Consider the following 57080-nt stretch of genomic DNA (forward strand, 5'->3'; position numbering starts at 1 on the left):
ATGATGCGGTGGCGGGTTGAGCCAGGTCAGTTCTGCGTGCTGAGATGTCATCGGACTTGTTCGCCTCTCCACTTCGTGTTGCGTCATCCGCCGCTCATGCGAAGAGGCGGATTTGTCTCTTGTACGCGGCTTCAACCGTTCATTTCGGCGTTTGGTAAAGTTCCGTCGCGGCCTCTCTCAGCGCGCGCCGGCTATCTGGCCTGAAATACATCATGTGGCCGCCTTCCAGCAGGTCGACGCGGATAGGCTTTGCGCCAGGAAGCGAAGGAATCTGGCCGACGAGGTAGCGTGAGACCAAATAGGGTGTCACCAGGTCGGTGTAGCCGTTGACGATCAAAACGCCGAGGCCAGGGTTCAACGCGCGCGCCTGCTGAAGGTCATCCATCACGCCGACATAGCCCTGACGCGTCGGGCTCGTCCCGTAATCCCAATTGCCGCTGACTTCACGGTTGAGGAGCCGGTAGCTGAGATCGGTGCGGAATTTCAATTCGTCACGCAGATAGCTGACAAAGGCGGAAGTGAGCACCGGCACGCTTCGGTCGAGGACCGGATCAGGACCGCTATATCTCAGGCTTTCCGGCGCGATGTCCGCCGTTTCGATCGTGCCGTCATAGGCGCTGAGAACATTGCCCCTTGCCCGTGCAAACTCTCTGGCGAAGAGTGCTGTGGGAATGCGTGCAAAGTTTCGTTTGACGAGTTCAAGCGGCAGGCCGGTGATTTCGGCCACGCGCGGGCTCGCCAGGCGCCCACCCTCTTCGAGCCCGCTGGCAAGCGCGACGAGATAGTCGCCAAGCGCATAGCGTTCGACATCGGCCAACCGCTCCTGCAACTCGGAACCGGTGACGCCTTCGCTGCGCAGGCGCACCGCCGCCAGCGACGGGAGCTCAAGCGCCCAGTGAAGCGGCTGGAACTCGTCGGGCCGCACGAGTGTGAACTCGAGCGCCGGCGAGATGAGCACGATGCCGCGAGGACTGATGCCGATATCATCCTGAAGCGTCTTGGCAAGCAGTGCCGCCCGAAACCCGCCATAGCTTTCGCCGGCAAGAAACACCGGCGACGCAGTGCGGCCCGCCTGTGCCAGATATAGCCGGATGAAGGCGCCCATCGCGGCGGCGTCCTGGTTGACGCCCCAGAAGCTGCGTGCCTCGGTACCGGGTGCTTCGCGGCTGTAACCCGTTCCGACCGGGTCAACGAAGACCAGGTCGGTCATGTCGAGCCATGTGTTCGGGTTGTCCAAAAGCCTCTGCGGCGATGGAAGAAAACTTCCATTGGCCGCCGTCGCCATCACGCGCGGACCGAGCGCGCCGAGATGCAGATAGGCGGAAGCCGCGCCCGGACCACCGTTGAATACGAAGGTGATCGGGCGCTGGGGATCAGGTTCCCGGCTTGGCTCGGGCCGTAGCGTGTAGGCGACATGAAAAATTTCCGCAGTGACGTCGCCCTTGCCGGACAGCAACGACTGCGTGCCTGCCTTCGCCTGATAGTTGAGCGTACGTCCCGCGATCACGATCGAATGATCGGAGACCTGGGGCGGCGGAAGCAGCGACAGAACTCCACCCGAAGGCGACGGCCGCTCGGCCACTTGCGCATGGCCGGCTGGAAGGCCGCCAACCAGCAGCAGCATAGCAAGGGTGATTTCTAGCAGCTTGGTACGCATGACGACTCCGGAGCGGAAACGACTGGAAGCTACCACGCTGATGGTTCAGCCGAAATCACAGGATCGTGCAGGCCCTTCGCTGCTGGAAGGAGGCCGATGGCTTTCAACGCACGATCTTCACGCACATCGGCGTGCCGACATCGATAAACCGCCCGGTGTCGGCCAGCCGGCCCGTTGCCGGGTCGCGCGCGAAAATCGAGATGCGGTCGGCGTTCTGGTTGGCCGAGAAGAGATGGCGACCCGAGGGTGTCAGTGCCAGATTGCGCGGCGTAGCGCCCCCACAGGGCGTATAATCGACCAGCGCAAGCGCGCCTGTTTGCTGGTCGACGGAAAACACCACGACGCTGTCATGGCCGCGGTTGGATCCGTAGAGGAAGCGGCCGTCGGGCGAAATCTGGATGTCGCCACAATGATTGCCGTCGCGCGCCTCGACCGGCACCGCCGGCTTCGTGTCGATGACCGACAGTCTTCCTGGGACATCGTCGAACGCAAGCGACACGACCGTTGAATCGAGTTCGTTCATCACGAACACGAAGCGCCCGCCCGGATGCAGCGCCACGTGACGTGGGCCGGCGCCTGAGGCAAGCACCGACTCCGCCAGTCTGGTCAGGCCGCCGTCAGGCCCGACGCGGTACGAGACAAGCCGATCGATGCCAAGATCGGCGACGATCGCCACGCCACCGGCAATCGTCTCGGTGACACTGTGAGCATGGGGGCGTTCCTGACGAACTGTATCGGGACCAGTTCCGGCATGGGCGACGCTCGACAACGGCGCAGTCAAGCCGCCATCCTCGCGCAGCCCGTAAACCACGACCGAACGATCGGGACCGCCTTCGCCCATGCCGTAATTGGCGACCAGCAGCTTCGTCCCGTCGCGCGTGATGGTGTTGTACGCCGTGATGCTGCCAAGGGTCGGCTGCTTGTTGATGTAGGAAAGCGTAGCGGTTTGCCTATCGAAGCGGTAGGCCGAGACGACGCCTTCGCGCCAGGCGAACACTTCGGAATTGGCATAGATGTGGGAGCCGTCCGGGGTAACCGACAGGAAGGTCGGATTGTCGACGTCACCCGTCTCAGTCAGTTTCCGCGTCTCCAGCGTCTCCTCGTCGAAACTATAAACGCTGAGCCCGACGCCGCGCGCGCCCTGAAAATACGGCGCCTCGCGGTTGAGGCTGCCAACGAAGACCAGACAGGCATTCTGCATCAAATCCTCCCTTGTTCCGCCGGCTTTGCCCGCCGCGGATTGGGGCAAAATCTCGCCTGTTCACGCTTGCAACACAACCCCATATGTGAAAATACTATTCACAAAAGAAGATTGACGGGAGGATCGATCATGCAATTCGCTGGTCCGCGGCGCGTCCGGGCGGGTGATCCGTGCTTCCAACGGACACTGTCATGACAGGTTTCGCACCGACCGTGGGCGTGGCGTCAACACACCCCGCCAACATGCCGAAGGACCACGCCGATCTCCCCATCTGGAACGCGGAGAACTGGTTCTATGAAGACTGGCCGGTCGGCCAGAAAATCCGCTCGCTGCGCAGGACTATGGCAGAGGGCGACAGCCACCTTTTCAACGCGCTGGTGCTCGATATCCACCCGTACGTGCAGGACCAGATGTTCGCCGAAACAGAAGGCATTTTCGGCAAACGGCTGGTCGCCGGCGCCTTCGTGTTCTCGGCCGGGCTCGGCCTCGTCGCCACCAATTGCATCAACGCCTTTTCCTATGGCTACGACAAATTGCGCTTCATCAAGCCGGTGTTCATCGGCGACACGATCTATTCGATCCGCTCCAACCTCGACAAGAAACCCCGATACAAGGAGATGGGGCTGATCCGCGCCAGCTATGAAGTCTTCAAGGGTGAAGGAGAGCTCGTGCTTTATTGCGAGCACCTGCAGACGGTGAAGTATCGCGATCCGGCCGATTTCGCCGGCAAGACGGAGAAATAGGCGATGGCCGCCACTGCCGAATTGCCGTTGACCGGGCTCGTCGTCGTCGACATGAGCCAGTTCCTGTCCGGGCCTTATTGCTCGCTGCGGCTGCTCGACCTCGGTGCCCGCGTCATCAAGGTCGAGCGGCCGGATGGCGGTGACCTGTCGCGCCGGCTTTATCTCAGCGACACCGAGATCGGCGGCGATTCCACCATCTTCCACGCCATCAATCGCGCAAAGGAAAGCCTTGCCATCGACCTCAAGGACGCGCCCGACCTTGCGGTGTTGCGCGGGCTGCTGGCCAAGGCCGACGTGCTGATCCAGAATTTCCGGCCCGGTGTCATCGAGCGCCTGGGCCTCGACTTTGAGGCGGTGCGCAAGATCAACCCGCGCCTGGTCTATGCCTCGATCAGCGGCTATGGCGAGGAAGGCCCCTGGGTCAAGCGGCCCGGTCAGGATCTGCTGGCGCAAGCCCGTTCCGGCGTGATGTGGCTGAACGGCGACGAGGACCAGGGACCCGTGCCCTTCGGCTTGGCGATCGCCGACATGCTGGCGGGCTCCGCCGCCGCGCAAGGTATCCTGGCAGCCCTTGTGCGGCGCGGCGTGACCGGCAACGGCAGCCATGTCGAGACCAGCCTGCTCGAAGCGCTGGTCGACTTCCAGTTCGAGGTGCTGACCACGCACCTCAATGACGGTCGCCGTCTGCCGCGGCGATCAGCCTTCCGCAGCGCCCATGCCTATCTGTCGGCGCCTTACGGCGTCTATCCGGCCAAGGACGGCTATCTGGCGATTGCCATGACGCCGATCTCGAAGCTCGCCGATCTCCTGGGGCTCGAAGAGCTTGCGCCCTATCGCGATCAGCCGTCGACCTGGTTCACCGCCCGCGACGAGATCAAGGCGATCATCGCCCAGTGCATCGCGACGAAGACAGTCGACGAATGGCTTGCCATCCTCGAGCCTGCCGACATCTGGTGCGCCAAGGTGCTGACCTGGCCGGAAATGATGGCCAGCGAGGGCTTTCAGGTTCTCGACATGCTGCAGACCGTGACGCGCGAGGATGATGTCTCGATCCTCACCACGCGCTCGCCGCTCAGGGTCGATGGCGTCCGCGCGAAGGTCGAGCGCGCCGCGCCACGCATCGGCGAGCACAGCGCAAAGATCCGCAAGGAGTTCGGACTGTGAGCGACATGACGCTCAAAGGCATGACCTGGAGCCATCCGCGCGGCTATGACCCGATGGTCGCCTGTTCGGCGCTGTGGAAGGAACGGACCGGTGTCACGATTGAATGGGACAAACGCTCGCTGCAGGATTTCGAATCCTTCCCGGTCGAGGAACTGGCCCGCGCCTATGATCTGATCGTCATCGATCATCCGCATGTCGGCCAGATCACCGCCGAGAATTGTTTGGCGCCGCTCGACGTCGCGGGCCGCGAAGCGGAGCGCGCGGCGCTGGCGGCAGGCAGCGTCGGCCGGTCTTATCCGAGCTACAACTGGCAAGGCCGGCAGTGGGCGTTTCCGATCGACACGGCGAGCCAGGTGCAGGCGTGGCGGCCGGACATGCTTTCCGCTCAGCCAGCGAGCTGGAGCGAAATGCTCGATCTGGCGCGGCAAGGCCGCGTGCTGTTGCCGCTCAGGCCGCCGCATTCGCTGATGGTGTTCTACACGCTTGCCGGCAATCTCGGCCGGCCCGCCGTCGAAGAGCCTTGCGATCATCTGGACCCAACAACTGGCAAACAGGTTCTCGAGATGATGCGCGAGATCGCGGCTCTCGTCGATCCGGCCTGCCTTGGCATGGACCCGATCGACGTCTTGGAGGAAATGGCCAGCTCCGGCTCGCGGATCGCCTGCGCGCCGCTGATCTACGGCTATGTCTCCTACGCCATTGCCGGATTCCGGACCAACCGCCTTGCCTTCGCGGACATTCCGGCTGCGGGCGACGCCGGTCCGGTCGGCTCGGCGCTCGGCGGAACCGGCATTGCTGCGTCGGCCTTTTCGAGGGCGAGGCAAGAGGCAATCGACTTCGCCTACTGGATAGCCAGCGGCGAGGTGCAACGCGGCCCCTATGCGTCGGCCGGCGGCCAGCCCGGCCACGCCGCAGCTTGGGACGATGCAGCCGTCAATGCAGCCGCCGGCAATTTCTACAAGGACACGCGCGCCACGCTCGAAGGCGCCTGGGTCAGGCCACGCCACGATGGCTACATGGCCTTCCAGCAGGCGGCGTCCGATCGCATCAATCTCGGCCTGGCCGAAAAGCACGATGCCGGCCGCGTCGTCGCCGATCTCAATCGCCTGTTTCTGGAGAGTTTCCCGTCGCGGGGGTCCGGCGCTGCCGGTGGAGGAGCCTGAAACAACTTAATGGAGGAGAAAATGAACTGCCTGATCCGCGGCCTTGTGGCTGCAACCGCTTTTACGTCGATCACGACGATTGCCTGCGCCCAGGACGTTTCGGGCGTGATCGCTGGACTGCCAACTGAACTGAAGGCGCAATATGACGGCGCGCCGCAGAAGATCCTGCCATCGGCGTGGGACAATTTCACGCCGCCGGCGAAGCCGTGGAAATGGTGCCACTCGGAATCCTATCAGGGCAATCCGTGGCGTGTCAGCGTCACCAAGGAGCTGAAGCGGCTTGTCGAAGGGCTGATCGCCGACGGTACGGTGGCGAGCTTCGAAGTGTCGGATTCCAACAACGACGCCAGCCAGCAGATCAACCAGATTCGCGCCTTCATCGACAAGAAATGCTCGATCATCACCTCGATCCCCGGCTCGGCGACGGCACTGGACGACGCCATCGATGCCGCCGCAAAGGCCGGCATTCCCTTCATCACGGCGGCTGGGTCGGTGACCAGCCCGAATGCCATCAATGTCGATTCCAACTATGCGCGCTGGGGCTACGACATGATGACGGCGATCGGCAAGGCAATGCCAGACGGCGGCAGCATACTTCTGGTCGAAGGCATCGCAGGTCATCCGATCGTCGTGCAGGAGCGTCAGGGCGCCGACAAGGCGCTGGCCGAGAACCCTAAGCTCAAGGTCTCGCGCAGCGTCAACGGCAACTGGACGGCCAACGTCACGAAGACGACGGTATTGCAGGCGATCGCCACCAATCCGGCGCCGATCGATGCGGTGTGGACGACGGGCAGCGAAAGCCGCGTCGTCGCCGAGGCCTTTGCCGAGGCCGGCCGCCCTGCCCCGCTCATCACCGGCTCGATCACCGGCGACGCGCTCGGCTACTGGAAAGCCAATCCGGACAAATATCGCTTCGAAGGCCATGCGGTTCTGCCGCACTGGACCGCCGAGACATTGTTCCGCATCGGAGCGCGGATGCTCGACGGACAAAAGCCGAGGCTCAACACGCTGCTGATCCCGATTCCGCCGGTCCACAGTGCCGACCTTGGTACCTGGTACAAGGACTGCATGACGGCGGACGCAGTCTCGATCTTCCCGGTTCCGCCGGAGGATCCGATGCCGGAAGAATGGCTCGATGCCTATTTCGCCAATCCCGCGCCGACCAAGGGCTGGGATTATTCGAAGGTGCCGGACGCCTGCGCCAAGTAAGCTCATGAACGCCGGCTCCGTGCAGGTGGAGCCGGCTTTCCTTATCAGGAATCCCTCATGCTGGAAGTCCAGGGTGTCTCGAAACGCTATGGCGAAACGGTCGCTCTCGCCAATGCCTCCATCGCGTTCCGTGCCGGCACGATCCACACCATCCTGGGCGAGAACGGTTCGGGCAAGAGCACCCTGGTCAAGCTGCTGTCGGGAATTGTCCGGCCGGACAGCGGCACGACCCTGCTCAATGGGGCGCCCTTTGCCGGCTTCGGGCCGGCGGCGTTCCAGGCCGCCGGTTTCGCCACCGTGTTCCAGGAAGTGCTGATCGCACCTGACCGTTCAGTGACGGACAACATCCTGCTCGGCCTCGACGGCTTGCTGACGCGTACCGTGCCGCGCGCCGAGCGGCGGCAGCGCGCGCAAGCGGTGCTGAACCAATTCGCGGTGACCGAGATTCCGCTCGACCAATTGGCCGGGCAATTGCCGCTGGCCGTTCAGCAGCTTGTGGTGCTTGCCCGCGCCGTGGTTCGCAACCCGCGCATTCTCATTCTCGACGAGGTGACGGCCGCGCTTGACTTCGCCGACCGCGAGGCGGTTTTCGCCATGATGCGCAAGCTTGCCTCGGAAGGCTGCCTGATCCTGTTCATCACCCATCGCATGGACGAGGTGATGGCGCTTTCCGACCGGATTTCCGTCCTGCGCGGCGGCAGCGTGGTGACGACCGAGGAACGCGGCACGTCCACCGCATCCGAGCTTCTCAAGGCGATGGCACCACGCGCGGCGGCGGAGTTGGCTCATGGCTGAGCGCGCCAGCCTTTCGGTGCGCGGCCTGGTGATCGCGCCGGGCGCAAGCCCCGTGACATTGACGATTGCGCCGGGCGAGATCATCGGTCTTGCCGGTCTCGACGGCCATGGGCAGGAGAGATTCCTGAAAGTGCTGGCCGGGCTGGAACGGCCGGCCGGCGGCGATGTGACCATCGATGCGCGCGCGATCACCAGCTTCCGCAAAGCGGTCGCCAGCGGCATCGCCTATTTGCCGCGCGACCGGCGCGCGACCGGCATCTTTCCGACCCAATCGGTGCTCGATAATTTTGCCGTCTCGACTTTGTCGCGCGACATGCGTTTCGGTCTGCTCAGCTTCGCCGCGCGGCGGCGACGCTACGAGGCCTACCGCGAAAAACTCTCCATCGTCGCGCCGCGGCCCGATGCCTCGATCACCACGCTGTCCGGCGGCAACCAGCAGAAAGTGCTGCTGGCCAGGGCGCTGGCGCTGGAGCCGGCGATCCTGCTGCTCAACGATCCGACGCGCGGTGTCGACGTGGCGACGCGCCATGTCCTCTACGATGTGTTCCGGGGACTGGCGGCGGACGGCATGGCTCTGGTCATCCTGTCGAGCGAGATCAAGGAGATCCTCCTGCTTTGCCATCGCGTGCTGGTTTTCCGCGAACAGCAGGTGGCGGCTGAAATCACCGGAGACGAGATGAAAAGCGATACGGTGATCGCCGCCATGTTCGGACGCGCGGCATGAGCGGGTTTCGGCGCATTGCGGAGCGATGGCGCGGCGCGGGCTTTGCGACGGTGCTGCTGGTCATCCTGATCGCGGTCAATCTGCTGCTCAATCCGTCACGCTTCCATCCTTCCGCATGGGGCGCGCTGATCGGGCTCGCCGCACCGTTGATCGGCGCAGCGCTCGCCTCGGCTCCGGTGATCCTCGCCGGGCGCGGCGGCATCGACATTTCCGTCGGGCCGCTGATGGGCTTCGTCAATGCGATCGTCATCCAGCTGCTGTTTCTCAAGCTCGGCATGTCTTCGCCGCTGGTCATCGTGCCGACCGCACTTTTGATCGGCGCGATCGTCGGGGCTGCCAACGGCTTTTTGGCGACCATCGTTCGCATCCAGCCGATCGTTGCGACACTCGGCACCTATCTGATCCTCACCGGCATGACGCTGACCATCCTGCCAGCGCCGATCGGCCCGGCGCCGGCCTGGCTGAAGGCTATGGCCGGGCCCTGGTCGGCACTGCCGCTGGCGCTGATCTTCCTGTTCTGGTGGCTGGTGCGGCAGACGCCCTATTACGACCAGATGATGGCGGTGGGCAGCGACGACCGCGCCGCTTACACGGCCGGCGTTCCAGTCACCAAAGTCCGTTTCATCGCCTATGTCATGACCGGCGTACTCGCCGCCTGCGCGGGTCTGATGCTGACCGCGCTGATCGGTTCGGCCGATCCCAACATCGGGCCGACCTACACGCTGATCGCCATCTCCGCGGTGGCGCTCGGTGGCGTCAGCCTTGCCGGCGGGCGCGGCGGTCTTGCTGGGGCTGCGATCGGCGCCATCGACATCTTCCTGCTGCAGAGCGTGCTGACCGCCTTCAACGTCTCCACCTATATGCTGCAGATCGCCTATGGCGTCATTCTGGTCGTGGCCGTCATCATGACGGCGCTGCAGGAACGGCTCTCGGGACGGAAAGGCTGAGAAGCATGCGCCAGACCTGGTTTCAGTCCACCAATGCCCGCGTCGCCGGCGCCTTTGCCGTCGCTGCCGCCTTGCATCTTCTCGGCACATTGCTCATCCCGGGCTATTCCCAGCCGTTCGCCATCCGTGCGCTGCTGGTCATCGCTTCGCTGCTGGCGGTGGCGTCGATCGGCCAGACCCTCGTCGTCATTCTGGGCGGCATCGATCTGTCGATCCCCTTCATCATCGGCTTCGCCAATGTCGTTGCCGCGCAGCTTTACGGCGGCGGCTGGCACTTTGCCCTGGTCTGCCTGATCGTCGGCGTGCTCGCCATGCTGATCGGTGCATTGAACGGCCTGATCTCGCGTGGGCTCGACATCCACCCGCTGATCGTCACGCTCGGCGTCGGCATGATCGTGCAAGGCGCCGTGCTGTTGTGGACCGGCGGCTTTCCATCCGGATCGGCGCCGCAAGCGGTTTCCGCCTTCGTCTCGATTGGCGGTTCAGTCGGGCCGCTGCCGGTGCCGGCGCTGGTGCCATGCGTCGCGGTGCTAACCTTGCTGGTGGCGCTGTTTCTGGCACGTACGCCCTACGGACGCCGCCTCTATTCGCTCGGCAGCAACCCAGGTGCTGCCCCGCTGGCGCTGATCGACCCCGTTCGCATGTGGATGGTGACTTATGCGGCGAGCGCCTTCTTCGCCGCCACCACCGGCGTGCTGCTGCTCGGCTTCACCGGTTCGGCCTATGGCGATGTCGGCCAGCCCTATCTGTTCCAGACCATCGCGGCTGTGGTGGTCGGCGGCGCGGCCCTTGTCGGCGGCCGCGCCAGTTATTTCGGCACCATCGCTGGCGTGCTGGTGCTGACGGAGATCAACACCCTGCTGATCGGCCTCGGCTTTCGGCCCTCAACCGTGCAGGCTGCACTTGGCCTGGTCATCGTGCTGTTGGTTTCGCTTTACGGCCGCGAGCGGCACGTATCGGCGACGATCTGAGGTGGCTCACAAACTCCACAGCCGCTTTGCGTTGCCGGCCAGCAGCCTTTCCCGTTCGTCGGCACTTGCACCGCCAAGCAGCGCGTGCGTCGCCGCAATCCAGGTCGCAAGCCCGCCACCAAGCGTGCAGACCGGCCAATCGCTGCCCCACACGACGCGATCCCAGCCGAAGCATTTGATAGTGTGCTCGACATAGGAACGCAGCGTTTCGACAGTCCAGGATCCGGCGTCCGCATAGGCGACCACACCGGAAATTTTGCCGACGACGTTCGGGCGCTGCGCAATCTCGGCCATGTGCTCGTGCCAGGGATGCTCACTGCTGCCCTTGATGTCGGGCACGCCGCAATGGTTGAGCACGAATTGAACATCCGGCGCGAGGTCAGTAAGCGCAATCGCCTTGGGTATCTGATGCGGCAGAACGACGAGATCGAAGGTCAGGCCGGTGCCGGCAAGCCGCTTGATGTTTTCGCGAAACAGCGAGCCCTCCGAGAGTTCATCCGGCATGACGTGGAGCACCCGCCGGAAACCCTTGACGAAGGGATCGGCGCGCTGGCGCTCGAGATAGGCGGCAAAGCCCGGCTCTTCCGGACGGCAGGAGGCGATTGCCCCGCGCAGTAAACTGTCCTTCTGTTGCGACAGCGCCTTTACGTGACTGGTCTCAGTCTCGATGTCGGCTGGATCGACATCGACTTCCATATGCAATGCGCCCTCTATGCCGGCGCGGCGGGCCTGGATTGCATATTCGTCGAGGGAAAAATCGCGGTTGAGCGCCGGCACGCCGGAGAGCCAGGGATAGCGCAGCGCCGACTGATCAATTAGATGCAGATGGGTATCGAAAATCATGACGGCGCGCTCCTCCTCCGGCGGATTCAAAATTATCTCACGGAGAAATTGTTCATTCAAATAAGAATTTACTCCGCCTGCTTGGCCCGTTGCTCCCGCCAGTTGCGATAGCTTTTCGGTCGCTGCCAGCAACAGCTCTATTGTCCTGGTGATATCGGGCGCCTTGGGTGCGTTGACCAGGGTTATGTAGGGGATCGACAGTGCGGCGATCGCCCTGCCGTCCGAGCCAAGCACAGGTGCCGACAGGTTGAACACCCCGGCGGTCTGCATCGACGCCATCATCTCATAGCCGCGTTCACGAATCTGGTCGAGGCGGGCAAAGAACTCCGGCGATTGAGGCGGCTTGTCGGTGCTGCGCAGATGTTCGGAGATCATCATCTGCCGCTCTTCCGATGAGCGGAACGCCAGCAGTACATGGCCGGAGCCGGTGTCGAACAGGCTGATATGCGAGCCGACGCGAATCGAGATGCCCCAGTAGTCCGGCGCTTCTTGCTGTGCGATCACCACTGCAGAACCGCGGTCGAAGACGACAAGCTGGTTTGCCTGCTGCGAGGTTTCGGCAAGCTCGCGCATCAGCGGCGTCGCATAGGAAACCAGCCGCCGCACCGGCGCGTGCAACTGCGCCAGCCCGAACAGCTTGAGCGTCAGCGAATAACGGTCGCCGTCGGGCCGCGTGACGTAGCCGCGTCGCACCAGCCGGTCCAGCATACGGTAGAACTCGTTGGGGCTGCGGTCGAGCTTCTTGGCGATCTCCGCCTGCGTCAGGCCGCCGTCGACCCCGGCCAGAAGCTCGAGGATGTCGAGCCCCTTGTCCAGCGCCGGGGCGCGATAACGGTCATCGTCGTCGTCCTCCGCCATAGTCACTCCCCAGTGAATTTTGGCTTTCATATACGCACACTGGTCCGCATCCGGAAAGAACTTTCAACTTGACGCCTGCATAAATGTTTTGTTTGTATATGAATGAAGCGGCCGGTCAAACCTCGCTGTGGATCGACGCAGGCTCTTGGGAGGATACCAATGACGAAACTGTTTTACGGTCTGACGGCCGGCGTGGCGCTGCTTGCACTTGGCGCGGGCGCTGCTTTTGCTGCCGAACTGCCCGGCAAGTTCGACGGCGTCACCGTCGACGCCAAGCTGATCGGCGGCCAGCAATATGAAGGGCTCTACGCGCGCATCGGCGAATGGGAAAAGCTGACCGGGGCCAAGGTCAACGTGATCTCGAAGAAGAACCACTTCGAGCTCGACAAGGAAATCAAGTCGGACATCGCGTCCGGCAGCATCAACTGGTGTGTCGGCTCGAACCACTCGTCCTTTGCGCCGCAATATCCCGATATCTACACCGATCTTAACGCGCTGCTGCCCAAGGAGGAGATCGGCGCCTTCGTGCCGTCGACGATCAAGGCTTCGACACTCGACGACAAGCTGGTGATGCTGCCGCGCGCGCAGTTCGACGTCTCAGCGCTCTATTACCAGAAGAGCCTCTACCAGGACGAAGCCAAGAAGGCCGCCTACAAGGCCAAATACGGCGCGGAACTGGTGCCGCCCGACACATGGGACGAAGTCGCCCAACAGGCGGAATTCTTCGCCAGCCCGCCGGATTTCTACGGCACCCAGTTCGCCGGCAAGGAAGAGGCGATCAACGGCCGTTTCTACGAGATGCTCATCGCCGATGGCGGCGAATATCTCGACAAGGATGGCAAGCCCGTCTTCAACTCGGAGGCCGGCGTGCACGCGCTCGACTGGTTCGTCAATCTCTACAAGGCCAAGGCGGTGCCGGCCGGCACCACCAACTATCTCTGGGATGATCTCGGCCAGGGCTTCGCCTCGGGCACGGTCGCGATCAACCTCGACTGGCCAGGCTGGGCAGGGTTCTTCAATGACCCGAAGTCATCGAAGGTCGCCGGCAATGTCGGCGTGAAGGTGGCGCCGAAGGGTTCGGCCGGCATTCGCACCGGCTGGTCGGGGCATCACGGGTTTTCGGTCACCGAAAACTGTGCCAGCAAGGAAGCCGCGGCATCGCTGGCATGGTTCCTGACCAACGAGGACAGTCAGAAGCTTGAAGCAGCAAGCGGACCACTGCCGACCCGCACGGCGGTGTGGGACTGGGACATCCAGCAAGCGGCCGGAGATCCTTACAAGACGGAAGTGCTGGCGGCTTTCCAGGAACAGGCAAAACACGCTTTCGCCGTACCGCAGACACCTGAATGGATCGAAATCTCCAACGCCGTCTATCCCGAGTTGCAGGCGGCCATCCTCGGCGACAAGACCTCCAAGCAGGCGCTGGACGACGCTGCCGCCAAGGCCACCCAGATCCTCGAAGACGCCGGCAAGCTTTGACATCTTTCCAAGGGGGCGCTGCACTTATCGAAAAGCGGCGCCCCCGACCTGTTTCTAGACCGACCATGCGCAACACGCTTTGTCTTGATCCCAGCTCGCCGATGGCGGCCTTCGGTGTCCGGGCACCAACCAGAACCGGATCGACATGAAAGGCTGGAGACCCTCGCCGCCATTGCTGCTCCTGCTTCCGGCGGTCATCGTGCTGGCGGCGGTGGTGGTCTTGCCGCTGCTGCTTTCGCTCTACTCCAGCTTCACGCCGTTCCGGCTGACCAAGCCGGAGACACTCTGGGTCTTCATCGGCGCGCGCAACTATATCAACATCCTGAACAACGGGGATTTCTGGATTGCCTTCGCCCGCACCGTTGTGCTGCTGACGGTCGCGCTCAACCTGGAAATGCTGATCGGGCTCGGGCTGGCGTTGCTGGTGGAGAAAGCCTCGCGCGGACAGCGGGTGCTGCGCACCATCATGATGTTCCCGATGATGTTTTCGCCGATCCTCGTCGGCTTCCAGTTCAAATTCATGTTCAACGACAATATCGGCCTGGTGAACAACGCCTTGCAGGCGCTCGGCCTGACCGACCGCGCCATCCCATGGCTGATCGACGGCAACCTGGCCTTCATCGCCATCCTCACCGCCGAAATCTGGTCGTCGACTTCCGTGTTCGCGATCCTGATCCTTGCCGGGTTGCTGGCCATGCCGCGCGAACCGGTCGAGGCAGCCCGCGTCGACGGCTGCACGCCATGGCAGACATTCCGCTATGTCACCTGGCCTTTCATCATGCCGTTTGCCTTCATCGCCATGACCATCCGCTCGCTCGACGTCGCGCGCGCCTATGATATCGTCAAGATCATGACCGACGGCGGCCCCGCCGGCCGCACCGAACTCGTCTGGACGCTCGTCGCCCGCACCGCCTACAGCGACGCCAGGATGGGCATGGCCAACGCGATGGCCTATTTCTCGATCCTGCTGTCGATACTGTTCACCGTCTATTTCTACCACAAGCTCGCCGCGGCGCGCACGCAGATCGCGGCGGAGTAGTGAGGATGGACCAGAACAGCCTGCATCGCGTCCGCAGCAAAGCGCTCGGCATCGCTCACGGCATCGCGCTGTTCCTGGCCATGCTGGTCATCTGCCTGCCCGGCATCTGGATCGTGCTGTCATCGCTGCGGCCGACCGTCGAGATCATGGCCAAGCCGCCGGTGTGGATCCCGCAGGAGCTTTCGCTCGACGCCTACGTCGCCATGTTCAGCGGCGTCGGCAAGGGCGGCATCCCGGTCTTCGACTATTTCCGCAATTCGTTGATCATCTCGGTGACCTCGACGGTGATCGCGATCGCCATCGGCATGGCCGGCGGCTATGCCTTTGCCCGCTATCGCTTCCGCGCCAAGTCGGCGATGTTCCTCGGCCTGATGCTGACACGCACGGTGCCCGGCATCGCACTGTCGCTGCCGCTGTTCTTCGTCTTTGCGCGGCTCGGCATCATCGACACGCATTTCGGCCTGATCCTCGTCTATGTCGCACTCAATGTGCCCTTCACCATCTGGCTGATCGACGGCTTTTTCCGCCAGGTGCCGAAAGACCTCGCCGAGGCGGCGCAGATCGACGGCTGCACGCGCTGGCAGGCTTTCTGGCAGGTCGAGTTTCCGCTCGCCGGGCCCGGCATCGCCTCAGCCGGCATCTTTGCCTTCCTCACCTCGTGGAACGAATTCGCGCTGGCCTCGCAGCTGACGCGCTCGATCAACTCCAAGACGCTGCCGGTGGGCCTGCTCGACTATACGGCCGAGTTCACCATCGACTGGCGCGGCATGTGCGCGCTGGCCGTGGTCATGATCATACCGGCGCTCACGCTTACCTTCATCGTCCAGAAACACCTCGTCGGCGGCCTCACCTCCGGCGCGGTGAAAGGCTGACATGGCAACCGTATCCCTGAAGAAACTCACCAAAAGCTACGGCCCGGTGGCGATCGTGCACGGCATCGACCTCGAGGTCGCCGACCGCGAGTTCATCGCGCTGGTCGGGCCGTCCGGCTGCGGCAAGTCGACAACCCTACGCATGATCGCCGGCCTCGAGGACATCAGCGACGGGGTCATCGAGATCGGCGGCCGCATGGTCAACGATCTGCCGCCGCGCTCGCGCAACATCTCGATGGTGTTCCAGTCCTATGCGCTCTACCCGCACATGACCGTGCGCGAAAACCTCGGCTTCTCGCTGAAGATTGCTGGCGCCGCAAAAGAGGAGATGAACCGCCGCGTCGCCGAGGCATCGGGCATTCTCGGTCTCGACCAATTGCTCGATCGCCGGCCGTCACAACTGTCGGGCGGACAGCGCCAGCGCGTCGCCATGGGCCGCGCCATCGTGCGCGATCCGGATGTCTTCCTGTTCGACGAGCCGCTTTCCAATCTCGACGCCAAGCTTCGGACGCAGATGCGCACCGAGATCAAGAAGCTGCATGCCAAGGTCAAATCGACGGTGATCTACGTCACCCATGACCAGGTCGAGGCGATGACGCTCGCCGACCGCATCGTCATCATGCGCGACGGTTTCATCGAGCAGGTCGGCACGCCCGACGAGGTCTTCCGCCGGCCGCAGACGCGCTTCGTGGCAGGCTTTATCGGCTCGCCGCCAATGAACCTGCACGAGGCAGTGATCGACCACGGACAATTGCTGTTCGCCAGCGGCGAGAGGCTGCCTCTGCCCAGCCAGTTCAAGGCCAATGTCGGAACCGGCGATAAGGTCGTGTTCGGCCTCAGGCCTGACGACATCTATCCGACGGGACACGGCATCAGCTCCGGTGAAGACGCCGATGTCCACCAGCTGGAGTTGCCGGTGACCGTCACCGAGCCGCTCGGCAATGAGACGCTGGTGTTCGCCGAATTCAACGGCAGCGACTGGGTATCGCGTATGCTCAATCCGAAACCGCTGAAGGCCGGCGACCGGGTGAAAATGAGCCTGGATCTGTCTCAGGCCCATCTGTTTTCTGCCGATACCGGCAAGACGTTGCGAGGTTGACGTCATGGCAAAGATCGAAAAAGTCGAACTGCGGATGGTCGACCTGGTGCCGAAGGTCAAGCGCACCGATGCAATCCAAAGTTTTGTCAGCCAGGAAACGCCGATCGTCACCATCACCGACGCCGACGGCGCGGTCGGCACCGGCTACAGCTACACGATCGGCACCGGCGGCTCCTCGGTGATGCGGCTGCTGGCCGACCACCTCGCACCGCGGCTGATCGGCCGCGACGCCGACAGGATCGAGGCGATCTGGCACGAGCTCGAATTTGCCACCCATGCCACGACGATCGGCGCGATCACGGCAATCGCGCTCGCGGCCATCGATACGGCGCTTTGGGATCTGCGGGCGAAGAAGCAGGGCCTGCCGCTGTGGAAGCTGGCCGGCGGCGCCAAGGACCGCTGCCCGCTCTACACGACCGAAGGCGGCTGGCTGCATATCGAGACCGAGGCGCTGGTCGAGGACGCACTGGCCGCCAAAGCCAAGGGTTTTCGTGGCTCGAAAATCAAGATCGGCAAGCCGCACGGCTCCGAGGATCTCGCCCGGCTGACGGCGGTGCGCCAGGCGGTTGGAGACTCCTACGAGATCATGACCGACTGCAACCAGGGCTTTTCTGTCGACGAGGCGATCCGGCGGGCCGAGCGGCTGCGCGATCTCGACCTCGCCTGGATCGAAGAACCGCTGCCGGCAGACGACATTGACGGCCATGTGCGGCTGTCGAATGCCACGTCGACGCCGATCGCCATCGGCGAGTCGCTCTATTCGATCCGGCATTTCCGCGAATATATGCAAAAAGGCGGCTGCTCGATCGTGCAGGTCGATGTCGGCCGCATCGGCGGTATCACGCCGTGGCTGAAGGTCGCGCATGCGGCCGAGGCGTTCGACATCCCGGTCTGTCCGCATTTCCTGATGGAACTGCATGTCAGCCTGACCTGCGCCATTCAGAACGGCAGATATGTCGAGTATATTCCCCAGCTCGACGAATTGACCGGCAAGAAAATGCGCATCGAGAACGGGCACGCATTGGCGCCGGACGAGCCCGGCATCGGTATCGACTGGGACTGGGACGCGGTCAAAGCGAAGAGCATCGCGGAATTCACGACCGAAATAATGAAATAGGGAGCCGGACATGCAGCGTATGGGAATGGTGCTCGGCCTCAAGCCGGAAAAAGTCGCTGAATATGTGCGGCTTCATGCTGCCGTCTGGCCTGACGTGCTGGCCATGATTTCCGCCTGCAACATCAGGAATTATTCGATCTATCTCAAGGAGCCGGAGCACCTTTTGTTCAGCACCTTCGAGTACCACGGCACCGACTATGCCGCCGACATGGCGAAGATGGCCGCAGATCCCAAGACGCAGGAATGGTGGGCGCTGTGCATGCCTTGCCAGGAGCCGCTGCCGACCCGCGGGGAAGGCGAGTGGTGGGCCTCGATGGACGAAGTCTTCCATCATGACTGAAAGCGTTTTCGATCCCACGTCGCTATCCCAATCCTGGGCGCAGCCATCGAAGCCCAGGCCGATCGTGATTTTCGGCGCGGGGTCGATCGTCGGCGATGCGCATTTCCCGGCCTATGGGAAAGCCGGCTTCCCGGTCGCGGGGCTTTTCGATCCCGATCATGCCAAGGCGGAAAAGCTCGCGGCAAAATGGGGTGTCACCGCTTACCGGTCGGTCGAGGAAGCCGCAGCGATCAAGAACGTCGTCTTCGACTTGGCGACGCCGCCGGCTCATCATGCCGGCGTGCTCAGGGCGTTGCCCGACGGTGCAGTGGCGCTGATCCAGAAGCCGATGGGCGGCGACCTTACCGAGGCCACCGAAATCCTTGAAATCTGCCGCTCCAAAGATCTGAAGGCCGCGGTGAATTTCCAGCTCCGCTTCGCGCCGATGATGCTGGCGCTGAAGGATGCGATCTCCAAGGGCTGGCTGGGCGAGGTGGTCGATTTCGACGCCTGGCTGGCGCTGGCGACGCCCTGGCAACTCTGGGAGTTCCTGCTGAAGGCGCCGCGCGTCGAAATCGCCATGCATTCGATCCACTATCTCGACCTGATCCGGCAATTGCTCGGCGATCCCAAAGGCGTTCACGCCAAGACGCTCGGCCATCCCGGCCACAAGGTTGCGCAAACGCGCACCAGCGCGATCCTCGACTATGGCGATACAGTGCGCTGTGCGCTGTCGATCAATCACGATCATAAATTTGGCCGAAAACACCAGGCTTGCGAGTTCCGCATCTGCGGCACCGAGGGCGCCGCCTACCTCAAACTGGGGCTCAATCTCGATTATCCGCGCGGCGAGCCTGACGTCCTAGAAATCCATCCGAAGGGCGGCTCCGGCTGGATTACGGTGCCGCTCATCGGCGAATGGTTTCCGGACGCCTTTGTCGGCCGCATGGCCAACGTCCAGCGCTATGCATCAGGCGAGGACACCGAGCTTGTCAGTTCCGTCGAGGACGGCTGGAACACCATGGCGCTGGTCGAAGCCGCCTACCGATCGAGCGCGGCGCCGGCAACACCGATCGCGGCAAGGCCCTGACATGGAGCAGACGATCTATTTCGAGGATTATCAGATCGGCTCGTCGCGCATGACCAGCGGGCGCACCATCACCGAGACCGACTTCGTTGTCCATGCCGGCCATACCGGCGATTTTTTTCCCCACCATATGGACGCCGAATTCATGAAGACGACGCCGTTCGGCCAGCGCATCGCGCATGGCACGCTGGTGTTCTCGGTCGGCGTCGGGTTGACGGCAAGCGTCATCAACCCGGTCGCCTTCTCCTATGGCTATGACAGGTTGCGCTTCATCAAGCCGGTGTTCATCGGCGACACGATCAAGACCCGCACCACCATCTCCGCCAAGGAAGACGACCCGAAGCGGCCGGAGTCGGGTCGCGTCATCGAGCGCTGCGAAGTGATCAACCAGCATGGCGATGTGGTTCTGGTCGCCGACCACATCTACATCGTCGAGCGCCGCGACAAGCCCAAGCGGGGCTGAGCTATTTGCGGCCGCGCGCAGTCACACCCGGTTGACCGGATATAGCGGCTTGCCGCCGCGCAGGACCGATGCGACATCGGCAAACACCTTGTTGCGAACCTCGGCGTAAGACTGGGTCGAGTAGTGCGCCGCGTGCGGACTGACCAGGACGGCCGTCGCCGTGATGCCCCAAAAGCCGATCTCGTCATGCTCCGACGCGAGGATGGCGACCGAGCCCGCCACGGCCCGCATCACCTGCTTGAGGCGCGCGGATTGATTCCGTCGTGCCCCTGCACCCATGCCGTCGGAATGGCGGCTGCCGGCATCAATTTACTCGAAGCCCGGCCTGGCGCATCAGCGGCAGCACGCGGTCACAGAAGAAGGGCAATTCGTAGGTGTAGTTGACGAATGTGAGGGCGGCGCCGGAATAACCCTGGTCCATGATCTCAGTGAGATCGTCTACGATCTTTTCCGGCGTGCCGATGAGCGGAAACGTTCCAGCACCGCCGGCGAACCTTTGCCGATATTCGGTGAAGGCTTTTGCGTCATGCGAATTGGCGAATTCCTTCTTCTTGCGCATATGTTCGTCAACCGCGCCCTCGTCCGCGCATTCAAGCGCGTAGTGCCGGTAATAGTCCTCGGCTTCCTGCTGGGTCTCCCGGCAGACGACGTGGCAGACCGTATAGATGCCGACTTCGCGTCCGACTTCAGCCGCCCGGTTGGTGATGTCGACCACATGCGCGCGGCCATCGGCGATTTCGGAAAAAGTAGAAAACAGATAGTCGCAGTGGCGCGCCGCATAGTTGCGCCCCGGTGCGCCGAAGGCGGCGTTCATGGTCACGGGGCGCGGCGCCTGCAGGCTCGGCGGGCGGCTGACGACCCCCTTCAGATCATAGAACTCGCCGCCGAAGTCGAACGGCTCCCTGGATCGGTAGGCACGCTCGATGATATCGATCCATTCCTCGGCCTGATCGTAGGTCCGATCGCCGACCGTCTGCCCAAACATGGCGAACTCGTCCGGGTTCCAGCCGCAGACAATGTTCAAGCCGGCACGCCCGTTGGAGATGTGGTCGACCGTCGCCAGCGCTTTTGCGGCCTGCAGCGGATGAACCAACGGCACATGCACCGTCATGAACAGACCGATGTTCTGCGTGGCGACGGCGAGACCCGCCGCCCAGGTGAAAGTCTCGAACGACCACTCCCGCACATGCGTCAAACCACCGAAGCCGCGCCAGCGCGCGATCGGCAGCAGAAACTCCAGGCCGGCGCGATCGGCGATGCCGGCAGAATTGAGGTTGTCTTCCCAGCGGGCGCGCCAGCGCTCGGGAACGGTGGTCATTGCCAGGCCGCCATCGGCGTTCATCGAGAAGACGCCGAGCTTGAACCTGTTCGGCCCCTTCAGCGGATGCTGCTTTCTGATCATGATTTTCCCTGCCGCGGGACGCTCGCAGCTTCATCGTCGAGCTGTTGGGGTTGGCTCAGCTTCATGAAGCGCTCCTCGGAGCCTCGCCTGGGCCGCCGGATGGCTCTCACCTTGCCGCTGTTTCCACCGCCGCAGAAGAACTGATCGCCACCATCGGACTCGAGCCCCGAGACGCCGGTTCCCGGCGGCATATCGAGCTTCTCCAGGACCTTTCCCGTTTCAGGATCTATCCGCCTGACGTCGCTCTCGTCACCTTCCCAGGTGCCGTGCCAGAGTTCGCCGTCGATCCAGGTGACCCCTGTGACGATACGGTTGGAATCGATGGTGCGAAGAATTTCTCCCGTCTGGGGATCGATCTGATGGATTTTGCGACCGCGATTCTGCCCCACCCAAAGTGAGCCTTCGGCCCAAGCTAGCCCGGAGTCGCCGCCCCCACCCGGCGCTGGAATAGTGGCGAGCACGCGGCCAGTGTTGGGATCGATCTTCTGGATGCGATCTTCCGCGATCTGGAATAGATGCTGACCGTCGAAGGCCGTTCCCGCGTGCGCGGCGACATCGATCGCGCGCACCACCTTCCCGCTCGCAGGATCCAAGGCGTTCAGTCTGTCTCCGGAGGCAAACCAGACGTGCTGGCCGTCGAACGTAACCCCGGCCACCTGGCCGACACTCGCAAAGGGTCCATATTCGCGGAGGACTTCGGCTGCAGATCGCTTCATGCTTCTCCTCCAGGCTCAGATCTGTTGAATTGTCCCGACACTAATAACCCGACAATGAACCGGGGAGTAACAAGATTGTCGGGAATCCCGGTACGGGTGGGGTCATCCAACGACGCGCTCGCCCGCGACCGAACGACTGCACCTTGCCTGCTGCCGCAAGCTGCTCGAGCGATCGCTGCACGGTGCGCGAGCTGGCTCCGAGCGCAATTGCGAGCGCCGAGCTCGACCACGACTCGCCGTCGGCGAGGAAGGCGAGCACCGCTGCATGCTGCTCGTCGACGGGCGGCGCCAGCACCACGACATCGCGTGGGCGGCGCGGCTTAAGCGCAAAGCCTCGCTTGGTCGCGCTCACATCCGCCAGTGACCGCAGCTCTACGCGAAGCCGGCCGACTTCGACCCGCAAACGGGCGCGATGCGATTCATCAGCGTGCTTGCCGCCGAAGGCGCGGGCGACGAGCGTGCTCCTCGGCACGTCTGCGGGCCAGGCTTCGCCCAGCGTGCGCGCAAGCGCGAACAAGACCGGGCGCGTCGCGAGCGAGACGATCATGCCGGCGTCACGCACGACATTGCGGCAGGCGTCGACGACGAGCGCCCCCGACGCCAGCAGCGCTTCGACCTCCTCGAGCAGGAGCGGGCGTTCCTCACCACGCGCGATCAGGCGCGCCGCGGGCGTGTTCATCACGAGGGATGCACCTTCAACCTCGGCCGTCAGGGCTGGAATGTCCGCCTGGCGTGCGGCGTGCTCGGCCCGCGCGAGCGCAACGCGCGCCGCCTTGGTCCGGAGGCGGCGAATCGCGAGCCCCGCAATCACCAACTCGTGGGCGGCCTTCGACGCGGGTGGGAGCGTTGTCGGGTCGAACCCGGTGAGCCTGCTCTCGGCCTCATCGAGGCGTCCGATCAGGAGCAGGCGCCGAGCCTCGAGATTGCGCGCATGCGCGGCATTGACGTGGTCGCCGTGCTTTTCAAGCGTCGACCGCGCGGCGTCGAGTGCCTTCGCCGGCCAGCCCAGGTCGCGCGAGACGAGTGCGATCTCGGCTTCGGCGACGACGCACCTCGCGCGGGCCACGGCCTCTTTCGGACCGAAGGCGCGCGCAGCACGTTTGAGGAGAGCCTTTGCTCGAACGAGATCGCCGAGCTGCGCCATCGCGATGCCGCGCAGCGCAAGCGCAGGCGCATCGTCACGCAGGGCGACCCGCTTCAATGCGCCGAGGGGATCACCCGTTGCGAGGGCGCGCGCCGCAGCGGTGATCAGCGAGTCCATCGGAATCCCGTCACACTTGTAACTCTCACCATTCGATGTCCGGTCCTAATCTATCTCAGGACCAACAGCCAGCGCGCTGTATCGAAACGCGCCGTATCGAAAACGGTGCGAACAACGAGGAAGGAGACGAACGATGCCGACACACAGAACCGGAACACGTGAGGAGTGGCTGGCAGCGCGGCTTGATCTGCTCAAGGCGGAGAAGGAACTCACGCGACAAAGCGATGAGGTGGCGCGGCGGCGGCAGGAATTGCCTTGGGTTCGGATCGACAAGGATTACCGATTCGAGACCGATGAAGGCAGCGCCTCACTGGCAGACCTCTTCCAAGGGCGCTCGCAGCTCCTCGTCTACCACTTCATGTTCGGGCCCGATTACACGGCGGGGTGTCCGGCCTGCTCGGCGATCGCGGACGGGTTCGACGGCTTCGTCGTCCACCTGGCCAACCACGACCTCACGCTTTCGGCGGTATCGCGGGCACCGCTGGCGAAGCTGCAGGCGTACAAGCGGCGGATGGGATGGACGTTCCCCTGGGCCTCCGCACACGGCAGCGACTTCAATTTCGACTTCGACGTTTCGTTTACCGAGGAGCAGCAGCGCGAGCAAGGCATCGAATACAACTATGTACGCGAGGCGCCTCTCGCCAAAATACCCTCGCGTACGACTGCCGACGGCTCCGAGACGTTCGCTGCAATGAGCGGAACAGACATGGCCACGTACACGCGCGAGAGGCCAGGCATGAGCGCATTCGTGCTCGAGGACGACCTCGTCTACCACGCCTATTCCACCTATGCGCGCGGACTGGACGGCCTCTGGGGCATGTATCAGTGGCTCGACCGCGCACCCCGAGGGCGTAACGAGGCGGGCGTCTGGTGGCGCCGCCACGACGAGTACGGCCAAGGATGACATCGTGATGACACTCCACTCCGATCACAGCCAGAAGATGCCGCCCGAAGGCAGCGGATCTGCCGGTTTCCCAACCGATAATGTCGCCGCCCGCGGCGCGGCCGACTGGCTATCGCTGGCGGCCGCGCCAACGTTCGCAATGATGGCGCTGCTGACGGCCGTTACCGGTGATGCGGGCATGATCTGCTCGGCCGCGCAAGATGCGTCGCCGCTGAGTGGAATGGTCGTGATGTACTTGCTGATGAGCGCCTTCCATTCGGCGCCTTGGCTGAAGCTGGTCGCCAGCCGACGAAGCGCTGTCCGCCGGTCGTGATCCGGCGTTCGCCGGATCAAACGGCGCGACCTCGCGCAGCCCCTACGTGGCGATATTGGCCTCGCCTGCATGACGCATCATGCGGCGAAAACTCATCGAGATATGAGCTCGCCTTATGTGCCCGATGGACTCCCAGTCGCCGATCTCGGCGGCGGCAAGCACCTCTTCCATTTCGCGGCGGAACGCAGTGAACTCCTCCACAAGGCCCAACTGCGGCATCATCTTCAGGACGACGCGCGCGACCTGAAAATACAGGCGCTCGCTGATCTCGCGCAGCGGCTGGTTGCCGGTCATCGCGGTGAGCTCGTAGAAAAAATCCATGTTGAGGCGCAGGAAAGCGCGCTGGTCGGGATTGAGCACATCGGAATCGCAGCGCGCGATGAGTGCCCTTATCCGGTCGAGGTCGTCCGCCGTGCGCGGGATCGGCGAAAGCTTGCCGACGAGGAGCGCCAGTTCCAGGCGCAAATGATAGACCTGCTGCAATTCCTCGATGTCGACGTCGGTGACGATCTTGCCTACACCATGGACGGATTCGGACTGGACTGCTGACGCCGCGGATAGGGAAAGGACCAGGGCGCGAGCGTTCGTCTCAGGCGGCGCTCCACGGTCTTGCCCCTTGGATGATCTCTTGAGCACGTGCGGCAAAGCGACCGGCGAGCGGCGACTTGCTGGCGGCATCGGCCGACGCCGCGCTGCCTGCCCGCGCCCGGTCGGCGATGCCGACGAAGATCACCGCGAAACGGAACAGCGAAAAAACCAGATGGAAGCGTTCCAGGGGCGCAGTGGGTGCGGCATGCGCGAAATAATGGTCGAGGAATTCGCGCTGGCTGGGGATGCCGAGGGCGGCATGATCGAGGCCGAGGATGCCGCCATATTCGTCTGGGGTCGAATGCCAGGTCATCGAGCAAAAGCCGAGATCGGCGAGCGGATGGCCGATCGTCGACAGCTCCCAATCGAGAATGCCGATCACCTCCGGCTTGTCGGGATGGAACAGCAGATTTCCGAGGCGGAAGTCGCCATGGGCGATCGACACGCGTCCATCATCCGCGGGCAGGTGCTGGGGCAACCAGTCTGCGACCGCTTCGAGTGCGGGAATTCTGTCACTCGGCGATTCCCTGAGCTGCTTGGTCCAGCGGTCAATCTGGCGCTCGAAATAGTTGCCGGCCCGGCCGTAGTCGCCGAGACCGACGTCGTCGGGACGGACAGCATGCAATCTGGCCATCGCTTCGGCCATCCCGAAATAGATGCCGCGTCGCTCCGCTGGCGATAGGCCGGGCAGCGAACAGTCGTGGAAGACGCGGCCATTCAGCCGCTCCATCAGGTAGAATGGCGTGCCGATCGGCTCGATACCGTCGTGATAGAGCACCGGCCGGGGCACCGGGACATCGGTCGGCACGAGCGCTTCAAGTACGCGGAACTCGCGGTCGACGGCATGCGCCCCGCGCAGGATCGGCCCGGCCGGCTTCTTGCGCAGCACCATGCGATGCGCACCATAGTCAACGAAGTAGGTGGGGTTGGACTGCCCGCCGCCGATCCGTTGGAGCGTCATTGCGGCATCGCCGAAGCGGTTCGCGAGAAAGCCCTTCAATGCCGCAGGATCGAAATCCGCATTCAACGGCATTTTTTCCTCCGGAGACGCCACCGCGCTTATGCCTCGCCTTCGACAGTCCAGCGCCAGAAGCCCATCTCTTCCTCGTTGAGGAAACGGTTCAGCACCATCTTGTGGACCTCATCGGCACCATCGACCAATCTTGCCTGGCGAGCATAGCGGTAGATCCATTCGAGCACCGTGTCCTTGGAATAGCCCCGCGCGCCATTGATCTGGATCGCGACATCTGCCGCATCATGCAGCACATTGGCGACCTGGACCTTGGCCATCGACACGTCCTTGCGGGCAAAGCCGCCGCGGTCCAGTTCCCACGCAGCCTTCATCACCAGCAGGCGGCCGATCTCGATGCGCATGGCGAGGTCGCCGAGCTTCAGCTGGACGCTTTCGCGGTCGGCGAGGCGCTGGCCAAAACCATGGCGATCGGCAGCGTAGGCGCGCGCGATCTCGACGCAGCGCTTGGACAATCCGAGCCAGCGCATGCAGTGGGTTAGCCGCGCCGGGCCGAGCCGCACCTGCGTCACCTTCATGCCCCTACCCTCGCCGGCCAGCATGTCTTCGACAGGAATTTCGAGCCCATCGAATTCCAGCTCGCAATGCCCGCCATGCTCCTCCGGGCCCATGATCTCGATACGGCGCATGATGCGCCAGCCCGGCTGGTCCTTGTGGAACATCAGGGCCGACAGACCATGGCGCGGGTCGTCCGAGGTTCGCGCGATCAGAATGAAATGGCTGGCCTCCTCCGCGCCGGTGATGAACCATTTGCGGCCGGTCACGACATATTTGTCGCCGCGCCGCTCAGCACGCGTCATGATCATCGAAGGGTCTGAACCGCCGCCGGGGTGCGGTTCGGTCATGGCAAATGCCGAGCGTACCTTGCCCTCGACAATCGGCTTCAGCCATTTTTGCTGCTGCGCTGGCGTGCCGAGCGCCTCCAGAACCATCATGTTGCCATCGTCGGGCGCTGCCGAATTGAACACCACGGGTCCGAAAATCGACCGGTTCATCTCCTCATAACAGACCGCTATGTCCATCTTGCCGAGACCGGCGCCGCCGGTTTCGGGCTTGAGCTGCAGGCACCACAGGCCCGCCACCCGCGCCTTGGCGCGAAGCGTCTCCAGCAGCGGCAAGGCGATATTTCCATGCGCGTCATAGGACATCTTGTCGGCTTCGAGCGGCAGGATCTCACGCTCGACGAAGTCGGCAATGCGGACGCGGTAATCTTCGGTGCGGGCGGGAATGTCGAAATTCATGGACAAACTCTCAGCGAAGCGAGGTGGCCGCCATCGTCTAGAAATCGAGCGAGCGCTCGTTTTCCTTATTCGCGTCTATCCCCTTTTGCAGCCGCCGTCATCCGGCGAAGCGTGATTCCGCAACGCCCTTGATGCCAAGGCCGGTTATCGCGAACAGGCTGCCGCGCAGGACGCCATCGCCGGGCGCCAGTCGTAGGCCCAGATCTCGCGAGCCGCCTCAGAACGCGACCTTGTCGCCGCCCTTCAGTGACAGGATCTCGCGCGCCTCGTCGGGCGTCGCCACCTCCATGCCAAGCCCCTCGATGATCTTGCGGGCAAGCACCACCTGCTCGGCGTTCGATTTGGCAAGCTTACCCTTACCGGCCCAAAGACTGTCCTCCAGCCCGACGCGGATGTTTCCGCCAAGCGCTGCCGATTGCGCCGCGATGCGCAATTGGCTGGCGCCGGCACCGAGCACCGACCAGCGGAACTCGTCACCGAACAGCCGGTCGGCGGTGCGCTTCATATGGGCGACGTCTTCGGGGTGCGTGCCTATGCCGCCAAGCAGACCGAACACCGACTGCACAAAGAACGGCGGCTTCACCAGCCCGCGATCGGCGAAGTGCGAGAGATTGTAGAGATGGGCAATGTCGTAGCACTCGAACTCGAAGCGCGTGCCGTTGTCGTAGCAGGTCGCAAGAATGTATTCGATGTCTTTGAACGAGTTGCGGAAGACAAGGTCGCGCGTCGCTTCCAGATGCGGCTTTTCCCAGTCGAACTTGAAGGTCTCGTATTTGTCGACGAGGTGATAGAGCCCGAAATTGATTGAGCCCATGTTGAGCGAGGCGACCTCGGGCTTGAACTCGGCGGCCGGGCGCACGCGTTCCTCGACCTTCATGTAGGGGCTGCCGCCAGTGGTGATGTTGATGGCGGCATTGGTGGCCTGCTTGATGCGCGGCAGGAAGCGCGCGAACGCCTCCGGCGTCTGGTCGGGCTTGCCGGTCTCGGGGTCGCGGGCATGCAGGTGCAGGATCGCCGCACCTGCCTCCGCGGCCGCGATCGCCTCGGACGCGATCTGGTCCGGCGTAATCGGCAGATAGGGCGACATGGTCGGTGTGTGGATCGCGCCGGTCACCGCACAGGTGATGATAACCTTGCCTCTGGTCAGCTGGGCGCCGGGCTTGCGGCTTGTTTCCGTCATCTTCCAAACTCCTGATCCGATTTTTTCTTGTGCGCCGCCAGCGCCATCAGCCGGCGGTCGCGCCACACCTGCCGTTCGCCGAGTTCTTCCCGCGGCAGCCGCTTGCGGCGGTCGGCTTCTACCGTCTCGATGACTTCGCCGGCCCAGTCGACGCGGCGCAGCATTTGCGGAAAAATGTTGGAATAGATCGTCTCATAGCGCTCGACATAGTCGCGTACGCCGCCCGGCGCATTGAGGTCGATCGTTTCGAACGGACCCATGAACGACCAGCGCAGCGCCAGCCCGTCGCGAATGCCGATATCGACATCCTCGACGCTGGCATAACCGTCGGCGACAAGGCGAAAAGCCTCCTCCAGCAGCGCGCCCTGCAGGCGGTTCATGATGAAGCCGTCGAGCTCGTGCTTCATCACCAGCGGCGCGTGGCCTGCGGCGACGAGAAGGGCGCGGGTCCTTTCGATTGTTTCGGAAGACGTCCATGGCGCCGGCACGACTTCCGCGGCCGGGATGAGATAGGGCGGATTGATCGGATGCACGACCAGGCAGCGGTGCCGCCCTGGCAGATGGTCGGTGAATTTCGACGGCAGCAACGCCGAGGTGGAACTGGCGATCACCGCTTGCGGAGCGGCAATTGCATCGATCCGAGAGAACACCTCGCGCTTGACGTCGAGGTTTTCGTGCGTGTTCTCCTGGATATGGACCGCATCGGCCAGCGCTTCTTCCAGCTCGGCAACGACGGCGATGCGACCGACCATGACGTCGATTGCCTGCCCCCCCAACAGATCGTTCGCAGCGAGGTCGCCTAGCACGCCGGCGATGTAATCGTGCGCGCCTTCGGTCGCGGCCGGCGACTGGTCCCACATCCGCACGTCATGACCGGCGCGGGCAAAACTGATCGCCCAGGCCCGCCCGATGAACCCGCTGCCGACAATTGCTACCTTCGTCATGATCGGTTCCTCACAGCGTTTCGACATTGCCGTCGACACCGAGCGACTGGCCGGAGATGTTGATCGCCGCATCGGACAACAGGAAGGCGACCATCGCGGCGACGTCATAGGGGCTGGTCATGCGGCGCAGCGAGATGTTCTGGAGATATCGCTCCGTCATCTCCTCATTCGACACACCGAGCTGCTTGGCTCGGTCGGCGATGACCTTGTCGATGCGTGGTCCCTCGATGATGCCAGGCAGGATGGCGTTGACCCTTATCCCGTGCGGCCCGAGTTCCTTGGCGAGGCTTTGCGTGAAACCGATGACGCCGAACTTGGCCGCCGAATAGGGGGTGCGGAAAGCGTAGCCGTGGCGACCGGCGACGGACGACATCGAGACGATCGAGCCGCCGCCCGCCGCCTTGATCAGCGGCACGGCACGCCTGGCGCAGAGGAACTGGCCGGTCAGGCAGATGTCGATGCAGCGCCGCCAGTCCGCCGGATCGATTTCATCGACGCCGCCGGTCGGCCCGGCGATGCCGGCATTGTTGATCAGCGCGTCGAGCCCGCCGAGCTTTTCCTTCACGGTCTCGAACAGCCGGTCGACGTCGTCTTCGCGCGAGACATCGGCCTGGACCGCGGCGACGAGGGCGATCTTGTCCGGAGCAGCAGCCAGCGCCTCGTCGGAAACGTCGCAGACGACGATGCGCGCGCCGAGCCCCGACAGCGTTTCGGCGATGGCCAAGCCGATGCCGCCGGCGCCCGCCGTCACCAGCACGCGCTGCCCCTTCAGCCCGGTCAGAAAATCGTCCGGGGATGACGGTGCCGCTTTACTTATCGCCGTCGCACTCATCGTCCGATCCTTTCTCATTGCAGCCGCCGTTCGCGCAGCGCCATGACAGCGCCCTGAACGACCAAACCATACAGTATTGCCATTGTGGCATAGGGCAGCTGAAATAGTGACGAAAGCATTGCTCGCTGGTGGCCTGGCGAGCAAAGGCAGCTGCTCGGGCACGCCAGACTTTCGAATTTCCGGTAAGCCGCCATGGATTTGCATTGATCTCCACGACCAAGCCATAGCGCGGGCTTGCTCGCTTAGCCCCTAAGGCCGTCCTGGGGGCTGCTCCTGCGGAAATTTGTTTTCGTCTATGATTGCCACCGCCTGCTCGATGCTGTCTCTCACCTCGAAACCGATCCAGTGTCCGTCCATCAGATGCGTTTGTCTGGCACAGGCGAGGAAATAGCTCCCGGCCTGCTGCGCAACAAAGTTGAGTTGCCTCCTCTCATTGATTTTAATTCCCTCTGGCGGATCGGTGTACACCCCCCAGATCGCATCCTCGGCCGTCAACTTCACTGGCATCTCTGACTGAGCGTAGACCCTGGTCAGCATCAGGCTGTGCCGGAAAGACGAGGAGCCATTGATGAACTCGATCTCTACCGACCATTCTGCTGGCACGACGATGGTGAGATTGCCGCCCCAGTAACCGTTGAAGTCGATAATGTCGGTCCGGATGTTGTCCCTGCGGTACCGCTCGACTTGGTTCCAATCGGCAACAATCTCTATGGCCACTGTCTTGGCTGCGGGATCGTTCTCGATCCAGCTCGGGACGAAAGGCTCCCCGGCCAGGGCAATTCCAGGCAACAATCCCAAGGCGACGGCGAGAAGGGCAAAGTGAGCAAAGCGCGCCATCGCAATCAGAGGCTCCTCCCGAGCGGGGCGGCCGAGCGCAAGCGACCGCCAATCGAGGTCGACTTGGCTTCTTCCCTAAGCAAGAGAATACGCTCGAAATAGCATCCCCACCAGCAAACCCAGAGTGCGCTACCGTCAGCAGCCAGAAACAACACCGTCGCTGCTATGCGCGTTGGAATTACCTGCAGTGCGTCAGTGCGAGGACGACGAGCGATTCCGAAATGTGAAGTTTCTGCTTCAGCTGTCGCGAAGAGTCTGTTGCGCAATTCGCCAGGCCTGCTCCACATGTCGCCGGGCCGCCGCTTCGGCTTCATCGCCGTTGCGCGACTTGATGGCGTTCATGATGTCGGTCATTTCGGCAATTGCGGCATCGCGGCGGTCCACCGAAGCGATGGTCATGGAACGCAGCTGGTTGATGCGGACGTTCAGACCCTGGACGATCTCCCAGGCGATGCGCTTGTCGGCGGCATCGAAAAGCACTTCATAAAATTTTGTCGTCGCTCGCATCACCTCGATCGGATTGGCTGAGGCCCACGCCGTGAGCAACACATCGAATGCGCGCTCAAGCGCAGCGATCTGGTCCTCAGTCGCCGTCAGCGCACAGGCGCGCGCCGCAATGCCCTCCATCAGGGCGCGCAGTTCATAAATCTCGTCGGTGCGGCTGAGATCTGGCCTAGCCACGGCGGGTCCGTGGCCTGGTATCATCTGGACAAGGCCCTCAGTCTCCAACTGCCGCAGAACTTCGCGCACCACCGAGCGACTGACGCCGAGCTGGTCGCAAAGCGGCCGCTCGACCAGCCGTTCGCCGGGCTGGAAATGAAACCCCATGATCGCGTCGCGCATGCGCTCCAGCGCCAGCGTTCTCAGCGTCTTGGTGGATCGTTCGATCCTGAGTGTGTCGTCGGCCAATTCATCTACTCCCAGCATCCGCAAAGAAACAGATTCGACGATTCGTTGACAAGGGATTTGGTCTTCAATAGTATGGTATACCATAAGATGACTGTGGCGGAAGGGAAGTTTTCCGGATGCCCATCCCGATCGACCGCTGAGGATTCGATGAAGCCGGCCATCCGAAAGATCGTCACATACGTTGAGAACACGCTGATTGAAGGCGGCAAGGTGGCCCCCCGGCCGCTGCGCCTGATCGGCGTGGCGGCAGTGCTCGACAATCCCTGGGCCGGGCGCGGTTTCACTGAGGACCTTTCTCCCGAGATCCGCGCCTATGCGCCGGTTTTGGGGGAGATGCTGACCCATGAAATCCTCACAGTCGCGGGGTCTGGCGAAGCGATCGAAGGCTACGGCAAGGCCGCAATCTGCGGCACATTGGGCGAGATCGAGCATGCCTCCGCGCTCATCCATACGCTGCATTTCGGCAACCACTATCGGCGTGCCGTCGGCGCCAAGACCTATCTTGCCTTCACCAATCTGCGTGGCGGGCCGAACACGCCGATCATGATCCCGCTCATGGACAAGAACGATGAAGGCCGACGTTCGCACTACCTGACGGTGCATTTCCAGATCGGCGACGCGCCGGCGCCGGACGAATTGGTGGTGGCGCTTGGCGCCTCGATCGGCGGACGGCCGCATCATCGAATCGGCGACCGCTACCAGGATCTCAAGGAGGTCGGCGACCTGCATGGCTGAGTTGACGGAGCTTGGCTGGCATCGCGGAACGGCGCCTGATGGCACCGGCTTCATCCGTGCCGGATCCGGCGCGCCGGTCCTCCTGATCCACGGCGTCGGCATGAATGCGGTGATCTGGAAGCCACAGATCGCGCTGATGAAAGACAGATGGGATGTGATCGCGATCGACATGCTGGGACACGGCCTGTCGCCGCTGCCGCCCGAGGATGCCAGGCTTGCCGATTATGCCGGACAAGCAATCCGGCTTCTAGATCACCTTGGTCTGGAAACCGTCTCGATCGTTGGCCACTCAATGGGGGCGCTGGTCGGGCAGGAAATCGCTCTCAACGCACCAGAACGGGTCCGCCGCATGGTGTCGCTCAACGCGGTCTTTCGCCGCCCGGCGGACCTTGCCCAGGCAGTGCGCGAGCGCGCCGCCGAATTGAACGGCGCGGAAAACCCGTCAGGGACGGACGCAACGATCGCGCGCTGGTTCGGCAACCCGGTCCCCGACAGCCTGGCCGAGGCCGCAAGGACAACGCGCGCGGCACTGCAAAGCGTCAACTCCGAAGGCTATGCGCGCACATATCGACTTTTCGCCCATGCCGATGCGGCGCATGGCGATCGTCTTCCCGATCTCGCAGTGCCGGCCCTGTTCATGACCGGCTCCGAGGACAGGAATTCGTCACCTGCGATGTCGGCGGCGATGGCCCGCCTCGCGCCGCGCGGTTGCTGCGTCGTTCTGGAGGGCGAAAGACACATGATGGCCGTAGCCTCGCCTGACATGGTCACACGGCGCATTGTCGATTTTCTCGAGAGCAACGACGGCGCAAGCACACCGGAGCGACCGGCGATGGACACAGCCTTCGACGCGGGCGAATTCAGGCGGGCGCTCGGTTCCTTCCTGACCGGCGTTACCATCGTCACCGCGATCGGGCCAGAAGGAGAGCCTCGAGGCTTCACCGCCAATTCGTTTACATCCGTTTCGCTCGATCCGCCGCTTGTGCTGGTCTGCATCGCCAAGAAAGCGCTGGGTCATCCTGTGTTTTCGACCTCGAAGTGCTTTGCCATCAACGTCCTCTCCGAGGAACAGAGAGCTGCGTCTGGCGTCTTCGCTTCGAAATCGCAAGACAAGTTCTCGGCTGTCGAATGGCGCTTCGGCCAGACCGGCAGCCCGCTGCTCGGTGGATCGGTGGCAACGTTTGACTGTGACATGGAGCAATTGGTCGACGCCGGCGATCATTCGATCCTCATCGGCCGCGTTCGCGAATTTTCCCACAATTCATCGCAGCCGCTCGGCTACTGCCGTGGCGCCTATGTCTCACCCGGTCTCAGCCAGGAAGCGCTGGCGGCGGCGCCACCCGACATGGAGGTTGGCGCGATCCTCGAAGATGACGGCCGCGTGCTGTTCTTCGAAACCGCCGACGGCTTTTTCGAATTGCCGGCGGGCCGAGGACTTGGAACCCCCAGCGACACGCGAAGCCTCAGGGGACGCCTCGCTGCGAAAGCCATCGATGCTCATCTCGGTTTCCTGTTTGCGGTCTGGGACGACGCAGCAAATCCATCGAGAACGCACGTCTACTACCGCGGCACGGTTGACGCGCCCCACTCCAGCGACGGCAAGGTCCGGCTCGTCGACATCGACAGGATTGCCGGACTGAACATCGCCGACGCTGCTGTGCGCTCGATGCTCGCCCGCTACGTTCGCGAATGTCGGGAGGACGCGTTTGGAGTCTACGTCGGCAACGAGGTCGAAGGTGAAGTCCGGCCGCTCGCCAAGCCGGTGTCCATGAACACTTCTAATCCGGGTCAACAGATATGAAGTTCTCGCTCTTCGTCCATATGGAACGCTCGGACCCGGCAAAGCCGCATGCCGAACTCATCGACGAGCTTGAAGAACTGGTCCTGATGGCCGAGGCGGCAGGCTTCGAGACGGCCTGGATCGGCGAACATCACGGCATGGAGTTCACCATCTCGCCAAACCCGTTTATCAACATCGCCTATCTCGGCGCCAGGACGAAGCGCATCCGGCTCGGCACAGGAACGGTCATCGCGCCGTTCTGGCATCCGATCAAGCTCGCCGGCGAAGCAGCCATGACCGACGTCATCACAGGCGGCCGGCTCGACATCGGCATCGCGCGCGGCGCCTACAGCTACGAATACCAACGCCTGTTCCCTGGGCTCGACGCCTGGGGCGCCGGCCAGCGCATGCGCGAGATCATCCCCGCCATCAAGGGCCTCTGGGAAGGCGACTTCGAGATGTCCGGGGAATTCTGGTCGTTTCCTTCCACCAGCTCGTCGCCCAAGCCGGTGCAAAAACCGCACCCGCCGATCTGGGTGGCGGCGCGCGATCCGAACTCGCACGAGTTCGCCGTGTCCAACGGCTGCAACGTCCAGGTGACGCCGCTCGCCTCCGGCGACGGCGAAGTCACCAGCCTGATGGAGCGCTTCAACGCGGCGTGCGCGGCTCATCCGGACATGGCCCGCCCCGACACTATGCTGCTGATGCACACATTCGTTGCCGAGAACGCGGCCGATGCCGAGCAGCTGACGAAGGACCTGTCGCTGTTCTACTGCCAGTTCGGCGCGTGGTTCCAGAACAAGAAGCCTGTTCGCCAAGGCATATTGGAAGCGCTCACCGACGACGAGATTGCGGCCATGCCGCAATACGCGTCGGATAAAATCCGACAGAACCTAGTTATCGGCGAAGCCGAAGAGGTGATCACCCGGCTGAAAGCATACGAGGCGCTCGGCTACGACCAATATTCGATCTGGATCGACAGCGGCCTGCCACACGAGCGCAAGAAAAAGTCGCTGCAGCTGTTTGTCGACAAGGTGATGCCAGCCTTTGGGCATGGGAGGCCGCAATGACCCTTGTGGCCTTCAGGAACTTCATAGATGGGGCGTTCGATACACCGACAGCCACCTTCGAAAGCATCGATCCATCAACCGGAGCGCCCTGGGCGACGATGCCCGCCGCAATCGAAGCCGATGTCGACCGCGCCGTCGAGGCGGCGCACCGGACGCTGCACTCCGCCGCCTGGTCTTCGCTGACGGCGACGGCGCGCGGCAAGCTGCTGGTGCGCCTCGGCGACCTGGTCGTCGCCCATGCCGGCCGCCTGGCCGAACTGGAAACGCGCGACACCGGCAAGATCATCCGCGAGACCCGCGCCCAGATCGCCTATGTCGGCGACTATTACCGCTACTATGGCGGGCTTGCCGACAAGCATGAAGGCTCGCATCTGCCCATCGACAAGGCCGATATGGACGTCACCATCAGGCGCGAGCCGATCGGCGTCGTCGCTGCCGTCGTGCCGTGGAATTCGCAGCTCTTCCTTTCGGCCGTCAAGCTCGGTCCGGCACTGGCGGCCGGCTGCACGGTCGTCTTGAAAGCCTCGGAAGACGGCCCAGCGCCGCTGCTGGCCTTCGCCGAACTCGTTCACGAGGCCGGATTTCCCGCCGGAAGCGTCAACATACTGACCGGGTTCGGGCACGATTGCGGCCGGCGCCTGACAAGTCATCCGCTGGTTTCACGCGTCGCCTTCACCGGCGGACCTTCGACCGCTCGCGCTATCGTCCGCAACACGGCGGAAAATCTCGCCTATACGACGCTGGAGCTGGGCGGGAAAAGTCCCGTTGTCGTTTTCGCCGACGCAGACCTGGACAGCGCGGCAAACGCGGTCGTGGCCGGGATTTTTGCGGCGTCTGGACAAAGCTGCGTCGCCGGCTCGCGGCTGCTTGTCGAGCGTTCGATAAAAACCGAGTTCCTGGACAGGCTGAAGCACAAGGCCGAGGCCATCAAAATTGGTGATCCGCAGGATTCGGCCACCGAAATGGGACCGCTGGCAACGCCACGTCAGCGGGAATGGATCGAAAAGATCGTTGCCGAGAGCCTCGCCACGGGCGGGACGCTGGTCACCGGCGGAAAAAGGCCCGACGATCACCCGCACGGCTTCTACTACGCACCGACCATCATCGACGCCGACGATACAGGACTGCCCTGTGTACAGGAGGAGTTGTTCGGTCCGGTGCTCAGCGTTCTCACCTTCGACACGGAAGCTGAAGCCCTGGCGCTTGCCAACGATACGCCGTTCGGCCTCGCCTCAGGCGTGTTCACCACCAACCTCGCCAAGGCGCACCGCATGGCGCGCGACATCCATGCCGGCGTCGTCTGGGTCAACACCTACCGCGCGGTTTCGCCGCTCGTGCCGTTCGGCGGCTATGGGCAGTCGGGGCTCGGCCGTGAGGGCGGACTTGACGCAATCCGCGATTACACGCGCTCGAAATCCGTCTGGATACGCATATCCGACGAGCCGATCCCGGATCCGTTCGTCATGCGGTGAGGGCAGCGCCGCGATCGCGCAATTTCATAACAACAAGAAACCAGGCAACCAACAGAGGAGAATGACATGAAACTGATTTTGACCGGCATCCTTGCCGGACTCTTGGCAGCCACTGCCGCGCACGCCGATCAAATGGTGTTCACCAGCTGGGGTGGAACCACCCAGGAGGCGCAGACCAAATCCTGGGCTGCTCCGTTCGAAGCGAGTTCCGGCATCAAGGTCCTGCAGGACGGCCCGACGGACTACGGCAAGCTAAAGGCCATGGTGGAAGGCGGCAGCGTCGCCTGGGATGTCGTCGATGTGGAAATGGATTTCGCCATCAAGGCGGCCAAGGATGGCCTGCTGGAGCCGATCGATTTCAACGTCGTGCCGAAGGCCGATCTCGATCCTCGCTTCACCACCGATCATGCGGTCGGCAGCTTCTACTATTCCTTCGTTCTTGCCTGGAACAAAGGAGCGGTGTCGGGCGAGCCAACCGGCTGGGCCGACATGTTCGACCTGACGAAATTTCCCGGCAAGCGCACGTTTTACAAATGGTCGGCACCGGGCGTGATCGAGATTGCGCTGCTGGCCGACGGCGTGCCTGCAGACAAACTCTATCCGCTCGACCTCGACCGGGCGTTCAAGAAACTCGACACGATCAAATCGGAAATCGTCTGGTGGGACAGTGGCGCGCAGTCGCAACAGCTGATCGCCTCCGGTGAAGCGGCCTTCGGGCAGCTCTGGAACGGACGTGTCTTCGCCCTCAAGCAGGACGGCGCCGATGTCGGCGCATCCTGGAATCAGAACATGACTGCCGCCGACGTGCTCGTCATTCCCAAGGGGTCGAAGAACAAGGCGAGCGCGATGAAATTCCTGGCCGCTGCAACAAGCCCGAAAAGCCAGGCAATGTTTGCTGAAGCAAGCGGCTATGCCCCCATCAACACGGCAGCCAAAGCCGAAATGCCGGCCGATGTCGTCAAGTCGTTGCCGGACGCCTATGTCGACGGGCAGATCAACCTCGACATGAACTACTGGGCTGAAAACCGCGATAAGATCGCGGAGCGTTGGTACGCCTGGCAGGCCAAATAGCCTGGCATCACCCATGAACCGGCGGGGCGCCGCTAGGCGTCCCGCCTGAGCTGCCGGGATCATCGCCATGTCGGGCAATTTGCTTCATCGACTGCCAATCCTCCGAAGGCCAGACGGCGTCGGCGGCGCCTTGCCAGCGCTGACCCTCATCACCCTGTTCTTCGTGGTGCCGGTCGTCGCGTTGCTGTTGCGCAGCGTAACCGAACCCGTACCGGGCCTGCAGAACTACGCAATCCTGTTTGGCGACGGCACCTATGCGCGGGTCTTCTTCAACACCTTTCTGGTCGCCACCGTCGTCACCGCCGTCACCGTGATCGTGGCGTTTCCGGTCGCCTGGATGCTGGCGATCATGCCGCCTGCCCTCGGCTCGATTGTCTTCGGCATCATCATCCTGTCGATGTGGACCAATCTGCTCACCCGCACCTATGCCTGGATGGTGCTGCTTCAACGCACCGGGGTCATCAACCGGACGCTGATGGATATTGGCCTGATCAGCGAGCCGCTGCCGCTGATCAACAACCTGACCGGCGTCACCATCGGCATGGTCTACATCATGCTGCCGTTCATGATACTTCCACTGGTCGGAACCCTGCGCGCCATTGATCCGATGACGCTGCGCGCCGCCGCTCTGTGCGGTGCGAGCCCCTTCGACGCCTTCCGCCGCATTCTGCTGCCATTGTCGCTTCCGGGAATCGCGGCAGGCGGCCTGATGGTTTTCGTCATGTCGCTCGGCTATTTCGTGACACCGACGCTGCTCGGCGGCACCTCTAACATGATGCTCGCCGCAATGATTGCCCAGATGATCCAGTCCTTGCTCAACTGGGGGCTCGGAAGCGCGGCGGCTTTCATCCTGCTTGTGGTCACCATGGCACTCTACGCGCTGCAACTGCGCCTCGTCGGCGCCAAGCGCATGACAGGAGGCATCTGAGATGCTGCTCGACTACGACCGGCTCGGCTGGCTGCGTGCAGCACTTCTGGGTTTCACCGGCCTGGTTGCCGCGTTTCTGCTACTGCCGGTGGTCTTCATCGTGCTGCTGTCGTTCGGATCGTCGCGGTGGCTGGCTTTTCCGCCGCCCGGATGGACGCTGAAATGGTATGAGGAGCTCTTCGCCGATCCGGCCTGGCTCGAAGCGGCGCTGACCAGCGCGCGCATTGCCACCATGGCCGCGATCCTTGCCGTCGTCATCGGGCTCCTGGCTTCTTTCGCCCTGGTCCGGGGACAGTTTCGCGGGCGCAACACGCTTCGCGGCCTGCTGCTGACGCCAATGGTGCTGCCGGTCGTCGTCTTCGCCATCGCCATTTATGCATTCTTCCTGCGGATCGGGCTCGGCGGCACCACGGCAGGCTTTGTCATCGCACACACAGTCCTGGCACTCCCCTTCGCCATCATTCCCATCACCGCGGCACTCGAAGGATTTGACAAATCCATCGAGGATGCGGCGGTCGTCTGCGGCGCAAGCCCATTCGAGGCAAAACTCCGGGTCACCTTGCCGGCGATCAAGATCGGGATTTTTTCGGCGGCGATCTTTGCCTTCCTCGCCTCGTGGGACGAGGTGGTGGTCGCGATCTTCATGGCAAGCCCCACCTTGCAGACCTTGCCGGTCAAGATCTGGGGCAGCCTGCGCCAGGATCTCAGCCCGGTCATCGCCGCCGCCTCCAGCCTCCTGGTACTTCTGACCTTGAGCCTGATGATCGTAACCGCACTCATTCGGCGGAAACTGTCAAAATGACCGAACCGTTTCTCTCCATTCGCTACCTGCGCAAGACATTCGGCAGCTTCGTCGCCGTGCACGATGTCACGATCGATATACCCAAGGGCGAGTTCCTGACCTTCCTCGGCCCTTCCGGCTCCGGCAAATCGACGACGCTCTACGCGGTCGCCGGCTTTCAGCAGCCGACATCCGGCGACGTTCTTCTCGAAGGCAGGTCGCTGCTGTCGGTGCCGTCGCACAAGCGCAATATCGGCATGGTGTTCCAGCGCTACACGCTGTTCCAGCATCTCACCGTCGCCGAGAACGTTGCCTTTCCGTTGCGCGTGCGCCGCCGGCCGGACGCCGAGGTGAACCGAAAAGTCGCCGAGATGCTGTCGCTGGTCCGGCTCGAGAGTTTCGGCGGCCGATATCCTGGCGCGCTTTCCGGCGGACAGCAGCAGCGCGTGGCGCTTGCCCGGGCGCTGGCCTACGATCCGCCGATCCTTCTGATGGACGAGCCGCTCTCGGCGCTCGACAAGAAGCTGCGCGAGGAAATCCAGGCCGAGATACGGCGCATCCATCGCGAAACCGGCGTAACGATCCTGTACGTCACCCACGATCAGGACGAGGCGCTGCATCCTTCGGATCGCATCGCCCTGTTTCGGGACGGGCGCATCGAGCAGATCGGCACCGGTGAGGACCTCTATCTGAGACCTGCGAGCGAATTCGTGGCCAGCTTCATCGGAAATTCCAATTTCCTGCCGGCCGAGCATCTTGAAACCGTCAACGGCTCCGCCACGATCCGCCTGGCCGATGGCTCGGTCGTGTCGGGCGTCAGGATCGATCAGGACTTCAGCCATGGCCAGAAGACCAGGCTGATGGTGCGGCCGGAAGCGTTTCGGCTGCGGCCCGGCCCGGCCACTGCCGGGCTTGCGGTCGAATTCATCGACACCGCTTTCTTCGGCGAGCGGCGACGTGTCATCGCGCGCACGGCCGCCGGCCAGGAGATCGACGTCAGGCCGACATCCGACATGGCGCAAGCACATGAAGGCATCACCTCGAGCAGACAGATTTTTTTCGATCCCGCCGCCGCATTTCTGTTTCCCGCCTGACGGGCGCGCTGGCGGTCTGGAACGGCATCTCAGGCAGCCGGCGGCTCGATGGTCACGCCGTATTTGGCGGCGATGGCCACGACCTTTCCCATTTCCGGCATGCCGGCGGCGGTCGCCGCGTCCAATTCTGCAAACATCTGATCAAGGCCGCAGCTCGGCGCGCAAAGCACGAGCACGCGGGCCGGCTTGTCGCTGACATTGCGGATGGCATGGCGCCGGCCGCGTGCGCCGAAGAAGAAGCCGCCGGGCGCAACGCGATGGGGCACGGATTCCCCCTCGAATTCGATGACGAGTTCGCCGCTCAGCAAATAGAAGGCTTCATCCTCACGGGCATGGGTGTGCGGTGGCGTTCCCGCGCCCGGCGGAACCACAGACTCCCAGAGCGAGAAGGACCCGGCGGTCTCGGCGCCGGTGGCTTTGTAGATATGGGTGATGCCCAGAACGTTGACGTCGAGCCGGCCGCCGGTTCGCGAACGAACGATTCGGCCGCTGTAATGTTGGCATCCATCGTCGATCTCCCTCGTGGTTCGGGTCGCTCGCCAGATATAGGCCGTTCTCGCCCTTTGATTAGCCGGAATTGTATGGACATGCCGTCCGGATTTCAGGACAATCGATGATGGACCCGCTCGATGGCATCGCGGCGTTCGCTCGCGTCGTGGACAGCGGCAGCTTCTCGGCTGCGGCAGATCGGCTCGGACTCTCCAAATCCGCCGTCAGCGCCCATGTGCAGCCGCTCGAACAGCGCCTGGGGATTCGCCTCCTCAACCGGACCACGCGTCGACTCTCGATGACCGAAGCGGGCGCAGCCTACTACCGCCGCTGCGTGCGGATTCTCGCCGAAGCTGAAGCGGCGGAACAAGAAGCGAGCGCGTTGCAGCGCGAGCCGCGCGGCACGATTCGCGTATCAGCGCCCGACAGCTTCGGCTGGATGCATGTGGCGCCGGCCATCCCGGAGTTCCTGAGGCGCTATCCGGAACTTTCCGTCGATATTGCTTTGATCGCGGCGCATGTGAGTCTGGTCGATGAGGGGCTCGATCTGGCGATCCGGATCGGCGTGCTCCAGGATTCGCCGCTTGTCGTGCGCAAGCTCGCGCCATCCCGGCTCGTCGCCTGTGCTGCAACTGCTTATCTGGACAAGCATGGAATGCCGCACGAGCCGGGCGACCTTGCCAAGCACAACTGCCTCTGCACCAGCGTCCTGCCTTGGGGCGATGAATGGCGCCTTGCCGGCAAAATTGGCGAGGTGCGGGTGGCCGTGGGCGGCAGCTTTCGCAGCAATAATGCGGAGATGCTGCGCGTCGCCGCGCTCACGGCATCGGCATTGCCCTATTGCCCACCTGGGCGGTAGCGGAGCCGCTGCGTACTGGCGCGCTGCGACGCGTGCTGGATGGCTGGGAGCCTCCAGCCAGCACGATTTATGCCGTTTATCCCAGCAACAGGCTCATGTCGATGAATGTCCGTGCCTTCGTCGACCACCTTGCGCGATGCATAGGGCGCACGCCGTATTGGGACGAAGGCCTTTGAGAGGAGCGCCCGTTTTGGATCGTTTTTGAGCTACGGCAATCCATTGATCCAGCCTGGCAACTTTCTCTCTGAATGCGCTCAAGAACCGTCTCCCATCGGTCAGAAAACGTGCGATCTTGACTTCAACAGGGGATTTGGGCGGCTTGAAATTTCCTCGGTTTCGCCCAGGTAGTGAGGCTACGTCGGCTGCAAGGCGAGTTTCTTGCTCAAAAGCGTCGCTTATGGGGCCGTCAAACCGGCAGCCGCGCAGCCTTCAGTAGCGACGACCGCCCGGTTGCGCCGGTTCTTACTTCTGGAGCATCTGATGCCGACCCGCCCCTATGCCATCCTTGAAGCGCCATCTTCGCTGGGTCTGGCGACCGACGGCGTTGAGGCCTTGCCCGGTCGGCTGCTGGAACTGGGCCTCGCCGAACGCATCCATGCGCGCCGTGCCGGGCGGCTGGCCGTCCCGCCGAAAGACCCGAAGCCCGACCCTGCCACCCTGACGCTGAATGCCAAGGCGATCGCGGCGTGGTCGCCCAAGCTCGCCGACGCCGTGGAGGAGGTGCTGGATGCGGGCGAATTCGCGGTGGTGCTGGGCGGCGACTGTACCATCCTGCTGGGTCCGATGCTCGCGCTGCGCCGGCGCGGTCGCTACGGCCTGTTCTTTATCGACGGCCACGCCGACTTCTTCCAGCCCGAGGCCGAGCCAAACAGCGAAGGCGCATCCATGGACCTGGCCTTCGTCACCGGCTACGGGCCGGCGCTGCTGACCGACCTGGAGGGTCGCCGTCCGTTGGTGCGCTCCGAGGACGCTGTCGCCTTCGCATTTCGCGATCACGAGGACCAGGCCGAGTTCGGCAGCCAGCCTTTGCCGGCGGAGCTCATGGCCTACGATCTCCACGCCATCCGCCGCCTGGGCGTCGAAGCCGCCGCCCGGGCGGCCGTTGGCCACCTGACGCAGGCGGAACTCGACGGCTTCTTCATCCATCTAGACGCCGATTGTCTCGACGATGCGATCATGCCGGCGGTCGATTTCCGCGTACCCGGCGGGCTGTCTTGGGACGAACTTTCGGCGGCGCTCCGGATCATCCTGGCGAGCGGAAAGGCGGTTGGGCTCGAGGTCACCATCTACAATCCGCGCCTCGACGAGGACGGCAGCGTCGGCCGTCGCCTTGCTGATGTCCTGGCGGTGGCTCTCGGCACGGCCGCGCCCGCTTAAGCGGACGGGACGCCCGCCTGCTATCTGGACCGGCCTTTTTCCCTGTTGATGAAATCAAGGATCAGGTGAGCTGCCGCTTCCGCGCGGGTTTCGAGCAGGAGATGACCGGCGTCGAGGATATGGGCGTCGATACGGGGAAGCGCCTCGATCCAGCTCATGGTTTCGGCGAGTTCGAAGAAGGGGTCATGGCGACCCCACACCATCAGTGCAGGCGGCTGGTAGGTTTGCAGATAGCCCTGGATCTCTGCGAAGCGGCGCACATAGTTTCCATAGTCCGCCACGAGGGCACGTTGTGCCTCGAGCCGTCCCGGCAGGCTCATCACGCGCCAGTCCTCATCCCAGTTTTCGGCACCGATGGACTTTGCGATATCGTCGGGCAGGCCCCCGACATACTGATACCGCATCCCTTCCCAGGTCAGATGAGCGGTGGCGGCGGCCTCATTCTCCGCGGTGGGGTTCGACCAATAGGCGATGGTGTCTGCCCATTGGCGGCCGAACCCACTGGTATGAGCGTTGGCATTCTGGATGATCAGACCCGTCACCAGCGCGGGCGCATGCATCGCGACATGAAAGCCGACTGGCGCGCCGAAATCGTGAAGGTAGATGAAGCGAGGACCGACGGAGAAGTGGTCGAGGACTTCGAGGATTGCCTTCCCCATTGCTTCGAAGGAGGTCGAGGCGAGGACATCGGACTCCCCGAACCCCGGAAGATCGGGAGCGATGACGAACAGGTCGTCGAGGAGCATCGGGGCCAGACGCCGGAACGTGCGCGCTGAGCTGGGAAAGCCGTGCAGCAGCAATAGGGCGGGACTGGAGGGATCCCCTCCGACATCCACCGCGAGACGGCTTCCGTCCATGACACGAAGATAGTGCCGGATCAATGCAGGCCTCCTTCTCTCACCGAGCCATTGCTCGTTCGCTCGCCTTTCTCCCGGATTTATTCTAAATCCATGGGTTACGTCGCGCCATAGCGTGCTTGTGGATACGCACTCCCATTCGATTGCTTTGAGGGACAATTTATCTTCCTCAAGCACAGGCACCGTCGCACTCTTCGGGAATCCCAGCCTTCCATCTGTCACCCGAACGAGAATCCCGCGCCTTACCCGCCGCCGGGATGATGGCAAGCAACCAAGCGACCGTCTCCTGTGCTCTGCAGAAGCGGACGCTCGTTGCGGCACGTGGAAGTAGCAGCCGGGCAACGGGTGTGAAACCGGCACCCGGAGGGTGGGTTCATCGGGCTCGGCAAGTCACCCTTCAGGACGAGCCGCTCGCGTCGCGCGCGATCGACGCTGGGTATCGGCACCGCGGAACGGAGTGCCGCAGTGTAATGGTGCCTGGGCGCCGCAAAGACCAGATCAGTCGGCCCGCTCTCCACGATCGATCCCAGGTACATGACGGCCACTCGCGTCGAAATCTGACGCACCACGGACAGATCATGGGCGATGAATACATAGGTCAGGTTGAACTCCTCGCGCAGATCGGCCAGCAGATTGACGATCTGGGCCTGGATCGAAACGTCGAGTGCCGAGACCGGCTCGTCGGCCACGATCAACCGTGGTCGGAGTGCCAGCGCGCGGGCAATGCCGATACGCTGGCGCTGGCCGCCCGAGAATTCGTGGGGATAGCGCGCCGCGTGCTCGGGGGATAATTCGACCCGGCGCAGAAGCTCGGCCACACGATCCGCCATTTCGGATGCCGAGAGGCGCTCATGGATGCGGAACGGATCGGCCAGCAGATCCCCGACCCGCCGACGCGGATTGAGCGAGGCGCTCGGATCCTGAAAGACCATCTGCATCTGTCGCCGCAACGGACGGAGCTGGCGCTGGGACACGTCGGTTATGTCGCGGCCCTCGAACTCCAGCGAACCGGAGGTGATACCGGTCAGACGCACCAGGCATCGGCCAAGAGTGGATTTACCGCAACCGGACTCTCCGACGATGCCAAGAGTTTCCCCCGGCCAGATGTCGAGCGATACCGTGTCGACCGCCTGGACCGTCCGGCGCTGCGCCGGGAAAATCGAGCGGCCGACGTGATAGCGTTTCGAAAGGTCGCTGGTCCGGAGCAGCGGGCGCTCCCGCAGCACGCCGCTCATACTGGCGTCTCGATGCTGGCAACCTCGCGGGTATGGAACCGTTTGCGGCTGGTTTCCGGCAACGCGCAAGCAGCACGATGGCCGTTCCCGCCGACAAGCGGGGGCTGGACCAGGCAGGCATCGTGGCGAAAGGAACAGCGCGGACCGAAGGCGCAGCCTTTCGGCAGGTTGGAGAGGGACGGCGGAGCTCCCGGAATCGCGGCGAGCCGTGCCGGACGCTCGCCATCCATCGGCGGGATCGAGCCGAACAGTCCCCATGTGTAGGGATGCAGCGGCGTCCGGAACACGCTGCCTTTGCTACCCTCCTCGACGAAGCGTCCGCCATACATGACCATGACCCGATCCGCGACCTGGGCGACGACGCCGAGATCGTGCGTGACCAGGATTACCGCAGAGCCGAACTGGTCACGCAGCCGTCCGATCAGCTCGAGGATCTGCGCCTGCACGGTCACGTCGAGGGCCGTGGTCGGTTCATCCGCGACGAGCAGCGCCGGGTTGCACGAGAGCGCCATCGCAATCACCGCACGCTGGCGCATGCCGCCGGAGAGCTGATGCGGATAGCCGTCGACGACCCGATCCGGATTCGCAATGCCGACCGCATCCAGCAACTGCACCGCCCTCGCCCGCGCCGCCCGTGCCGACACTTTCTCATGCGCGCGCACCTGCTCGCCGATCTGGTTGCCGATCGTGTGCACCGGGGTAAGCGCCGACATCGGATCCTGAAAAATCATGGCGATCTGGCGACCGCGAATGGCATCGAGCGCACGCCGGTTGAGCCCGATCAGTTCCTGTCCCATGAAACGGATTGAACCGGAGAGAACGGCATTGGGGCTGTCGATCAGCCCCATGATGGCGAGCAAGGTCTGGCTTTTGCCCGAACCGGACTCGCCGACGACCCCGATGATCTCCCGCTGCTCGACGGCAAACGAGACCCCTGCCACTGCCCGCACCAGGCCCGCGTCGCTGCGAAAGGATACTGTGAGACCCTCGACGACGAGAAGGGGAGCGTCAACGGACATCGCGGGCCCTCGGGTCGATGAAGACAAAGACGGTATCGACGACGAAGTTTGCCATCACTACGAAAAAGGAGGCGTAGATCACCGTGGCAAGGATCATCGGCAGATCGAGGGTCTGCAGTGCGTCATAAGTCAATTTCCCGACGCCCTGCAGCCCGAAGACCACCTCAGTCAACAGCGCACCGCCACCGACCAGCGCACCGAAATCGAGGCCGAACATGGTGACGAATGCCACTAGTGAGGTTCTGAGGCCGTGATGCAGCAGCACCCGCCGCTCGCCGATCCCCTTGGCCCGCGCGGTGCGGATGAAGTCCTCCTGCATCATCTCGATCAGGCTTGCCCTCAGCACCCGTCCGTAGAGACCGACATAAAGGGTTGCCAGCGTAAACCACGGAATGACGAGCGCCCTGAACCAGCCCCAGGGATCCTTTGTCAGGGGGATGTAGCCGAGCGGAGGAACCCAGGAAAACAGCCAGGTGTCATGCCAGCGGCTCTGTGTTAGCAGATTGGCGACCTCGCCGAGCCAGAAGACCGGAATGGACACGCCAATCAGGCTCAGGATCATCAGCGCCCGGTCGATGAATGTGCCGCGCGTCGCACCGGCGATCACCCCGACGATCAGTCCGCCGAGCACCCACAGCACCGCGGCGCCGCCGACCAACGACAGCGTAACGGGAATGGCGCCCATCACCGCGGGAATTACGCGCTGCCCGCGATTGACGAAGGAGGTGAGATCGCGGCTGACGAAAAGCCGGTTCATCATCAGCCCGTATTGCACCGGCAATGGCCGGTCGAGACCGAAATCGTGGCGGACCTGGATCAATGTCTCCTGGGAAGCATTGCGGCCGGCGATGCGGGCTGAGGGATCGGCACCGGGCGTGGCAAAGAAGATCAGGAAAGCGACGACGCTGATGCCGAACATCACCAGCACCATCTGGCCGAGCCGGAAACTCAGAGCGGCAAGCACTAAATACCCCTCGGCGAGGACTTCGGATCGAGCGCGTCTCGCACGCCGTCGCCCAGAATGTTGAGAGCAAGCACCGTAATGACAATGGCAAGCCCGGGCGCCAGCGCCACGATCGGCCTGGAATAGAGCAGGCCCTGACCGTCCTGGATGATCGTGCCCCAGCTGGCATCCGGCGGTTGCACGCCGATCGACAGGAACGACAGCGAGGATTCCGTCATCATGTTGAGTGCCAGGATCAACGGCACGAAAACGATGATGCGCGTCACCACATTGGGCATGATATCACGCAGCAGGATGCGCCAGGGCGACGCGCCAAGCCCGATCGCCGCGGTCACGAATTCGGCCTGCATCAAGGTCAGGACATGGCCGCGGATCGGCCGTGCCACGTAGGGCACATAGACGATGCCGATGATGAAGACCGGTAGCCACAGGCTGCCGGAGCGGATTTCGAACGGACCGATCTGGATGCTCTGCGCAATCAGCACGATAGACAGCGAAATCGCCAGCAGGAAAATGGGAAAGGCCCAGAGCACATCGAGAATGCGCGACAGGCTTATGTCGACGATACCGCCGAAGAACCCGGACACGACCCCCAGAAAGGTCGCCAGGGTGAGGCACAGCACAGCGGCAGCACCCGAGATCAACAGCGAATCCCGCCCGCCATAAAGCAGTCGCGCCGCGACGTCACGGCCCTGATTGTCGGCGCCGAGCAGATAGGGGCCGATCCGCCAGGTAGGCCCGATCGGCGTCATGCCGAGGCCGAGGCCTTCGGTGGAAGGCTGCAATACCGGCTGGATCACCCCATCGATGACGATCTCGCCGTTGAGATTGGTCACGAACGGATCGGTGTGCGAGACATAGTGCGCATAGAGCGGCGCCGCCAGCGAGGCGATCACGATCACGACGAGCACGCCGAACGCGGATATTGCCGAACGATCGGCTCTAAGCTTGCGCCATGCCGTGCGCCATGGGCCATCGGCGGCTTGGCGGACCGGGGCGGCAGGCTGGTCCGCAATGACATTGACCATGAACAGGATTGCCTAGGAAAAATCTCGACCTGAAAGATGCGCTGATCCGGCGGAAAAGGAAATGCGACGGAGCGCCGGTGGCACTCCGTCGCATTGGCTCCGGGGGATCATTCCACCCAGGACTGGCTGACAATCCAGTAGAATTGCGGACTGAAGGTGAAGTTCTTCAGCTTGGAAGAGACAACATCGACCCGCTTGGGTGTGAACAGAACGGCGACCGGGGCCTTGTCCGTCACCGCCTTGTCGATGGCGGTCCAGAGCGTTGCGCCCTTGGCCGGGTCGGCGATGGTGGCTGTTTCTGCTTCGGCCATCGACGCGTCGATCGATTTGTCGCAGAAACCGGAAATGTTGACAGAAGCGTCCGAGCCCGGCGTGAACGAGGCACAGCTGAACAATACCTCCAGAAAATTGGATGGCGCCGGGTAATCCTGGAACCATTGCGAGATCGATATCTGCACCTTGTTGTTGGTGTTCTGGATGTAGGTGAACTGGATGTTCTGCGAGATCGGCTTGACCGATGTCTTGTAGCCGAGCTGGTTGAGAACGTCCTGCAGGTAGACCCCGATCGACTTCGAGACGCTGCTGTCCTCGGTGATGATGGTCACCTCCTGACCTGCAGTTCCCGATTCAGCAATCAGTTGTTTGGCCTTGTCCATATCCGGTGCCGACCACTTTTCGCCCGGATTGGCGGTGAATGGGCAATAGGGCGCAAATGACGGGAACCCCGGCGGCAGGATCTGACAGGCCGGCTGCGCCAGATTGCTGCCGCCAAAGAGCTTGACGATCGCGGCGCGGTCGATGGCGAAGTTCACCGCCTGGCGAACACGGATGTCATTGAACGGCGCGAGATTGTTGTTCATCGGCGCATACCACATGGCCGTCAGCGGATGCACAGTGACCTGCTTGGCATATTTGGTGCCGAGTTCGCCGAGACGATCCGCCGGCGGCGGATCGAACATCCAGTCCGCCTGCCCATTCTCGACCGCCGTCACAGCCGCTTCGTCGGTAAGGCCGAATTCGTAGTCGATCTCGTCCGGATATCCTGCCGGCTGGGCTTCCTTGCTCCATTCCTTGAAGTGAGGATTGCGCACCATTTTCATCAGCTTGTTCGGGTCATAGCTCGCGATCATGTAGGGCCCGGTGCCCGGGATCGGATCAGTGCCGGCATCTTTGAGCGGCGCGCCCGCCGGCAGGATCGCCGCGTGTGGAATGGCGATCTTCTGCAGGAACTCGGCATCCGGCTGAACCAGGTTGAAGGTGATCGTTCCGGCTGCGTCGTCAACCGACAGGCCGCCGTCGAGGCTGCACGTCGCCGGTGTTTTCAAGCACGCATCGGCGCCGACGATGCCGTTGTAGAATGTCCCGGCCGTCGGTCCGCTGATCTTGAAGATGCGTTGGAACGAAGCCAACACATCCTTGCTGGTGACGTCCGAGCCGTCGGCAAACTTGATGCCTTTGCGCAGCTTGAAGACATAGGTCTTGCCGCCGTTTTCGACCTGCGGCAGGGTTTCGGCGAGATCCGCGACAACCTCGAAGCCGGTCTTATCCCCGGCCTTTTTGTAGGTCACGAGACCATCGTAGAGGATATAGTTCATCTGGAAATACTGCAGCGTGTAATTGATGTGTGGATCGGCGGTGCCGGCGGCTGCATTGGCCAGCAAGCGGAGTGTGCCGCCGGGCTTGCCTTCCGCGGCCAAGGCACTGCTCGGCGGCGACACGATCGTCATGCCGAGCAGAGCCAAGCCGGGTATCAACGCTGCCAGTGCCTTTTGGGGTCGCATGGTTGTGTTCCTCGTGGAAAGCGTGTCGACTTGCCACGCTATACGCAATCATCGACCGCGGCGTGGCTGGAAATGATCTTGGGTTGCGGGTGATCTCCGCGAGTTCGCCCAATCGCAAAAGACTACGACCAGTGAAGCCAGACAGGATAGCTATTAAGATAGATAGGTCGCAGAGGCCGCCCTAAGCCCATTTATTGAGCACTCCGACGACATGGCTATTTGACAAGCAATGGCCAGCGGGTAAGCTTGTCGCATGCAGGGCTTTTCAGGCGATCTAGAGAGCCGGTTCCGAACAGGAATGAGCATCGACGCTGCAATGGCGGTGGCGACCGATGTGCTGGAGCCCGTCGGCTTCACCTCATTCATCTATGACTATACGCCTGTGCCCGTCAGCCATGAGGGCGACCTGATCACGCCCTCGCTGATGGCTCTGCACAACGTGCCGCGCGACATGCAGGATCTCTGGTGTAAAGGCGGGTATTATCAACTTGACCCCGTGCAGGAAGCAGCGCTCGCCGTATCGAGGCCGTTCCTCTGGTCGCACAAAGGCGTTCAGAGCACCGTCATGCAGCACGTGCTTCGGTCCAGGCATGATCCCGTGATCAGCTATCTGCTCGATACAAGGATGACCTGCGGCGTCACCGTGCCCATCCGTCTTGCCGGCGGGGATCTGGCCACCTTCACCGCGATCCGCGCCGACCCCGAAACCGGGTTCGAGGCCGAAGCAAGGCAGTTCATCGCCGAAATCGGCGATCTGGGCCATCTTTTGCACGACTCTGTCTATGCCGGTTTCGATGCCGGAATCCGCACCTGCCAATATGTCCATCTGACGTCGCGCGAGCGTCAGTGCCTGCGCCTCGCCGCCGCCGGACTGACGGCCAAGCAGGTCGCGCGCGAGATTGGCCGCGCGGTGCCGACTGCAACGCTGCATCTCAACGCGGCGACGCGCAAGCTTGGCGCGCGAAACCGCTTCCACGCCATCGCGCTGGCTGCCCACTACCGGCTGCTCGAGCCGGAGCATTGAGGCTCTCCGCCTGAGGGCCACCGGCTCCCGCCAGGGCAACCTATAAATAGTGCTAGCTGTAAATGCGCCGGGCCGCTTAGTACCGTCGGCCACAAACAAGGCTTGGGAGGGTCCGTCACTATGGTTCCTGCCGCGCCATGACGCGGAGCTTGGAACTGTGACGGCACATGCGACCACCGAAGGATTCAGCGACTACAAGGGCTACCGCACCTGGTACCGCGTGATCGGAGATCTCAACTCGGGCAAGCTGCCACTGGTCGTCGCTCACGGCGGGCCGGGTTGCACCCATGACTATGTCGATTCGTTCAAGGAGCTGGCCGATACCGGGCGGGCCGTCATCCACTACGATCAGATCGGCAACGGCAAATCGACCCATCTGCCCGACAAGGGCGGCGACTTCTGGACCGTCGATTTCTTCCTGGGCGAACTCGATGCGCTACTCGCTCACATTGGCGTTGCCGACCGTTACGCCCTGCTCGGCCAGTCCTGGGGCGGCATACTCTCGGCCGAACATGCCGTACGAAGACCCGCCGGGCTCAAGGCATTGATCCTGGCCAATTCGCTGGCCTCAATGGCGCTATGGGTGGAAGGCGCGCTGCAATTGCGCGCCGGGCTGCCGGCCGATGTGCAAACTGCGCTGGACCGGCACGAGGCAGCCGGGACCACCGATCACCCGGATTATGTTGCGGCAACCAAGGCTTTTTACGACCGCCATGTCTGTCGCGTCGTTCCGATGCCGCCGGAAGTAGCCCGGACATTTGCGGCAATCGAGGAGGATCCGACGGTTTATCACACCATGAACGGACCCAATGAATTCCACGTCATCGGCACCATGCGGAACTGGACCATCGTCGAGCGCCTGCATCTGATCGAGGCGCCGACCCTGGCGTTCCGTGGATTTTACGACGAAGCGACCGAGGCCTGCGTCCAGCCCTTTCTCGATCATATCCCGGACGTCGAAGGCATTGTCTTCCCGAATTCCAGCCACATGCCGCATTTCGAGGAGAAGGATGATTGCCTCGCCGCCGTCGGACGCTTTGTGGCCAAATACGATTGAGGCCTGCCCCACAGCAGGCTGTCTTTGCGCAAGCTGATCGTGCTGGGCTTGGCCTTGCATTCATCCTGATGCGTTCCGTCGTTCCTTGAGCGCCTGGGCCAGGAAATCCTTGACCGGATCGAGCACCGCCTCCCGTTCGTGAGCTACCCCGGGCAGCAAATCAAAGCGCACGCGCACACCCGCCTTCTCGAACGATCGACACAACGTCCCGAGGCGTTCCGGCCTCGTTCGTCCTGCATCGTTGGCGCCCGGCATCCAATGGGTGCTGCCCTGGATATGGGTGATTTCCCAAGTCTCTAGGTCGGCATCGCCGACGACCATCTGGACAGGTACTTTTGCCAGCGTGCCGGCATCGAAGCTGATGCCGAACTTCTCCGGCAGGTCGCGAATGCCCACCCACCAATCCCGCGCGGGATCGAGCAAGCTCACCGAGCCCGGCGCGCCGATCGAAGCCGCCCATAGCCTGTCGGGATGGAGGATGGCGAAGCGGTGGGTGAATTGCCCGCCGCCGGAAAATCCGAACATGGCGAAGCGGGTCCAGTCCTGACGATATTTTGCAATGACTTCCTCGACTATGGCGAGCAGCACCTGATCGTAGCGGATGTCGCCCTCGATCAGGTATTTATACCCGCTGCGGGCGTCGTCGCCGAGAACGCCGATTGGGAACAGCGGGCACAAGATAGCGCAGTCGTTCCAGCGTCCGAACTCGGCGAACGCGTCGCGGAAGCCCAGGAACGAGGTGCGGCCAGTACCGTGGATGGCGACCAACAGATCGACTTTGGCGCCTTCCCCCACCGCAGGCGGCACATACAGACAATAATGGAAGCGTGGGTCTGATTTCGAAGCAAAGATGGCGGTCGCGCCAAGATCGTATGTAGCGCGGCCGCGATCCGCGACGGATCCCGTGGCGATGCTGGTCAAGTCTACAACTCCTCAGACAGTCTTGGCATTTATGGCCAGCGTATACTGGTCGGTCCGCGTCGTGAACTGAAGGTCCTTCCGGGCAGCCACGACGAGGACCTCACGGTGCATCGGAATCAGGGCAACGTCGTTGAAGACGATCTCGCTGAGTTTCGAGAGCATCTTTTCGCGCTTGGCATCATCCAGCGTCCGCTTTCGCTCGCCGGCCAATGAGATAGCGAGTTGAACCGGTGCCAAACGTCACACGATTTCCCCGGTGGAGTGTGACGAGGGGTGCATCTCCGGAATGGTGAAAACCGGCACCTCGCCCTTGAAGCCTTGGAGTTCAAAGGCGCCCGCCTGGACAACCGGCATCGATGCTCCCTGCGCAAATCCGGGACCCAGCACCAGAGGGATCCTCAGCTTTTTGGTCGTTGACTCGAGCCGTGCCGCGCGGTTCACCGGCGAGCCGATCGCGGTGTAATCGAAGCGCCGTTCGGAGCCGAAATTCCCTACCGAGCAGATGCCAGTCTCGATGGCGACGCCGATTTCGATAGAGGGGTGCCCGCGCGCGGTGAACGCAGCGTTTTCGCGCTTCACCCGTTCGATCAGGGCAAGCCCCGCTTCGAGCGCGCGCTCGCGATGATCCGGCTGATCAAGCGGCGCGTTCCAGAAGGCCAGCACCGCGTCGCCCATGAACTTGTCGATGGTGCCGTCGCGCTTGAGTATCTCATCGGTCGCAATGCCGAGGAAGTGGTTGACCACCTTTGCGATTTCTTGGGTATCGAGTTGTTCGCTCATCGTCGTGAAGCCGCGTATGTCGCTGAGCAGGATTGTGATCTCGCGCTTTTCGCCGGACAGGATCGCTTCGGTGCCCGAGCTTGCGAGGCGCTGCACCACGGAAGGCGACAGATACTGGGAGAACTGCCGTGCCAGGGTGGACCGGCGCTGCTCGCTGCGCCTGTAGAGGACATAGCCTTCGAAGCCGGCTACCAGGACCGTCGCAAGCGCCGGCTGCAGCGGGTCATAGAGTGCACCCTGTATGCTGTATTCGAGAGCGCCGAACACGAACGGCGTGACCGCCAGCAGCCCCAAAGCGAGGGCGCCAAGCACGACACGTTCGGCGAGCACTCCGGAAAGCCCGATGAAAACGATGGCACTGAGGACAAACCAGAGGCGCTCGAGCATACGCGCGTCCGTTGGTTCTGTAAGATAGCGCCCGGCGAGCATCTGGCCGATTGCATCGGCGTGGATGTCTGCGCCTGGTCGCGCTGGACGCGTCGGCGTGGACAGGTACTGGGTCAATCCCACGGCCGACAGATCAACAATGGCGATGGCGTTCCGCAGCAGCGGATCGCCGTGGCCCGAAAGTATATTGCTGGCAGATATGCGCGGCGTATTGGTGTCGGTTTCCCAGAGGCGGATGCTGCCCTGCGGCTCGAGTGGCACAATGGTGCCGGCCATCCTGAGCGCGTCAAACCCGGCGGCGTTCATCCGGGCTACGTAGCCGTTCTCTCCGGCGTAGAGGCGCAGGAGTTCGAGCGCGAAGGACGGCCAGAGCTGCACGCCTTGAGCCGTATTTCGGAGCCAGAGCAGCGGCACATGGCGTAGTACGCCGTCGGGATCGGGCAAACTGCGAATTACGCCGAGGCCTGCAGCGGCGCTCGAGAAATCCGCAAGCGAGCCTGTCAGACCGGTGAAGCCAGGAAGCGTCTCGGGTACTTGACCGACGATCGACCAGCCGGCTTTGGGCTCTGCTTCTGAAACCGTCGCCTCGTTGCCCAGGCTGACGGCAAGCGCCGTTCGGTTTTTCGCCAGTGCCGTTGCCAGGCGCTTGTCTCCGGCGATGCCCCCAGGCGAGGTGTCGGCCTCGGGCAGCACCAGCGCAAGCCCGATCACCGCGGCACCAGACTCGGCGACTCCATCGACCAGATCGGCCAAAAGCCCACGGTTCCAGGGCCATCGCCCATATGCCTTAAGGCTCGCATCATCTATCGAGACTATGACAACAGGATTGCTCGTCGCCTCGCGCGGGGCGAGGGACTGGTAGAAGTCATACGTAAGCTCGCGCAGGTGCGATAGCGGCCGGTCGAAAGCAAAATGGCAACCGAGCAGCAAGAGTACGACCGCAAAACCCGGAAGCTTGCGCCGGGCAGCCCGCCGCCAATCAGCCAAGGGGCTCATGCCGGTCGGCCGGACCTACCGGCAGTCGGGATAGCAGTCATCCTCATCCACGCCGCCGCCCACAGGTGGCGTTAGGCTGTCGGGGAACTCCATGACCACTCCTGGCAATGCGCCGTCGGTGGAGTCGCAGATTTTGAGCGAGCCGCCGAGTGCCGACGCACAAATCGCGCTTACGTCCAATCCCGGACCCGGTGCCCCTGGCAGGCCCGTGCCGGCTATCCGCTCGATGCTGTCCAATATCGGGAAGGTGTCGATTCCCCCGTAGCCGGTCAGCAGCTTGCCATTTTCTGACGTGCAGGCGAAGCCCGGGTTTGTGATGACCAGCCGTTTGCCATTCATCGTGCAGGTCATGCGGCCGGCGCGCAGTATGCCGACGGTCTGGCCAGCTGCCACCAGCACTTCGATGATGCCGCCTCTGGCCCCGAGCACCATGTGCGGCGTCGCAACCTGCATGACGCCGCCTTTCGAAACCTGGCCGCCATAAAAACGGGCGAGGCCGCTGTTCATCCCGATGTCGATCTTTCCAGATCCCGAGCCCGGATTGTAGACGAATTCATCGATCGTCAGGCTGGTGTTCGGACCAATCTTGGCGCTCGATTCGTCCCGGAACACCAGCATTCCAAGACCAGTGGGATTGCTGCGCAGCTGGTCGCCGAGTTCGACGCCGGCGCCGACGTTCATTGTCCCGCCGTTGTTGCGGACGATGTTGGTCTGGTAGGCCGTCATCGACCCCACCGTTTCAGCAGCGGACGGTGCCGCGAAGGCAAGGAAGGCGACAAAAATGGCGATCTGACGATTCAGGGTCCTCATCGCGGCCTCTTTCAATTGAGCGTCAACGTGTAGCTCATCAGCATTTCGAACGATTTTCGGTCGCGGCTGGCGAGATCGAAGTTGGTTTCGCGATAGGCGAGATCGACGCTGATCTTCTGCGACTCCGTCAGCTGAAAATCGCTTTCCGAGGCAATGCGCCAGAAGTCGCTCTTGATATTTGTGCCGATGCCGATGGACAGATCGGGAGTGTCGCTATGGCCGGCCGAGAAGGCGACCTGGTGCGACCATGCGAAAAGATCCGGTACGTTCATCAACAGGCCGCCATAGCGGACCTCGCCCATGTAGCTGCGGCCGATTTCGCCGGATCCGGAGGCGAAGTCATTCGAGCCGACAAAGCGCAGTCCGAGCGCCTGGCCGTTGCGGAATCGGTAGCTGCCGCCTGCCTCATAGAAAACCCTGCTATCGGCGAAAATGCCTTGCGAGGCGCTTAGATCGATGTAGCCGCCGCCGGCGAAAAGAGTCGTCTCGACCGTCGGACGCACCAGGAAGCGTCCGCTGAGGCCGATGCCGGTTTCGTGAATATCGCTGTCGAAGCGATCCGTAACGGTGAATGCGGAAAGCAGCAGGCGCAGCGAATCGATCCCACAGTTGGGCAACCCCTTGTCCCAGGTGATCGCGGCGTTGCCGTGGATGAAAG

At 62.9% G+C, this 57080-nt stretch carries 56 protein-coding genes and 3 pseudogenes (2 of these 59 cut by a window edge); 30 read left to right on the forward strand and 29 right to left on the reverse strand.

All coding sequences use genetic code 11. The features are described from left to right. The 3 genes from NKH36_RS23020 to NKH36_RS23030 form a co-directional block, all read right to left on the reverse strand. Positions 1–51 carry the 5' portion of a DUF1349 domain-containing protein gene (locus tag NKH36_RS23020; protein WP_352961801.1) on the reverse strand. The gene continues 531 nt to the left of window position 1, outside the view, so 51 of the gene's 582 nt are visible here — the first part of the coding sequence; it begins with the start codon at positions 49–51; its stop codon lies beyond the left edge, outside the window. A gap of 88 nt (positions 52–139) precedes the next feature. Then, complete coding sequence (locus NKH36_RS23025) at positions 140–1657, reverse strand: S10 family peptidase (RefSeq protein ID WP_352961800.1); 1518 nt, start codon at positions 1655–1657, stop codon at positions 140–142. A gap of 103 nt (positions 1658–1760) precedes the next feature. Then, positions 1761–2858: a lactonase family protein gene (locus NKH36_RS23030; RefSeq protein WP_352961798.1), complete on the reverse strand. Its 1098-nt coding sequence runs from the start codon at positions 2856–2858 to the stop codon at positions 1761–1763. A gap of 191 nt (positions 2859–3049) precedes the next feature. On the opposite strand from NKH36_RS23030, the gene NKH36_RS23035 reads away from it, so the two are divergent. From NKH36_RS23035 to NKH36_RS23070, 8 genes are read left to right on the forward strand one after another with little or no spacing between them, the layout of a single operon-like run. Then, positions 3050–3601: a MaoC family dehydratase gene (locus NKH36_RS23035; RefSeq protein ID WP_352961796.1), complete on the forward strand. Its 552-nt coding sequence runs from the start codon at positions 3050–3052 to the stop codon at positions 3599–3601. Positions 3602–3604: 3 nt separating this feature from the next. Continuing rightward, a complete protein-coding gene (locus NKH36_RS23040) occupies positions 3605–4765 on the forward strand; it encodes a CaiB/BaiF CoA transferase family protein (protein ID WP_352961794.1) in 1161 nt (386 codons plus the stop codon). A 5-nt stretch (positions 4766–4770) separates the two neighbouring features. Further along, the gene (locus tag NKH36_RS23045) at positions 4771–5928 is read left to right on the forward strand and encodes an extracellular solute-binding protein (protein WP_352961904.1); all 1158 of its coding nucleotides are present in this window, start codon (positions 4771–4773) and stop codon (positions 5926–5928) included. 21 nt (positions 5929–5949) lie between these two features. Then, positions 5950–7137 carry an ABC transporter substrate-binding protein gene (locus NKH36_RS23050; RefSeq protein ID WP_352961792.1) on the forward strand — a complete coding sequence of 396 codons (1188 nt, stop codon included), beginning with the start codon at positions 5950–5952 and terminating at the stop codon, positions 7135–7137. A 57-nt stretch (positions 7138–7194) separates the two neighbouring features. Then, positions 7195–7932 carry an ATP-binding cassette domain-containing protein gene (locus NKH36_RS23055; protein WP_352961790.1) on the forward strand — a complete coding sequence of 246 codons (738 nt, stop codon included), beginning with the start codon at positions 7195–7197 and terminating at the stop codon, positions 7930–7932. Further along, on the forward strand, positions 7925–8656 hold the full coding sequence (locus NKH36_RS23060) for an ATP-binding cassette domain-containing protein (protein ID WP_352964629.1): 732 nt from the start codon (positions 7925–7927) through the stop codon (positions 8654–8656). The genes NKH36_RS23055 and NKH36_RS23060 overlap by 8 nt, the downstream gene beginning before the upstream one ends. Further along, positions 8653–9603, forward strand: coding sequence for an ABC transporter permease (locus NKH36_RS23065; protein ID WP_352963328.1), 951 nt, complete (start codon positions 8653–8655; stop codon positions 9601–9603). Before NKH36_RS23060 ends, NKH36_RS23065 begins: the two co-directional genes overlap by 4 nt. A gap of 5 nt (positions 9604–9608) precedes the next feature. Then, a complete protein-coding gene (locus NKH36_RS23070) occupies positions 9609–10574 on the forward strand; it encodes an ABC transporter permease (protein ID WP_352963331.1) in 966 nt (321 codons plus the stop codon). A 6-nt stretch (positions 10575–10580) separates the two neighbouring features. Here the strand turns inward: NKH36_RS23070 and NKH36_RS23075 are convergent, their stop codons facing one another. After that, complete coding sequence (locus NKH36_RS23075; protein WP_352963428.1) at positions 10581–11417, reverse strand: amidohydrolase family protein; 837 nt, start codon at positions 11415–11417, stop codon at positions 10581–10583. A gap of 90 nt (positions 11418–11507) precedes the next feature. Further along, positions 11508–12275 (reverse strand): annotated as a pseudogene (locus tag NKH36_RS23080) (IclR family transcriptional regulator); the annotation flags it as partial. A 159-nt stretch (positions 12276–12434) separates the two neighbouring features. On the opposite strand from NKH36_RS23080, the gene NKH36_RS23085 reads away from it, so the two are divergent. The 8 genes from NKH36_RS23085 (at position 12435) to NKH36_RS23120 (ending at position 19750) form a co-directional block, all read left to right on the forward strand. After that, positions 12435–13754, forward strand: a complete 1320-nt coding sequence (locus NKH36_RS23085) for a type 2 periplasmic-binding domain-containing protein (RefSeq protein ID WP_352963332.1) — start codon at positions 12435–12437, stop codon at positions 13752–13754. Positions 13755–13899: 145 nt separating this feature from the next. After that, positions 13900–14793: a carbohydrate ABC transporter permease gene (locus tag NKH36_RS23090; protein ID WP_352963335.1), complete on the forward strand. Its 894-nt coding sequence runs from the start codon at positions 13900–13902 to the stop codon at positions 14791–14793. Positions 14794–14798: 5 nt separating this feature from the next. Further along, the gene (locus tag NKH36_RS23095) at positions 14799–15665 is read left to right on the forward strand and encodes a carbohydrate ABC transporter permease (protein WP_352963337.1); all 867 of its coding nucleotides are present in this window, start codon (positions 14799–14801) and stop codon (positions 15663–15665) included. A gap of 1 nt (position 15666) precedes the next feature. Further along, positions 15667–16764: an ABC transporter ATP-binding protein gene (locus NKH36_RS23100; protein WP_352963339.1), complete on the forward strand. Its 1098-nt coding sequence runs from the start codon at positions 15667–15669 to the stop codon at positions 16762–16764. A gap of 4 nt (positions 16765–16768) precedes the next feature. Then, entirely contained in the window at positions 16769–17881 is a 1113-nt protein-coding gene (locus tag NKH36_RS23105) for a mandelate racemase/muconate lactonizing enzyme family protein (RefSeq protein WP_352963342.1), read from the forward strand. Between the two features lie 10 nt (positions 17882–17891). Next, the gene (locus tag NKH36_RS23110; protein ID WP_352963345.1) at positions 17892–18221 is read left to right on the forward strand and encodes an L-rhamnose mutarotase; all 330 of its coding nucleotides are present in this window, start codon (positions 17892–17894) and stop codon (positions 18219–18221) included. Beyond that, the gene (locus NKH36_RS23115; RefSeq protein ID WP_352963347.1) at positions 18214–19290 is read left to right on the forward strand and encodes a Gfo/Idh/MocA family protein; all 1077 of its coding nucleotides are present in this window, start codon (positions 18214–18216) and stop codon (positions 19288–19290) included. The genes NKH36_RS23110 and NKH36_RS23115 overlap by 8 nt, the downstream gene beginning before the upstream one ends. A gap of 1 nt (position 19291) precedes the next feature. After that, positions 19292–19750, forward strand: a complete 459-nt coding sequence (locus NKH36_RS23120; RefSeq protein WP_352963350.1) for a MaoC/PaaZ C-terminal domain-containing protein — start codon at positions 19292–19294, stop codon at positions 19748–19750. A gap of 21 nt (positions 19751–19771) precedes the next feature. Here NKH36_RS23120 and NKH36_RS23125 read toward each other — a convergent pair whose 3' ends face one another. From NKH36_RS23125 to NKH36_RS23140, 4 genes and pseudogenes are all read right to left on the reverse strand, one after another. After that, positions 19772–19972 carry a hypothetical protein gene (locus tag NKH36_RS23125; RefSeq protein WP_352963352.1) on the reverse strand — a complete coding sequence of 67 codons (201 nt, stop codon included), beginning with the start codon at positions 19970–19972 and terminating at the stop codon, positions 19772–19774. A gap of 82 nt (positions 19973–20054) precedes the next feature. Beyond that, a complete protein-coding gene (locus tag NKH36_RS23130) occupies positions 20055–21149 on the reverse strand; it encodes an LLM class flavin-dependent oxidoreductase (protein WP_352963431.1) in 1095 nt (364 codons plus the stop codon). Positions 21150–21229: 80 nt separating this feature from the next. Then, positions 21230–21868, reverse strand: a pseudogene (locus NKH36_RS23135) (Vgb family protein); the annotation flags it as partial. Between the two features lie 40 nt (positions 21869–21908). After that, positions 21909–23129, reverse strand: coding sequence for a helix-turn-helix domain-containing protein (locus NKH36_RS23140; protein ID WP_352963355.1), 1221 nt, complete (start codon positions 23127–23129; stop codon positions 21909–21911). Between the two features lie 133 nt (positions 23130–23262). Here NKH36_RS23140 and NKH36_RS23145 point away from each other — a divergent pair, with 133 nt between their 5' ends. Both NKH36_RS23145 and NKH36_RS23150 read left to right on the forward strand, forming a co-directional pair. After that, entirely contained in the window at positions 23263–24033 is a 771-nt protein-coding gene (locus NKH36_RS23145; RefSeq protein WP_352963357.1) for a DUF899 domain-containing protein, read from the forward strand. Between the two features lie 7 nt (positions 24034–24040). Next, positions 24041–24346, forward strand: a complete 306-nt coding sequence (locus tag NKH36_RS23150; protein ID WP_502912094.1) for a hypothetical protein — start codon at positions 24041–24043, stop codon at positions 24344–24346. 42 nt (positions 24347–24388) lie between these two features. Here NKH36_RS23150 and NKH36_RS23155 read toward each other — a convergent pair whose 3' ends face one another. From NKH36_RS23155 to NKH36_RS23190, 8 genes are all read right to left on the reverse strand, one after another. Continuing rightward, positions 24389–24982: a GntR family transcriptional regulator gene (locus NKH36_RS23155; protein ID WP_352963359.1), complete on the reverse strand. Its 594-nt coding sequence runs from the start codon at positions 24980–24982 to the stop codon at positions 24389–24391. Then, entirely contained in the window at positions 24936–25967 is a 1032-nt protein-coding gene (locus NKH36_RS23160; RefSeq protein ID WP_352963362.1) for a phosphotransferase family protein, read from the reverse strand. The genes NKH36_RS23155 and NKH36_RS23160 overlap by 47 nt, the downstream gene beginning before the upstream one ends. Positions 25968–25993: 26 nt before the next feature. After that, a complete protein-coding gene (locus tag NKH36_RS23165; RefSeq protein WP_352963365.1) occupies positions 25994–27205 on the reverse strand; it encodes an acyl-CoA dehydrogenase family protein in 1212 nt (403 codons plus the stop codon). A 217-nt stretch (positions 27206–27422) separates the two neighbouring features. Continuing rightward, positions 27423–28385, reverse strand: a complete 963-nt coding sequence (kce, locus tag NKH36_RS23170) for a 3,5-dioxohexanoate:acetyl-CoA acetone transferase (RefSeq protein ID WP_352963367.1) — start codon at positions 28383–28385, stop codon at positions 27423–27425. Then, complete coding sequence (locus NKH36_RS23175; protein WP_352963370.1) at positions 28382–29329, reverse strand: 3-hydroxyacyl-CoA dehydrogenase; 948 nt, start codon at positions 29327–29329, stop codon at positions 28382–28384. The genes kce and NKH36_RS23175 overlap by 4 nt, the downstream gene beginning before the upstream one ends. Before the next feature lie 10 nt (positions 29330–29339). Further along, positions 29340–30146, reverse strand: a complete 807-nt coding sequence (locus NKH36_RS23180) for an SDR family oxidoreductase (RefSeq protein WP_352963436.1) — start codon at positions 30144–30146, stop codon at positions 29340–29342. A gap of 264 nt (positions 30147–30410) precedes the next feature. Then, the gene (locus NKH36_RS23185) at positions 30411–30998 is read right to left on the reverse strand and encodes a sulfocyanin-like copper-binding protein (protein WP_352963373.1); all 588 of its coding nucleotides are present in this window, start codon (positions 30996–30998) and stop codon (positions 30411–30413) included. Between the two features lie 237 nt (positions 30999–31235). Next, positions 31236–31907: a GntR family transcriptional regulator gene (locus tag NKH36_RS23190; RefSeq protein WP_352963375.1), complete on the reverse strand. Its 672-nt coding sequence runs from the start codon at positions 31905–31907 to the stop codon at positions 31236–31238. A gap of 147 nt (positions 31908–32054) precedes the next feature. On the opposite strand from NKH36_RS23190, the gene NKH36_RS23195 reads away from it, so the two are divergent. From NKH36_RS23195 to NKH36_RS23230, 8 genes are all read left to right on the forward strand, one after another. Then, positions 32055–32642: an amino acid synthesis family protein gene (locus NKH36_RS23195; RefSeq protein WP_352963376.1), complete on the forward strand. Its 588-nt coding sequence runs from the start codon at positions 32055–32057 to the stop codon at positions 32640–32642. Next, positions 32635–34443, forward strand: coding sequence for an alpha/beta fold hydrolase (locus NKH36_RS23200; protein ID WP_352963379.1), 1809 nt, complete (start codon positions 32635–32637; stop codon positions 34441–34443). The genes NKH36_RS23195 and NKH36_RS23200 overlap by 8 nt, the downstream gene beginning before the upstream one ends. Then, entirely contained in the window at positions 34440–35492 is a 1053-nt protein-coding gene (locus tag NKH36_RS23205; protein ID WP_352963381.1) for an LLM class flavin-dependent oxidoreductase, read from the forward strand. Before NKH36_RS23200 ends, NKH36_RS23205 begins: the two co-directional genes overlap by 4 nt. Continuing rightward, positions 35489–36964: an aldehyde dehydrogenase gene (locus tag NKH36_RS23210; protein WP_352963383.1), complete on the forward strand. Its 1476-nt coding sequence runs from the start codon at positions 35489–35491 to the stop codon at positions 36962–36964. The genes NKH36_RS23205 and NKH36_RS23210 overlap by 4 nt, the downstream gene beginning before the upstream one ends. Before the next feature lie 66 nt (positions 36965–37030). Continuing rightward, positions 37031–38035 (forward strand): ABC transporter substrate-binding protein, encoded by a 1005-nt coding sequence (locus NKH36_RS23215; protein ID WP_352963386.1) that lies wholly within the window; start codon positions 37031–37033, stop codon positions 38033–38035. A 67-nt stretch (positions 38036–38102) separates the two neighbouring features. Further along, positions 38103–38963: an ABC transporter permease gene (locus NKH36_RS23220; protein WP_352963388.1), complete on the forward strand. Its 861-nt coding sequence runs from the start codon at positions 38103–38105 to the stop codon at positions 38961–38963. A gap of 1 nt (position 38964) precedes the next feature. Then, entirely contained in the window at positions 38965–39765 is an 801-nt protein-coding gene (locus NKH36_RS23225) for an ABC transporter permease (RefSeq protein ID WP_352963391.1), read from the forward strand. Beyond that, complete coding sequence (locus tag NKH36_RS23230) at positions 39762–40838, forward strand: ABC transporter ATP-binding protein (protein ID WP_352963393.1); 1077 nt, start codon at positions 39762–39764, stop codon at positions 40836–40838. The genes NKH36_RS23225 and NKH36_RS23230 overlap by 4 nt, the downstream gene beginning before the upstream one ends. A gap of 29 nt (positions 40839–40867) precedes the next feature. Here the strand turns inward: NKH36_RS23230 and NKH36_RS23235 are convergent, their stop codons facing one another. Continuing rightward, a complete protein-coding gene (locus NKH36_RS23235; protein ID WP_352963395.1) occupies positions 40868–41209 on the reverse strand; it encodes a cupin domain-containing protein in 342 nt (113 codons plus the stop codon). A gap of 245 nt (positions 41210–41454) precedes the next feature. Between NKH36_RS23235 and NKH36_RS23240 the strand changes: the two are divergent. Further along, positions 41455–42362 (forward strand): annotated as a pseudogene (locus NKH36_RS23240) (LysR family transcriptional regulator). A gap of 304 nt (positions 42363–42666) precedes the next feature. Then, positions 42667–43563 carry an arginase family protein gene (locus NKH36_RS23245; RefSeq protein WP_352963398.1) on the forward strand — a complete coding sequence of 299 codons (897 nt, stop codon included), beginning with the start codon at positions 42667–42669 and terminating at the stop codon, positions 43561–43563. 20 nt (positions 43564–43583) lie between these two features. Here NKH36_RS23245 and NKH36_RS23250 read toward each other — a convergent pair whose 3' ends face one another. The 6 genes from NKH36_RS23250 to NKH36_RS23275 all read right to left on the reverse strand — a co-directional run bounded on the left by NKH36_RS23250 (position 43584) and on the right by NKH36_RS23275 (position 50447). Then, positions 43584–44444, reverse strand: coding sequence for an alpha/beta fold hydrolase (locus tag NKH36_RS23250; protein WP_352963400.1), 861 nt, complete (start codon positions 44442–44444; stop codon positions 43584–43586). Positions 44445–44662: 218 nt separating this feature from the next. Next, positions 44663–45655 (reverse strand): ABC transporter ATP-binding protein, encoded by a 993-nt coding sequence (locus NKH36_RS23255; protein WP_352963402.1) that lies wholly within the window; start codon positions 45653–45655, stop codon positions 44663–44665. Next, a complete protein-coding gene (locus tag NKH36_RS23260) occupies positions 45652–46674 on the reverse strand; it encodes an ABC transporter ATP-binding protein (RefSeq protein ID WP_352963404.1) in 1023 nt (340 codons plus the stop codon). Before NKH36_RS23260 ends, NKH36_RS23255 begins: the two co-directional genes overlap by 4 nt. Further along, the gene (locus NKH36_RS23265) at positions 46664–47638 is read right to left on the reverse strand and encodes an ABC transporter permease (RefSeq protein ID WP_352963406.1); all 975 of its coding nucleotides are present in this window, start codon (positions 47636–47638) and stop codon (positions 46664–46666) included. The genes NKH36_RS23260 and NKH36_RS23265 overlap by 11 nt, the downstream gene beginning before the upstream one ends. After that, the gene (locus NKH36_RS23270; RefSeq protein ID WP_352963408.1) at positions 47638–48666 is read right to left on the reverse strand and encodes an ABC transporter permease; all 1029 of its coding nucleotides are present in this window, start codon (positions 48664–48666) and stop codon (positions 47638–47640) included. Before NKH36_RS23270 ends, NKH36_RS23265 begins: the two co-directional genes overlap by 1 nt. Before the next feature lie 107 nt (positions 48667–48773). Then, positions 48774–50447: an ABC transporter substrate-binding protein gene (locus tag NKH36_RS23275; RefSeq protein WP_352963410.1), complete on the reverse strand. Its 1674-nt coding sequence runs from the start codon at positions 50445–50447 to the stop codon at positions 48774–48776. A 298-nt stretch (positions 50448–50745) separates the two neighbouring features. Between NKH36_RS23275 and NKH36_RS23280 the strand changes: the two genes are divergently transcribed. Continuing rightward, entirely contained in the window at positions 50746–51471 is a 726-nt protein-coding gene (locus tag NKH36_RS23280) for a helix-turn-helix transcriptional regulator (RefSeq protein ID WP_287232332.1), read from the forward strand. A 157-nt stretch (positions 51472–51628) separates the two neighbouring features. Beyond that, entirely contained in the window at positions 51629–52528 is a 900-nt protein-coding gene (locus tag NKH36_RS23285) for a proline iminopeptidase-family hydrolase (RefSeq protein WP_352963412.1), read from the forward strand. A 60-nt stretch (positions 52529–52588) separates the two neighbouring features. Here the strand turns inward: NKH36_RS23285 and NKH36_RS23290 are convergent, their stop codons facing one another. The 5 genes in view from NKH36_RS23290 to NKH36_RS23310 are tightly spaced (at most 15 nt apart) and all read right to left on the reverse strand, a layout consistent with a single transcriptional unit that may run on beyond the window. Beyond that, positions 52589–53449 (reverse strand): alpha/beta hydrolase, encoded by an 861-nt coding sequence (locus tag NKH36_RS23290; RefSeq protein ID WP_352963416.1) that lies wholly within the window; start codon positions 53447–53449, stop codon positions 52589–52591. Between the two features lie 12 nt (positions 53450–53461). Next, positions 53462–53686 (reverse strand): hypothetical protein, encoded by a 225-nt coding sequence (locus tag NKH36_RS23295; protein WP_352963418.1) that lies wholly within the window; start codon positions 53684–53686, stop codon positions 53462–53464. A gap of 3 nt (positions 53687–53689) precedes the next feature. Continuing rightward, positions 53690–55612, reverse strand: coding sequence for a CHASE2 domain-containing protein (locus tag NKH36_RS23300; protein ID WP_352963421.1), 1923 nt, complete (start codon positions 55610–55612; stop codon positions 53690–53692). 15 nt (positions 55613–55627) lie between these two features. Further along, positions 55628–56422, reverse strand: a complete 795-nt coding sequence (locus NKH36_RS23305; protein WP_352963424.1) for a FecR family protein — start codon at positions 56420–56422, stop codon at positions 55628–55630. An 11-nt stretch (positions 56423–56433) separates the two neighbouring features. Beyond that, positions 56434–57080, reverse strand: the 3' portion of a protein-coding gene (locus tag NKH36_RS23310; protein WP_352964648.1) for a tetratricopeptide repeat protein. 628 nt of this gene lie beyond the right edge of the window; only the last 647 of its 1275 coding nucleotides appear in the window; its start codon lies beyond the right edge, outside the window; it ends in the stop codon at positions 56434–56436.

This window comes from Mesorhizobium sp. M1312 (genome assembly GCF_040318115.1).
Taxonomy (GTDB): domain Bacteria; phylum Pseudomonadota; class Alphaproteobacteria; order Rhizobiales; family Rhizobiaceae; genus Mesorhizobium.

Coding starts and splice junctions, on each gene's coding strand:
- NKH36_RS23025 (WP_352961800.1), bottom strand. CDS start 1,657: ATGCGTACCAAGCTGCTAGAAATCACCCTTGCTATGCTGCTGCTGGTT.
- NKH36_RS23030 (WP_352961798.1), bottom strand. CDS start 2,858: ATGCAGAATGCCTGTCTGGTCTTCGTTGGCAGCCTCAACCGCGAGGCG.
- NKH36_RS23035 (WP_352961796.1), top strand. CDS start 3,050: ATGACAGGTTTCGCACCGACCGTGGGCGTGGCGTCAACACACCCCGCC.
- NKH36_RS23040 (WP_352961794.1), top strand. CDS start 3,605: ATGGCCGCCACTGCCGAATTGCCGTTGACCGGGCTCGTCGTCGTCGAC.
- NKH36_RS23045 (WP_352961904.1), top strand. CDS start 4,771: ATGACGCTCAAAGGCATGACCTGGAGCCATCCGCGCGGCTATGACCCG.
- NKH36_RS23050 (WP_352961792.1), top strand. CDS start 5,950: ATGAACTGCCTGATCCGCGGCCTTGTGGCTGCAACCGCTTTTACGTCG.
- NKH36_RS23055 (WP_352961790.1), top strand. CDS start 7,195: ATGCTGGAAGTCCAGGGTGTCTCGAAACGCTATGGCGAAACGGTCGCT.
- NKH36_RS23060 (WP_352964629.1), top strand. CDS start 7,925: ATGGCTGAGCGCGCCAGCCTTTCGGTGCGCGGCCTGGTGATCGCGCCG.
- NKH36_RS23065 (WP_352963328.1), top strand. CDS start 8,653: ATGAGCGGGTTTCGGCGCATTGCGGAGCGATGGCGCGGCGCGGGCTTT.
- NKH36_RS23070 (WP_352963331.1), top strand. CDS start 9,609: ATGCGCCAGACCTGGTTTCAGTCCACCAATGCCCGCGTCGCCGGCGCC.
- NKH36_RS23075 (WP_352963428.1), bottom strand. CDS start 11,417: ATGATTTTCGATACCCATCTGCATCTAATTGATCAGTCGGCGCTGCGC.
- NKH36_RS23085 (WP_352963332.1), top strand. CDS start 12,435: ATGACGAAACTGTTTTACGGTCTGACGGCCGGCGTGGCGCTGCTTGCA.
- NKH36_RS23090 (WP_352963335.1), top strand. CDS start 13,900: ATGAAAGGCTGGAGACCCTCGCCGCCATTGCTGCTCCTGCTTCCGGCG.
- NKH36_RS23095 (WP_352963337.1), top strand. CDS start 14,799: ATGGACCAGAACAGCCTGCATCGCGTCCGCAGCAAAGCGCTCGGCATC.
- NKH36_RS23100 (WP_352963339.1), top strand. CDS start 15,667: ATGGCAACCGTATCCCTGAAGAAACTCACCAAAAGCTACGGCCCGGTG.
- NKH36_RS23105 (WP_352963342.1), top strand. CDS start 16,769: ATGGCAAAGATCGAAAAAGTCGAACTGCGGATGGTCGACCTGGTGCCG.
- NKH36_RS23110 (WP_352963345.1), top strand. CDS start 17,892: ATGCAGCGTATGGGAATGGTGCTCGGCCTCAAGCCGGAAAAAGTCGCT.
- NKH36_RS23115 (WP_352963347.1), top strand. CDS start 18,214: ATGACTGAAAGCGTTTTCGATCCCACGTCGCTATCCCAATCCTGGGCG.
- NKH36_RS23120 (WP_352963350.1), top strand. CDS start 19,292: ATGGAGCAGACGATCTATTTCGAGGATTATCAGATCGGCTCGTCGCGC.
- NKH36_RS23140 (WP_352963355.1), bottom strand. CDS start 23,129: ATGGACTCGCTGATCACCGCTGCGGCGCGCGCCCTCGCAACGGGTGAT.
- NKH36_RS23145 (WP_352963357.1), top strand. CDS start 23,263: ATGCCGACACACAGAACCGGAACACGTGAGGAGTGGCTGGCAGCGCGG.
- NKH36_RS23150 (WP_502912094.1), top strand. CDS start 24,041: ATGACACTCCACTCCGATCACAGCCAGAAGATGCCGCCCGAAGGCAGC.
- NKH36_RS23160 (WP_352963362.1), bottom strand. CDS start 25,967: ATGCCGTTGAATGCGGATTTCGATCCTGCGGCATTGAAGGGCTTTCTC.
- NKH36_RS23165 (WP_352963365.1), bottom strand. CDS start 27,205: ATGAATTTCGACATTCCCGCCCGCACCGAAGATTACCGCGTCCGCATT.
- kce (WP_352963367.1), bottom strand. CDS start 28,385: ATGACGGAAACAAGCCGCAAGCCCGGCGCCCAGCTGACCAGAGGCAAG.
- NKH36_RS23175 (WP_352963370.1), bottom strand. CDS start 29,329: ATGACGAAGGTAGCAATTGTCGGCAGCGGGTTCATCGGGCGGGCCTGG.
- NKH36_RS23185 (WP_352963373.1), bottom strand. CDS start 30,998: ATGGCGCGCTTTGCTCACTTTGCCCTTCTCGCCGTCGCCTTGGGATTG.
- NKH36_RS23195 (WP_352963376.1), top strand. CDS start 32,055: ATGAAGCCGGCCATCCGAAAGATCGTCACATACGTTGAGAACACGCTG.
- NKH36_RS23200 (WP_352963379.1), top strand. CDS start 32,635: ATGGCTGAGTTGACGGAGCTTGGCTGGCATCGCGGAACGGCGCCTGAT.
- NKH36_RS23205 (WP_352963381.1), top strand. CDS start 34,440: ATGAAGTTCTCGCTCTTCGTCCATATGGAACGCTCGGACCCGGCAAAG.
- NKH36_RS23210 (WP_352963383.1), top strand. CDS start 35,489: ATGACCCTTGTGGCCTTCAGGAACTTCATAGATGGGGCGTTCGATACA.
- NKH36_RS23215 (WP_352963386.1), top strand. CDS start 37,031: ATGAAACTGATTTTGACCGGCATCCTTGCCGGACTCTTGGCAGCCACT.
- NKH36_RS23220 (WP_352963388.1), top strand. CDS start 38,103: ATGTCGGGCAATTTGCTTCATCGACTGCCAATCCTCCGAAGGCCAGAC.
- NKH36_RS23225 (WP_352963391.1), top strand. CDS start 38,965: ATGCTGCTCGACTACGACCGGCTCGGCTGGCTGCGTGCAGCACTTCTG.
- NKH36_RS23230 (WP_352963393.1), top strand. CDS start 39,762: ATGACCGAACCGTTTCTCTCCATTCGCTACCTGCGCAAGACATTCGGC.
- NKH36_RS23245 (WP_352963398.1), top strand. CDS start 42,667: ATGCCGACCCGCCCCTATGCCATCCTTGAAGCGCCATCTTCGCTGGGT.
- NKH36_RS23255 (WP_352963402.1), bottom strand. CDS start 45,655: ATGAGCGGCGTGCTGCGGGAGCGCCCGCTGCTCCGGACCAGCGACCTT.
- NKH36_RS23260 (WP_352963404.1), bottom strand. CDS start 46,674: ATGTCCGTTGACGCTCCCCTTCTCGTCGTCGAGGGTCTCACAGTATCC.
- NKH36_RS23270 (WP_352963408.1), bottom strand. CDS start 48,666: ATGGTCAATGTCATTGCGGACCAGCCTGCCGCCCCGGTCCGCCAAGCC.
- NKH36_RS23275 (WP_352963410.1), bottom strand. CDS start 50,447: ATGCGACCCCAAAAGGCACTGGCAGCGTTGATACCCGGCTTGGCTCTG.
- NKH36_RS23280 (WP_287232332.1), top strand. CDS start 50,746: ATGAGCATCGACGCTGCAATGGCGGTGGCGACCGATGTGCTGGAGCCC.
- NKH36_RS23300 (WP_352963421.1), bottom strand. CDS start 55,612: ATGAGCCCCTTGGCTGATTGGCGGCGGGCTGCCCGGCGCAAGCTTCCG.
- NKH36_RS23305 (WP_352963424.1), bottom strand. CDS start 56,422: ATGAGGACCCTGAATCGTCAGATCGCCATTTTTGTCGCCTTCCTTGCC.